Annotated in this window: 60 protein-coding genes and 1 pseudogene (2 of these 61 cut by a window edge); 23 read left to right on the top strand and 38 right to left on the bottom strand. The window is 66.7% G+C overall.

Annotated elements, in window-relative coordinates; all coding sequences use genetic code 11:
* The 12 genes from ahcY to ACPXCG_RS07990 form a co-directional block, all read right to left on the bottom strand.
* On the bottom strand, nt 1-65 hold the 5' portion of the coding sequence (ahcY, locus tag ACPXCG_RS08045) for an adenosylhomocysteinase (protein ID WP_425790872.1). The gene continues 1402 nt to the left of window position 1, outside the view; the window shows 65 of its 1467 coding nt (coding positions 1-65); the start codon lies at nt 63-65; the stop codon falls past the left edge of the window.
* A gap of 132 nt (nt 66-197) precedes the next feature.
* Complete coding sequence (locus ACPXCG_RS08040; RefSeq protein WP_425790870.1) at nt 198-1709, bottom strand: amino acid permease; 1512 nt, start codon at nt 1707-1709, stop codon at nt 198-200.
* Nucleotides 1710-1866: 157 nt separating this feature from the next.
* Complete coding sequence (locus ACPXCG_RS08035; RefSeq protein ID WP_425790868.1) at nt 1867-2790, bottom strand: cation diffusion facilitator family transporter; 924 nt, start codon at nt 2788-2790, stop codon at nt 1867-1869.
* 161 nt (nt 2791-2951) lie between these two features.
* Entirely contained in the window at nt 2952-3254 is a 303-nt protein-coding gene (locus tag ACPXCG_RS08030; RefSeq protein ID WP_425790866.1) for a WXG100 family type VII secretion target, read from the bottom strand.
* A 54-nt stretch (nt 3255-3308) separates the two neighbouring features.
* Nucleotides 3309-3641, bottom strand: a complete 333-nt coding sequence (locus tag ACPXCG_RS08025) for a WXG100 family type VII secretion target (RefSeq protein WP_425790864.1) — start codon at nt 3639-3641, stop codon at nt 3309-3311.
* Between the two features lie 124 nt (nt 3642-3765).
* On the bottom strand, nt 3766-4587 hold the full coding sequence (locus ACPXCG_RS08020) for an ESX secretion-associated protein EspG (RefSeq protein ID WP_425790862.1): 822 nt from the start codon (nt 4585-4587) through the stop codon (nt 3766-3768).
* Between the two features lies 1 nt (nt 4588).
* Complete coding sequence (locus tag ACPXCG_RS08015; RefSeq protein WP_425790860.1) at nt 4589-5635, bottom strand: PPE domain-containing protein; 1047 nt, start codon at nt 5633-5635, stop codon at nt 4589-4591.
* 61 nt (nt 5636-5696) lie between these two features.
* On the bottom strand, nt 5697-6023 hold the full coding sequence (locus ACPXCG_RS08010; RefSeq protein ID WP_425790857.1) for a PE family protein: 327 nt from the start codon (nt 6021-6023) through the stop codon (nt 5697-5699).
* Between the two features lie 56 nt (nt 6024-6079).
* Nucleotides 6080-7387, bottom strand: coding sequence for a hypothetical protein (locus ACPXCG_RS08005; protein WP_425792074.1), 1308 nt, complete (start codon nt 7385-7387; stop codon nt 6080-6082).
* A gap of 53 nt (nt 7388-7440) precedes the next feature.
* On the bottom strand, nt 7441-7749 hold the full coding sequence (locus tag ACPXCG_RS08000; protein ID WP_425790855.1) for a type VII secretion target: 309 nt from the start codon (nt 7747-7749) through the stop codon (nt 7441-7443).
* A 111-nt stretch (nt 7750-7860) separates the two neighbouring features.
* Nucleotides 7861-8187: a YbaB/EbfC family DNA-binding protein gene (locus ACPXCG_RS07995; protein WP_425790854.1), complete on the bottom strand. Its 327-nt coding sequence runs from the start codon at nt 8185-8187 to the stop codon at nt 7861-7863.
* Between the two features lie 10 nt (nt 8188-8197).
* A complete protein-coding gene (locus ACPXCG_RS07990) occupies nt 8198-8605 on the bottom strand; it encodes a hypothetical protein (RefSeq protein WP_425790852.1) in 408 nt (135 codons plus the stop codon).
* Between the two features lie 316 nt (nt 8606-8921).
* Here ACPXCG_RS07990 and ACPXCG_RS07985 point away from each other — a divergent pair, with 316 nt between their 5' ends.
* Nucleotides 8922-10142, top strand: coding sequence for a CaiB/BaiF CoA transferase family protein (locus ACPXCG_RS07985; protein ID WP_425790850.1), 1221 nt, complete (start codon nt 8922-8924; stop codon nt 10140-10142).
* A 164-nt stretch (nt 10143-10306) separates the two neighbouring features.
* On the top strand, nt 10307-11782 hold the full coding sequence (locus ACPXCG_RS07980) for an AAA family ATPase (RefSeq protein ID WP_425790848.1): 1476 nt from the start codon (nt 10307-10309) through the stop codon (nt 11780-11782).
* A gap of 28 nt (nt 11783-11810) precedes the next feature.
* On the opposite strand, the gene ACPXCG_RS07975 is transcribed toward ACPXCG_RS07980, so the two are convergent.
* Entirely contained in the window at nt 11811-12440 is a 630-nt protein-coding gene (locus ACPXCG_RS07975; RefSeq protein ID WP_425790846.1) for a DedA family protein, read from the bottom strand.
* 248 nt (nt 12441-12688) lie between these two features.
* On the opposite strand from ACPXCG_RS07975, the gene ACPXCG_RS07970 reads away from it, so the two are divergent.
* Both ACPXCG_RS07970 and ACPXCG_RS07965 read left to right on the top strand, forming a co-directional pair.
* Nucleotides 12689-13759 carry an alpha/beta fold hydrolase gene (locus ACPXCG_RS07970; RefSeq protein ID WP_425792073.1) on the top strand — a complete coding sequence of 357 codons (1071 nt, stop codon included), beginning with the start codon at nt 12689-12691 and terminating at the stop codon, nt 13757-13759.
* 54 nt (nt 13760-13813) lie between these two features.
* Nucleotides 13814-14311 carry a TM2 domain-containing protein gene (locus tag ACPXCG_RS07965; protein ID WP_425790844.1) on the top strand — a complete coding sequence of 166 codons (498 nt, stop codon included), beginning with the start codon at nt 13814-13816 and terminating at the stop codon, nt 14309-14311.
* A 218-nt stretch (nt 14312-14529) separates the two neighbouring features.
* Here the strand turns inward: ACPXCG_RS07965 and truA are convergent, their stop codons facing one another.
* The 8 genes from truA to infA all read right to left on the bottom strand — a co-directional run bounded on the left by truA (nt 14530) and on the right by infA (nt 19325).
* A complete protein-coding gene (gene truA, locus ACPXCG_RS07960) occupies nt 14530-15378 on the bottom strand; it encodes a tRNA pseudouridine(38-40) synthase TruA (protein WP_425790842.1) in 849 nt (282 codons plus the stop codon).
* Between the two features lie 65 nt (nt 15379-15443).
* Nucleotides 15444-16064 (bottom strand): 50S ribosomal protein L17, encoded by a 621-nt coding sequence (gene rplQ / locus ACPXCG_RS07955; RefSeq protein WP_425790840.1) that lies wholly within the window; start codon nt 16062-16064, stop codon nt 15444-15446.
* A 60-nt stretch (nt 16065-16124) separates the two neighbouring features.
* Nucleotides 16125-17177 carry a DNA-directed RNA polymerase subunit alpha gene (locus ACPXCG_RS07950; RefSeq protein ID WP_267629812.1) on the bottom strand — a complete coding sequence of 351 codons (1053 nt, stop codon included), beginning with the start codon at nt 17175-17177 and terminating at the stop codon, nt 16125-16127.
* Nucleotides 17178-17281: 104 nt separating this feature from the next.
* Nucleotides 17282-17887 (bottom strand): 30S ribosomal protein S4, encoded by a 606-nt coding sequence (rpsD, locus tag ACPXCG_RS07945; RefSeq protein WP_425790837.1) that lies wholly within the window; start codon nt 17885-17887, stop codon nt 17282-17284.
* Between the two features lie 24 nt (nt 17888-17911).
* On the bottom strand, nt 17912-18319 hold the full coding sequence (gene rpsK / locus ACPXCG_RS07940) for a 30S ribosomal protein S11 (RefSeq protein WP_161062115.1): 408 nt from the start codon (nt 18317-18319) through the stop codon (nt 17912-17914).
* Nucleotides 18319-18687 (bottom strand): 30S ribosomal protein S13, encoded by a 369-nt coding sequence (rpsM, locus tag ACPXCG_RS07935; RefSeq protein ID WP_425790834.1) that lies wholly within the window; start codon nt 18685-18687, stop codon nt 18319-18321. Before rpsM ends, rpsK begins: the two co-directional genes overlap by 1 nt.
* A 193-nt stretch (nt 18688-18880) precedes the next feature.
* Nucleotides 18881-18994: a 50S ribosomal protein L36 gene (gene rpmJ / locus ACPXCG_RS07930; protein ID WP_005207978.1), complete on the bottom strand. Its 114-nt coding sequence runs from the start codon at nt 18992-18994 to the stop codon at nt 18881-18883.
* Between the two features lie 109 nt (nt 18995-19103).
* Nucleotides 19104-19325, bottom strand: coding sequence for a translation initiation factor IF-1 (gene infA, locus ACPXCG_RS07925; RefSeq protein ID WP_005170487.1), 222 nt, complete (start codon nt 19323-19325; stop codon nt 19104-19106).
* A 418-nt stretch (nt 19326-19743) separates the two neighbouring features.
* On the opposite strand from infA, the gene ACPXCG_RS07920 reads away from it, so the two are divergent.
* The 3 genes from ACPXCG_RS07920 (at nt 19744) to ACPXCG_RS07910 (ending at nt 21299) form a co-directional block, all read left to right on the top strand.
* Nucleotides 19744-20091, top strand: a complete 348-nt coding sequence (locus ACPXCG_RS07920) for an iron chaperone (protein WP_425790832.1) — start codon at nt 19744-19746, stop codon at nt 20089-20091.
* A 93-nt stretch (nt 20092-20184) separates the two neighbouring features.
* Complete coding sequence (locus tag ACPXCG_RS07915; RefSeq protein WP_425790830.1) at nt 20185-20571, top strand: phage holin family protein; 387 nt, start codon at nt 20185-20187, stop codon at nt 20569-20571.
* A complete protein-coding gene (locus ACPXCG_RS07910; protein ID WP_425790828.1) occupies nt 20568-21299 on the top strand; it encodes an SIMPL domain-containing protein in 732 nt (243 codons plus the stop codon). The genes ACPXCG_RS07915 and ACPXCG_RS07910 overlap by 4 nt, the downstream gene beginning before the upstream one ends.
* 144 nt (nt 21300-21443) lie before the next feature.
* Here ACPXCG_RS07910 and ACPXCG_RS07905 read toward each other — a convergent pair whose 3' ends face one another.
* Nucleotides 21444-22286, bottom strand: a complete 843-nt coding sequence (locus tag ACPXCG_RS07905; RefSeq protein WP_425790826.1) for an LLM class F420-dependent oxidoreductase — start codon at nt 22284-22286, stop codon at nt 21444-21446.
* Between the two features lie 194 nt (nt 22287-22480).
* Here ACPXCG_RS07905 and dtd point away from each other — a divergent pair, with 194 nt between their 5' ends.
* Both dtd and fdhD read left to right on the top strand, forming a co-directional pair.
* Nucleotides 22481-22933, top strand: coding sequence for a D-aminoacyl-tRNA deacylase (gene dtd, locus ACPXCG_RS07900; protein ID WP_425790824.1), 453 nt, complete (start codon nt 22481-22483; stop codon nt 22931-22933).
* 54 nt (nt 22934-22987) lie between these two features.
* Complete coding sequence (fdhD, locus tag ACPXCG_RS07895) at nt 22988-23866, top strand: formate dehydrogenase accessory sulfurtransferase FdhD (RefSeq protein ID WP_425790823.1); 879 nt, start codon at nt 22988-22990, stop codon at nt 23864-23866.
* A gap of 105 nt (nt 23867-23971) precedes the next feature.
* On the opposite strand, the gene ACPXCG_RS07890 is transcribed toward fdhD, so the two are convergent.
* Nucleotides 23972-24406, bottom strand: a complete 435-nt coding sequence (locus ACPXCG_RS07890; RefSeq protein WP_425790821.1) for a MarR family winged helix-turn-helix transcriptional regulator — start codon at nt 24404-24406, stop codon at nt 23972-23974.
* A gap of 91 nt (nt 24407-24497) precedes the next feature.
* Between ACPXCG_RS07890 and ACPXCG_RS07885 the strand changes: the two genes are divergently transcribed.
* From ACPXCG_RS07885 to gdhA, 3 genes are all read left to right on the top strand, one after another.
* A complete protein-coding gene (locus tag ACPXCG_RS07885) occupies nt 24498-25124 on the top strand; it encodes a carbonic anhydrase (RefSeq protein ID WP_425790819.1) in 627 nt (208 codons plus the stop codon).
* A gap of 35 nt (nt 25125-25159) precedes the next feature.
* A complete protein-coding gene (locus ACPXCG_RS07880; protein ID WP_425790817.1) occupies nt 25160-25648 on the top strand; it encodes a DUF488 family protein in 489 nt (162 codons plus the stop codon).
* Nucleotides 25649-25724: 76 nt separating this feature from the next.
* Nucleotides 25725-27074 carry an NADP-specific glutamate dehydrogenase gene (gene gdhA, locus ACPXCG_RS07875; protein WP_425790815.1) on the top strand — a complete coding sequence of 450 codons (1350 nt, stop codon included), beginning with the start codon at nt 25725-25727 and terminating at the stop codon, nt 27072-27074.
* Here gdhA and ACPXCG_RS07870 read toward each other — a convergent pair.
* The 11 genes from ACPXCG_RS07870 to ACPXCG_RS07820 form a co-directional block, all read right to left on the bottom strand.
* The gene (locus ACPXCG_RS07870; RefSeq protein WP_425790810.1) at nt 27067-27255 is read right to left on the bottom strand and encodes a hypothetical protein; all 189 of its coding nucleotides are present in this window, start codon (nt 27253-27255) and stop codon (nt 27067-27069) included. The two genes, gdhA and ACPXCG_RS07870, sit on opposite strands and share 8 nt — an antisense overlap.
* Before the next feature lie 175 nt (nt 27256-27430).
* The gene (map, locus tag ACPXCG_RS07865; RefSeq protein WP_425790808.1) at nt 27431-28225 is read right to left on the bottom strand and encodes a type I methionyl aminopeptidase; all 795 of its coding nucleotides are present in this window, start codon (nt 28223-28225) and stop codon (nt 27431-27433) included.
* Between the two features lie 37 nt (nt 28226-28262).
* Entirely contained in the window at nt 28263-28817 is a 555-nt protein-coding gene (locus ACPXCG_RS07860; protein ID WP_425790806.1) for an adenylate kinase, read from the bottom strand.
* Nucleotides 28814-30139, bottom strand: a complete 1326-nt coding sequence (gene secY / locus ACPXCG_RS07855; RefSeq protein WP_425790804.1) for a preprotein translocase subunit SecY — start codon at nt 30137-30139, stop codon at nt 28814-28816. Before secY ends, ACPXCG_RS07860 begins: the two co-directional genes overlap by 4 nt.
* 230 nt (nt 30140-30369) lie before the next feature.
* Nucleotides 30370-30810, bottom strand: a complete 441-nt coding sequence (rplO, locus tag ACPXCG_RS07850; protein WP_425790802.1) for a 50S ribosomal protein L15 — start codon at nt 30808-30810, stop codon at nt 30370-30372.
* The gene (gene rpmD, locus ACPXCG_RS07845; protein ID WP_164308718.1) at nt 30810-30992 is read right to left on the bottom strand and encodes a 50S ribosomal protein L30; all 183 of its coding nucleotides are present in this window, start codon (nt 30990-30992) and stop codon (nt 30810-30812) included. Before rpmD ends, rplO begins: the two co-directional genes overlap by 1 nt.
* Nucleotides 30992-31654: a 30S ribosomal protein S5 gene (rpsE, locus tag ACPXCG_RS07840; RefSeq protein ID WP_425790800.1), complete on the bottom strand. Its 663-nt coding sequence runs from the start codon at nt 31652-31654 to the stop codon at nt 30992-30994. Before rpsE ends, rpmD begins: the two co-directional genes overlap by 1 nt.
* A gap of 49 nt (nt 31655-31703) precedes the next feature.
* The gene (gene rplR / locus ACPXCG_RS07835) at nt 31704-32108 is read right to left on the bottom strand and encodes a 50S ribosomal protein L18 (RefSeq protein WP_425790798.1); all 405 of its coding nucleotides are present in this window, start codon (nt 32106-32108) and stop codon (nt 31704-31706) included.
* A gap of 3 nt (nt 32109-32111) precedes the next feature.
* The gene (gene rplF, locus ACPXCG_RS07830) at nt 32112-32648 is read right to left on the bottom strand and encodes a 50S ribosomal protein L6 (protein WP_425790796.1); all 537 of its coding nucleotides are present in this window, start codon (nt 32646-32648) and stop codon (nt 32112-32114) included.
* A gap of 15 nt (nt 32649-32663) precedes the next feature.
* A complete protein-coding gene (rpsH, locus tag ACPXCG_RS07825; RefSeq protein WP_425790794.1) occupies nt 32664-33062 on the bottom strand; it encodes a 30S ribosomal protein S8 in 399 nt (132 codons plus the stop codon).
* 405 nt (nt 33063-33467) lie between these two features.
* Nucleotides 33468-34139 carry a hypothetical protein gene (locus ACPXCG_RS07820; protein WP_425790793.1) on the bottom strand — a complete coding sequence of 224 codons (672 nt, stop codon included), beginning with the start codon at nt 34137-34139 and terminating at the stop codon, nt 33468-33470.
* A 209-nt stretch (nt 34140-34348) separates the two neighbouring features.
* Between ACPXCG_RS07820 and ACPXCG_RS07815 the strand changes: the two are divergent.
* The 10 genes and pseudogenes from ACPXCG_RS07815 to ACPXCG_RS07770 all read left to right on the top strand — a co-directional run.
* Nucleotides 34349-34471, top strand: a pseudogene (locus tag ACPXCG_RS07815) (PQQ-dependent sugar dehydrogenase); the annotation flags it as partial.
* 240 nt (nt 34472-34711) lie between these two features.
* Nucleotides 34712-35041 (top strand): cupin domain-containing protein, encoded by a 330-nt coding sequence (locus tag ACPXCG_RS07810; RefSeq protein ID WP_425792072.1) that lies wholly within the window; start codon nt 34712-34714, stop codon nt 35039-35041.
* A 163-nt stretch (nt 35042-35204) separates the two neighbouring features.
* The gene (locus ACPXCG_RS07805) at nt 35205-38927 is read left to right on the top strand and encodes a nitrate reductase subunit alpha (RefSeq protein WP_425790791.1); all 3723 of its coding nucleotides are present in this window, start codon (nt 35205-35207) and stop codon (nt 38925-38927) included.
* A complete protein-coding gene (gene narH, locus ACPXCG_RS07800; protein WP_425790790.1) occupies nt 38927-40591 on the top strand; it encodes a nitrate reductase subunit beta in 1665 nt (554 codons plus the stop codon). Before ACPXCG_RS07805 ends, narH begins: the two co-directional genes overlap by 1 nt.
* Nucleotides 40588-41235, top strand: coding sequence for a nitrate reductase molybdenum cofactor assembly chaperone (gene narJ / locus ACPXCG_RS07795; protein WP_425790788.1), 648 nt, complete (start codon nt 40588-40590; stop codon nt 41233-41235). Before narH ends, narJ begins: the two co-directional genes overlap by 4 nt.
* Nucleotides 41236-41242: 7 nt before the next feature.
* On the top strand, nt 41243-41989 hold the full coding sequence (gene narI / locus ACPXCG_RS07790; protein WP_425790786.1) for a respiratory nitrate reductase subunit gamma: 747 nt from the start codon (nt 41243-41245) through the stop codon (nt 41987-41989).
* Complete coding sequence (locus ACPXCG_RS07785) at nt 41986-43206, top strand: nitrate/nitrite transporter (RefSeq protein ID WP_425790784.1); 1221 nt, start codon at nt 41986-41988, stop codon at nt 43204-43206. Before narI ends, ACPXCG_RS07785 begins: the two co-directional genes overlap by 4 nt.
* Nucleotides 43207-43404: 198 nt before the next feature.
* Entirely contained in the window at nt 43405-44082 is a 678-nt protein-coding gene (locus ACPXCG_RS07780; protein ID WP_425790782.1) for a MarR family transcriptional regulator, read from the top strand.
* Nucleotides 44082-47378 carry a helicase HerA domain-containing protein gene (locus ACPXCG_RS07775; protein WP_425790780.1) on the top strand — a complete coding sequence of 1099 codons (3297 nt, stop codon included), beginning with the start codon at nt 44082-44084 and terminating at the stop codon, nt 47376-47378. Before ACPXCG_RS07780 ends, ACPXCG_RS07775 begins: the two co-directional genes overlap by 1 nt.
* Before the next feature lie 69 nt (nt 47379-47447).
* Entirely contained in the window at nt 47448-48047 is a 600-nt protein-coding gene (locus tag ACPXCG_RS07770; RefSeq protein WP_425790778.1) for a DUF4262 domain-containing protein, read from the top strand.
* Between the two features lie 115 nt (nt 48048-48162).
* On the opposite strand, the gene ACPXCG_RS07765 is transcribed toward ACPXCG_RS07770, so the two are convergent.
* From ACPXCG_RS07765 to rplN, 4 genes are read right to left on the bottom strand one after another with little or no spacing between them, the layout of a single operon-like run.
* Nucleotides 48163-48348: a type Z 30S ribosomal protein S14 gene (locus ACPXCG_RS07765; protein WP_161062092.1), complete on the bottom strand. Its 186-nt coding sequence runs from the start codon at nt 48346-48348 to the stop codon at nt 48163-48165.
* A gap of 1 nt (nt 48349) precedes the next feature.
* The gene (rplE, locus tag ACPXCG_RS07760; RefSeq protein ID WP_425790775.1) at nt 48350-48928 is read right to left on the bottom strand and encodes a 50S ribosomal protein L5; all 579 of its coding nucleotides are present in this window, start codon (nt 48926-48928) and stop codon (nt 48350-48352) included.
* A gap of 1 nt (nt 48929) precedes the next feature.
* A complete protein-coding gene (gene rplX, locus ACPXCG_RS07755) occupies nt 48930-49247 on the bottom strand; it encodes a 50S ribosomal protein L24 (RefSeq protein WP_164308704.1) in 318 nt (105 codons plus the stop codon).
* Nucleotide 49248: 1 nt separating this feature from the next.
* Nucleotides 49249-49617, bottom strand: a complete 369-nt coding sequence (gene rplN, locus ACPXCG_RS07750; RefSeq protein WP_425790773.1) for a 50S ribosomal protein L14 — start codon at nt 49615-49617, stop codon at nt 49249-49251.
* Nucleotides 49618-50037: 420 nt separating this feature from the next.
* On the opposite strand from rplN, the gene ACPXCG_RS07745 reads away from it, so the two are divergent.
* A protein-coding gene (locus ACPXCG_RS07745) for an amino acid adenylation domain-containing protein (protein ID WP_425790771.1) crosses the window boundary here: on the top strand, nt 50038-56755 show its start. The gene runs 7064 nt beyond the window's last position; only the first 6718 of its 13782 coding nucleotides appear in the window; its start codon is at nt 50038-50040; its stop codon lies beyond the right edge, outside the window.

Genomic DNA, 56755 nt, shown 5'->3' with positions numbered 1-56755 from the left:
AGGTCGGCCACCTTGAAGTCGATCCCGTTGCGGCTGTCGGCGTGCAATGCCTGCGCAGTCGTCATGTGATCCCCTTGTCGTTCGCTGTCGGGCACTGCTGGTGCAGTGCGGAAGGCGTTCGACTCAGGCTATCGGACCCGGTCCGGCGGGTTGCCACCCTACCGCCGTGACCGGTCGGGCGAGGCGTGTCCGCTCCCCTATCGCCCTTCTTTCGATCCCACCGGATCGGCGATCTCACCGCGCTCACGTTTGCCGACCATCGAATGGCGCTGGCCGTAGAGGAAGTAGACCGCTATACCGATCACCATCCAGACGACGAACCGGATCCAGGTGAGCGCCGAAAGGTTCAGCATCAGCCACAGACACGCGAGGATCGCCAGCACCGGGATCACCGGCCCGCCCGGCACGGTGAAGCCCCGGTCGAGATCGGGCCGGGTCCGGCGCAGCACCATCACGCCGCCGGCCACCACGATGAAGGCGAACAAGGTGCCGACGTTCACCATCTCCTCGAGCTTGTCGATCGGGAAGAACCCGGCGACGACGGCCACCACGACGCCGATGAGGATCGTCAGGCGGGCGGGCGTCCCGAAGCGCGGATGGGTCTTGGACATCGCGCGCGGCAACAGTCCGTCGCGGCACATCGCGAACAGGATTCGCGACTGACCGAGCATCAGGACCATCACCACAGTTGTGAGGCCCGCGAGCGCTCCGATGGCGATGACCTTCTCCGCCCAGGTCACCCCGTTCAGCGCAAAGGCGTCCGCAAGATTCGCCGCGTCACCGTCCTCGGTGGTGGCGAGTTGCTTGTAGCTGACCATGCCGGTCACCACGATCGTGACGAGAACGTAGAGCACCGTGACGATGGCCAGCGAGCCAAGGATGCCGCGCGGGACATCCTTTCTCGGATTCTTGGTCTCCTCCGCAGTGGTGGCGACGACATCGAACCCGATGAACGCGAAGAACACGATGGACGCGGCGGCCAGCACGCCGTACCAGCCGTAGGAACTGTCGCCGCCGCCGGTGATGAGCGAGAACAGTGTGGAGTCCACGGACTTCTCGGTGCCGGCGCCGTGCTCTGCCGGAGGCACGAACGGCGTGTAGTTGTCGGCTTTGACGTAGAAGAAGCCCACGATGATCACCATCAGTACGACCGCGACCTTGATCGCGGTGATGATCGCCGACACCAGCGACGAGAGCCGGGTCCCGAGGACCAGCAGCGACGTCACGGCGGCGATGATGACAATCGCGCCCCAATCGACGTCGAATCCCCCGATGTCGACGGTGCCGCCGGCGAATCCGAACACGCTGCCGAGGTAACTGGACCAACCCTTGGCCACCACCGCGGCGCCGACCGCGAACTCCAGGATGAGATCCCACCCGAGGATCCACGCCAGGAACTCGCCGAAGGTGGCGTAGCCGAAGGTGTAGGCAGACCCGGCGACCGGGACCGTCGAGGCGAACTCCGCGTAGCAGAGCGCGGCGAGCGCGCAGGCGATCGCCGCCATCACGAACGACACCGAGATGGCCGGGCCTGCCTTGTCGCCGGCGATCGATGCGGTGATGGTGAAGATGCCGGCGCCGATCACCACCGACACCCCGAAGACGATCAGATTCCAGGCGGAGAGGTCCTTGCGGAGTCTGTGCTCCGGTTCATCCGTATCGGCCATCGACTGCTCGATGGACTTCCTGCGGGTGAGCGGATTGGCCATCCGATGGACCTCCCGTTACCCGAGCCAGGGTCAGGATCGCTGCCCGACTCGATCGTCGCGAACGTCTGGTGAAGCGATTGCCTACGCTAGCCCACACCGACGGGACGCGCGGCACGAATGCCGGTTCGCGTGTCACGTCCGGCAGTGGCAGTAGGACTCAGCTACCGACGTCGCGGTCGATGTCGGGTTCGAGATAGATGACCCGTGCCTGCGGCACCGCCGAACGCACCCGGACCTCCGCCGCGTCGATCGTGCGCGCGACGGTGATGGCGTCGACGCCCGCCGGTATGGCGATCTTCGCGGCGACGAGAAGCTCCTCGGGCCCGAGGTATTGAGTCTTCATGTGGATGACACGGTCGACGCCGCCGGCGGCCAGCGCCGTCAGCAACGCCTGTTCCTCGTCCTCGGTCGCCCCTTCGCCGATCAGCAGACTCTTCATCTCCACGATCAGGATGATCGCGATGACACCGAGCAGGACGCCGATCGCCAAGGTGCCGACACCGTCCCACACCGCGTCTCCGGTCAGCATCGTGAGTCCGACACCGGCCAACGCGAGCACCAGGCCGATCAGTGCGCCGGAGTCTTCGAGCAGCACGACCGGCAGCTCGGGGGAACGCGAATTGCGGATGAAGCGCCACCAACTCGCCTTGCCCTTCAACGGCTTCGATTCACGGTAGGCGGTGGTGAAGCTGTATCCCTCGAGGCAGATGGCCAGGACCAGGATGATGACCGCCACGAGCGGCGATTCGAGATCGTGGTCGTGGGCGTGCTGGATCTTGTGGATGCCTTCGTAGATCGCGAACAGCGATCCCAGGCTGAACAACACCAGGGCGACGACGAAGGAGTAGAAGTACCGGCTGCGCCCATACCCGAAGGGGTGCAGCCGGTCCGCCTTCTTGGCGGCGCGCTGCTGGCCCAGCAGCAGGAGCCCCTGGTTCGACGTGTCCGCGACCGAGTGCACCGCCTCCGCGAGCATCGACGACGACCCGGTGATCACGAATCCCACGAACTTCGCCAAGGCGATACCGGCATTGGCCAGCAGCGCCGCGATGATCGCGCGTTTGGAGCCCTCGACTGACACGTTCTTCTCCTTGGTCCACGCGGCCGACCGCGCAAATCTCAACTGCCAGACAGACCGGTCGGACTCTACCGATTTGTCCGGCTCGGCGAGAAACGAACCCCGGCGAGAAATGTTACGAGGGGCCACCGAGCATCGGTGGCCCCTCGTACATCATCCAACGGTCAGAAAGTGCCCTTGAAGGTATTGCCGATCGACCGGTCGGTCTCGCCCATGCGCTCCGAGGCGTTCTGCACGCCCCGGCCCAGCCCGTTGAGCTGCTCACGCGCCTGGCCGAACAGGGTGTCCCACCGGGCCTGAGCATCCTGGTAGTGAGCAGCGGCGTCGGGCGATGCCCAGTTGCCCTGCAGCTGGTGGACCTGCCGCTTGAGCTGGCCGGCAAGCTGCTCGAGGGCATTGAACTGCTGGTGGATGTTGCCCGACAGATCACCGAGATTGCCGTGGTCGTAACTGATCGCGCCTGTCATGATGTCTCCTTGAGGATGGTTCGGATGGGTGAGTCGAGGTGTGCGCCGGCCGGATCAGATCCGGAGGCCACCGTCGATGCTCGCGGTGATCGCCTGTCCCACACTGTGGTCGAGATCCTCATAGCCGCTGAAGCCGCTGGTCAGGTTGTTCTCGATCTCCTGGAGGATGGCCTGCAGTTTGGTCGCCGATCCCTGCCAGTCGCTGCTGGTGTTGCCGAACGCGACCTGCGCGGTACCTTTCCATCCGGCCTGACCGTTCTCGGTGTGGCCCTGGATCGATCGCAGAATGCCCTGCATCTCGTTCACGATCTGGCTGATCGCCTTCGCGGATGCGTGCGCGTCGCCCAGATCGACTTTGACCACACCGTGGCCGCCTGCTTCGGTCATGTTGTGTCTCCTTCTGTGTTACGGCACCGCACGGCGATGCCCCGTTGGTATCCGAATAGAGCGGCCCGCTCGCGGTGCTCCCGGCGCCGGTGACACAGATACCCTGACAATTCCCCCGCCCGGTTCATGGCATCCACCGTCCCTCGGGCAAGGTCTCGATCAGCAGGCCGACGGCCTGACCGATGCGATGTCCACTGCCCGGGGAGAGGGTGGTCCACACCCGCCCGTCCGGAGACTTGCTGGGACTGGCGACGATCCGACCTCGATCGGTGTCGAAAATTGCCAGTGCACCAGAAGATTGAGCGCCGGCACCCCCGGTCCAGGAGACCGCGACGATCTCCGATCGGGTGTGACAGCTCATGAGCGTCGAGGCCATCGCGATGGCATCGGAGCTCGGAGCGCCGAGCGCGTGCAGCGCGTCGGCGGTGTCGTTCGAGTTCTGACAGTCGGCGAGACGCGCCGCCAGTTCGTCTGCCGGAGCGCTGAATCCGGCGATACCGGCACCGACCGCCTCGTCGAACTCCCGCGCCACGATGCCCCCCAGATCCGATTCATCGGGCACCGCCAGCTGCCTGAGCTCGATCCGTGACCCCTCACGACGAGCGAGCACATGATCGTGCCCGTTGCGCGCCAAGCAGATCCGGCGAATCCCGTCGGTGTGGCCCGGCCTGTCCGTCATGGTCCGGATCTCGAGCCGACGCTCGGGCGCCGACAGCACTCGTAGTGCTGTGGCGAGCCAGCCCGTCGGTTCGCCGCCGTCGAGGAGTCCGAGTTCGCCGATCGCCCTGTCTGCCACCGCGTTGGCGGCCGCGTGATCGTCGGAATCCGCGTGGGTGGCCCACAGGTCCAGGACGACGGGCCACGTCTGTACGCCAGCACGTTCCCCGAGTCGCCTCAGGACATCCACCTCGAGCGCGACTCGTACCGGGGTTGTCACACCGTGCATGTCAGCCTCCCCGATGCTGGTCGAGGGACAGGGTCTCGGTCAGATATCGGGGGTCGAGTGATCTCGGTCCGGACGCCGAGACATGGTGCGCAGCAGGTTGCTCGGCGACCGCGAGCTCTGCCCACGTGGACGAACGCTCGTCGGCCGCCGACGCCGACGGACCATCCGCCTCGTCGACGTCGGCCTGCTCCGGAGCCGCCGGGCCGCGCGTGGCGCCACGTTCCGTCGCGGCCAATCCCGTGTGCGGGGCCATCGGCCCCATCGGGGCATTCGACGCCGGCGACCCGGCCGATGTGTTCGTCGCTGGAACGGGTGTGCCACCACCGGCACCACCGGCGAGGATCGTCGGCGCATAGCGGGTCTTCTCCGACGGCGGCGCCGCGACGCCACCCGTCGGGATGCCGCCCATCGGGACAGGTGGCGCCGACGTCGCCGGCGCCGGGTGAGTGGCCGCTCGTGCCGCCGCCTGTCGCGCGGCCCGCTCAGCTCCCAGCGGGTCCGCGGACACGAGATCGGGAGCGGGCCGGGAATCGATCCACGGGCGCGCTGCAGGTTCGGTGGCGGCCTCGTAGGTCTCCATCACGCGCGCAGCCCGCAATTTCTGGTCGTGCAGCGCACGCTCGGCGTGTGCAGCAGCACCCACGAGGGCGGGTGCGAGCGCGCTGACGACCGAGGCCGCGTGCATCGCCGTCTCGGCGACATCCACCTCGACGAGGTTCGGCATGGTCAGGCGGGCCACCGTCACTGCCGCCGCCTGACCTTCGGCGCGCCCGGCATTCCGCCCGGCCGCGGCCGCCGCCTCGGCGAACCAGGGCGCGAGTCGCGTCAGCTTCTCGAACGCCGCACTGGTGTGCGGGGATCGCCAGTTCAGTCCGAGCGTGGCCAGGATCGAGCCGTACTCCGTCGCTGCGGACGCCAGCTCGGCGGACACCTTTGCCCAGGCGAGGCCGGCATCGGTCAGTGGTCCAGGTCCGGGACCGTCACCGAGGTCGAAGGCGAGCTTCTCGGTGGGGCGTGCGTCCCAGATGACGCCGGTGAAGCCGGTCAACTCACTCTCCTCTCTCGTCGATGGTCGAATCGGGATGGCCAGATCAGCATCGGCCGTGGCGTCAGGCGTTCGAGCTCCGGAACGCGGATGCCGCGTCGTCGTCGCCGGCCCGGTACCCCGTCGCCTGCGCACGCAGCACCGCAGCGATCTTGCGGAGTTCCTCGACCCCGCGGGCGGAGTCCGTGGCGAAGGTCTCCGCCACCGCGTTGAAGCTCCTGGCCGAGGTCTCGGACACCTCGTCCTGGCCGGCGGCGTGCACGGTCAGTGCCGGTTCCGCTGCTCCCAGTGACTGTTCGAGCCGATCGGCGAGCCCGTCGAGACGCCCGGCCGCCGAGATGAGTTCTGCCGGGTCCACATCGAGCTGCGCCTGGTTCGTTTCGCCGGTCATGTCTCCTCGTTCCGGTCGGTGTTCTGGTCGATGGTCTGGTTGTGGTACCCGGGGACTCACGTCCCGGTGGTCGGCCCGCCGGGCGGCGGTCCGAGCCGGAGCTCGATGTCGGGCGACGGCGCGCGCTCCGGCTCCTCCTCATCCCCGAGTACGGCGGGAACCACGTCGGGTACCTCGCCGACCACCTGCTGTCCGTTGTCTTCGGTCACCAGGTAGTCGGGCACCTGGTGTTGTTCGTTGGACGCACCGGCGCCACGGGCGGTTCCCGCGGCTCCCATCGGCGCCATCGACGCAGGCATCGAGCTGGTGGACGTCACGGTCCCGCGGGTGGCCTGCTGCGGGCTGTAGCCGGCCGGCTCGGTCATCCCGAGGGCGGGGCTCGTGAACGGGCGCGGCGCCAGCGGTGCCGCTGCGGCACCGACGGCGCCGATGCCGCCACCGCCACCGGCATGTCCCTTGCCACCGCCGCCACCGGCACCCCCACCGCCTGGACCGCCGCCCTTGCCCGCGACCGGATCTCCCTTCGCGGACATGAGCGGGTCCGCCTTGGCGCTCGACAACATGCTGCTCACCGGTGATGCGATCATCGACGGGAGCTCGGACGCCGACGACACCGCCGGGGATACGCCGTCGAGGACCGCGCCGGCCACCGCGAACGGCGACTGCGTCGCGGCCGCGGGCGCCGGTGCGTTGGTGATCGGGACCGGTGCGCCGTTCGTCGTCATCTTGGCGGTGGGTCCGAGCAGCTGTGCACGGGTGAGGGCGACCTGCGCGGTCGCCTCGGCGAGACCTTCGGTGGCGAACCCGACCGCTGCTCCCTGTCCGAACGGCGTCATGATCAGCGGGATGGTCGCGGAGATCTTGCCGATCGTCGCCGCGATGATCGCCTGCACCGCAGCGAGTCCCGTTCCGACGATCCCGGCCGCGGCCTGGATGTCGAACGACATCCCGGTGCCCTGCGTGGTGACGTTTGCCGTGTCGCCGGTAGCGATCGCCGACTTGCCGACGGCTGCGGTCGACGCGGTCCCGGTCCAGAGCTTGTCGAGGGCCTTGACCGCCCCGGAACTCATGGACATCGTCGTCTCGAGCACCTTCGACAGGCTCTGGAAGATCGCCGAGGGATCGAAGTCCCCGGCCGCCAGGTCGCCGGTGCCGAATCCGCCGAGCAGATCCGTCAGCGGTTTGATCAGGATGTCGAGATTGATCGGCGGCAGCGGCGGCAGCCCCGGGAGCGGAGCCGATGGTGGCGGCATCGCAGGCAACGCAGGCAACCCGTGTCCGGCCAAGACGTCGGCGACGGTCTTGTCCAGGATCGGACCCAACGGTGACGCGTTGATCATCTCCTGGACCGTCATGTGCGACATGGCAGGTACGTCGGGAATCCCGGCCGGCAGCGGGCCCGGAAAGGGTGTGCCAGTCACAGGACCGATCGGATCGCGGAACCGGCTGCCGCATCCTCGGATTGGAACTCGGCCAGGCCCGCGAAGGTCGCTGCCGCGGTACCGGCATGGACCGCCGCGAGGTTGCCGACCGACATCAGGTGATTGGCCTGCGCCACGATGAAGGACGCCAGGAATTCCTGGCCGATGAGCCCGAACACCGGGACCATCACGGCGGTGTTCGCCGCGGCATTGATCGACCCGGCGGCGCCGACCGCGGTGGCCATGGCAGCACTCGTGGCCCCGAACGTCTCGACCACCTCCGGTACAACCGTCACATCGCTCATCGCTGTTCCCTCCCATTCACGACCATGGACGTTCTATTCATCTCGTTGCTTTCCTCGATCCGACGCATCGGCGACCGATCTGGTTCCCCACCAGGTGTCATCGGCACGCGATCATCCGCTCCGCAGTCGGGAGTCGAGCAGTTCACCGAAGGATTCGTTGAACTCTTCGGTGATCAGGGCACGTTTCGCGAAGGCGCGCTGCGCCGCCAGTGCTGCGGTCCCGACTATCAGTTCACCCAGGCGCGGCCCGCCGAGTTCGTTGGCTCCCGCCGCCAGCCACAGACCGGTCAGCCCACCGACACCGTCCACCTCGACGGTCACCAGATCGTCGGCCGACGTCTCCCGCACACTGATCGCCGCGAACTTCTCGTTCAGTTCGTACATGCTGTTCAACTGCGCGTTGGCCCGGGCCTCGAGCTCATCCATCGCCCAACTCATGTCGCGCCCCTCAGACCGATCGCAGCCAGGAGGCCGGCGCGTCATAGTCGCGGTCGTCGAGCTGTTCGGCTCGCGCGAGATCGTCGGGCCTGGGCAGTTTCATCGCGTCGACGACGTCTCGGGCGACCCCGGAGGCGACGAGTTGCTCGCGCAGCCGGATGCCGGCGGCCATCGCCGACTGCTGACAGAGCCGGAGAATCTCGCCGGCGAGAACGGCCGGCTCTTTCGACAGGGCCGAGTTGTCGATCCGCACCGACATCGGGAGCCCCTGCGGCGTGGTGACCACCGAGACGGCACCGGAGCGCGAGCGCGCCGACGACAGCGCGAGCGCCGCGTCGAGATCGTTCCCGTCGGCCGACCGGTCCGTCACGGCGTCCCCGGCGTGACCCGACCCGGCCCCGCGATCATGAGATGTCATGGCGATGTCCCCCCTTCATGACACTTGGACGCGACCCGGCCTCCATCGGTTCCCCGATCCGACGAACTCTTCCGGATCCCCCGATCGACCGCGCACACGCCATGTGGGTGTCTGCACCACGACGACCCGGGCGCACAGCTGTGTGCAGGTCGTCGTCGGAGATCCTCTCATAGCAGTCGCCGGCCATCCACACAACATCCGGGTTTCCCTTGTTCGAACGACCGTGGGGCACCGGCTCTCGGCGGGTGCGCGATCCGGTGAGGATCAACCGTCCCCCGCACGCCCTGCACGTATCGCGATCGGCGATGCTGTCAGGGTGACGAACACCGACGTTCCTCCCCTGGGTGCACTCGATGGTCTCCGGGTGCTCGAACTGGGCACCCTGATCGCGGGCCCGTTCGCCGGACGCCTCCTCGGCGACATGGGCGCCGAGGTGATCAAGATCGAGGCCCCGGGCTCCCCCGATCCGATCCGGACCTGGGGACAGGCCGAACAGGACGGCGAGCGCGTCTATTGGACCGTCCACGCGCGCAACAAGAAGGCCATCACGCTCGATCTGCGGGCGGATGCGGGCCGCGACGTCTTCCTCGACCTCATCGATCGCGCCGACATCGTGGTGGAGAATTTCCGGCCCGGCACCCTCGAGCGATGGGATCTGGGTTACGACGTGCTGTCGGGCCGCAATCCCGGGATCATCCTGGTCCGCGTGTCCGGGTACGGACAGACCGGACCGGCGGCGAGCCGAGCCGGGTACGCCTCGGTCGCGGAGGCCGAGAGCGGTCTGCGCTACCTGAACGGATACCCGGGCGAGGCCCCGCCACGGTTGGCGTTGTCGATCGGCGACACGCTGGCCGGCATGTTCGCCGCGCAGGGAGCGCTGGCCGCCGTCTACCGGCGGACGGTGACCGGAAGAGGGCAGGTCGTGGACACCGCTCTCACCGAGGCCTGTCTGGCCGTGCAGGAGTCGACGATCGCCGACTACGACCTCGCCGGCGTCGTCCGCGGCCCGTCGGGGACGCGGCTCGACGGCATCGCGCCGTCCAACCTCTACCAGGCCGCCGACGGGTTGCGCGTGGTGATCGCGGCGAATCAGGACACCGTCTTTCGCAGGCTCTGCGACGCCATGGGCCGACCCGGCCTCGCGACCGACCCGCGGTTCGCCGACCACCGGGCGCGCGGGATCAACCAGGACGAACTCGACTCGATCATCGCCGACTGGGCCGGCGCGCACACCAGCACCGAGCTGATCGAGATCCTCGGGACGGCAGGCGTCGTCGTCGGCCCCGTGAACACGATCGCCGAGGTGGTGCGTGACCCGCAGATGCTGGCCCGCGACATGCTCGTGCCGCATCACGACGAGCGCCTGGGACGCGACGTGCTGGGGCCCGGCATCGTGCCGAGACTGTCCGAGAGCCCCGGTCGGGTGCGCACGGCCGGTCCGCCGCGCCCGGGCACGCACAACGACGAGATCTATCGCGGACTTCTCGGCCTCGACGACGACACGGTGTCCGCGCTCAGCGAGCAAGGGGTCATCTGAACAGTTGCGCCTGAGCGGTTGTGATCGGCACCCGGTCAGCGAACATTGCTGGTCAGCGACCCGTCACGAATGCCCCGGGAGTTCGGTGGCAGAATCGATCTTCGGTAGACTCCTGCAACGATGGCGTGCACTCCATCAAACGATCTACAGGGGGACCATTCCGCATGACGTACGACGACTCCGGAAGTGTGGACGATTCCGGCGTGCCGGCGCCCCCGCCGTGGCTCCAGTTCGCCGAACCCGAGCCACCCGCGGCGCCCGTACCCGCACCTCGCGAGCAGTCCGCGTATCCGTCTCCACCGGAGCCGATGCGTCGCGACGTACCCGCGGATCCGACACAAGCGGATCATCGGGATTCGACGTCCGGTCATCACGCGGCCGCCGATCCCGGCGTCGGGCAGCGGGACCAGTCCACCGGGAAGTCCGCCGCCGAGAGCGGGCCACCGCCCGTCGACCGCGCCGGACCGCAGCGACCGGCCGGCGGGCTGCCGACACCCGGGCTGCCACCGCAGGGTGCGCCGCCGGGGCAGGCGGCGGCGTATCCGCCGCAGGTACCCCCGCACCAGAACCATCCATCACAGATGCCCCCGGGCGGGCCCGGCCACGTGCCCGCACCCCCGTTCGGACCGGGCGCACCGTACGGCGGTCCGTTCGGCGGTCCCCCGATGGGCCCGCCCGGATACGACGACCCGCAGGCGGGCCCCGGCCTCGACGAGGTCGCCCTGATCCGCAAGGCCCGCCGGGCACCCAGCCGCGGGTGGCGCCGCGCCGTGCACACGATGTCGGCCGGCGCCATCAACCCCGGCGAATCACCTGCGGACATCGAATACAAACACCTGCTCGACCGGGTCAATCGGCCGGTTCGCGGCGACTATCGGATCGCCGTGCTGTCTCTCAAGGGTGGCGTCGGCAAGACCACCACCACAGTGGGATTGGGTTCGACGTTCGCATCGTTGCGCGGCGACCGTGTCATCGCCGTCGACGCCAACCCCGACCTCGGGACGCTGGCCCAGCGGATCCCGCAGCAGACCCGCTCCACGGTCCGCGATCTGCTCGCAGACCCCAACGTCTATCGTTACTCCGATGTCCGCGCACACACCTCCCAGTCGCCGAGTCGCCTGGAAGTCCTTGCCTCCGAACGTGATCCGGCGATGGCAGAAGCATTCAGCGACGAGGAGTACCGCGGCGTCATGCGGATCCTCCAGCGCTTTTACAACATCATCATCACCGACTGCGGCACCGGCTTGAGCCACTCGGCGATGAACGGTGTGCTGGACATGGCCAACTCGATCATCCTGGTCAGTTCACCGGCGATGGACGGGGCGCGCAGCGCGGGCGCCACCCTCGACTGGCTCGAGGCACACGGCTACGGCCATCTGGCCTCACGCGCCGTCGTGGTGTTGAGCTCGTCCCGCCCGGGCGCGTCGACGATCGACACCGACCAACTGGGGCAGCACTTCCTGACCCGGTGCCGCGCCGTGCACCAGGTCCCGTTCGACGACCACCTGTCCGAGGGCGCCGACGTGGACCTCGATCTGGTGAGCAAGCAGACGCGGCGTGCCTTCGCAGAACTGGCGGCCACCATCGCCGACGACTTCGCGTCGGTGTCCTCGGAGCGCGACGAGCCCTTCTACCCGTAGAGATCCCGATCCTCAGGCCGGCCGGTCCTCAGGCCGGCGGGTCCTCAGCGACCGAACCCCGGGACCGACGCCATCGGCGACCGAGATGGATCGCGGTGGGGATCACCACGGTCAGCACCGAGGCGATGATGAACAGCTCGATGTTGTCCCGGATGATCGCCACCTGTCCGAGGAAGTAGCCGAGGAGGATGATCCCGACCGCCCACACGACGCTGCCGAGGACGCTGAAGACGGTGAAGATCCGATAGGACATCCCGGTGAAGCCGGCGACCACCGGCGTCAGGGTGCGGATGATCCCGACGAAGCGTGCGAAGAACACTGTCAGAGCTCCGAAACGGTCGAAATACCGATGGGTTCGCTCCAGCGGCTCCGGACCGATCCAGCGCATCAGGCGGCCCTCGACGACCCCCGAGCCGAGACGCCGGCCGATCAGGTAGCCGAGTTGGTCGCCGAGGATCGCCGCGAGCGGGACAGCGACGCAGAGCCACCACAGCGGCGCGAACGGATCCGGTTGCGCCGCAAACACCCCCGCGGTGAACAGCACCGAGTCGCCGGGAAACACGAATCCGATCAGCAGCCCGGTCTCGACGAAGATCAGGATGCACAGACCGATCAGTCCGCCGGTCGCGAGGAAGGTGTCGATGTCGAACGGGTTCATCGCCTTCAGCGTACGGAGGACGGCCGCCTCGCCGCGCGATCCCGACCGTCGGATCCGGCCTTCGACGGTCCGAGGTTAACTCGATGCAACATCCCGCGCAGATTGTGCCAACGTGCGGTTTACTGATGGGTAACGACGCCGGACGGTCGTTGTGGATTCACTCACACCGCCGGACCGAACAAGCCATCACACCGATGTGGAGACGAGGAGGCCCCGTGTCCGGTTCCCCGCACCCGCCCGACACGGGCGTGCGGACGCACCCCCACACCCGTACCAACAGCGGAAAGGGGCGGGCGCTCCGACCGGTGAGCGACACCCAGATCCGCGTCGAGTACCACACGATTCACGGATATCGCCGCGCATACCGCATCGCCGGCAGCGGACCGGCACTGCTGCTGATCCACGGCATCGGCGACAACTCGTCGACGTGGGACGACGTGATACCGACGCTGGCCCAGCATTACACGGTGATCGCACCCGACCTCCTCGGACACGGCAAGTCGGAGAAGCCGCGCGCGGACTACTCGGTGCCGGCCTTCGCCAACGGGATGCGCGACCTGCTCGTGGTACTCGGACACACCAAGGTCACCGTCGTGGGCCACTCCCTCGGCGGCGGCGTGGCCATGCAGTTCTGCTACCAGTTCCCGCGTTTCGTCGAACGACTGGTACTGGTGGCCGCCGGCGGCGTGACGCGTGATGTCAATCCCGCGCTGCGCCTCGTGTCGATGCCCGTGGCACACGAGATCCTCACCATGCTCCGGGTGCCCGGCCTGCTCCCGACACTGCGCACGGCGGCACGGACTCTCGCCGCCGCGCCCGCGGTGCCGGGCCTCCCGTCGATGTCGCTGCGACGACTCCTCAACGACCACGAGGATCTGGTGCGGGTGCTGGGAGACCTCGCCGATCCGACGGCATCGGCGGCCTTCCTCCGCACTCTGCGCGCGGTGGTGGACTGGCGTGGTCAGGTCGTCACGATGATGGACCGGAGCTATCTCACCGAACGTCTTCCGGTGCTGCTCATCTGGGGCGATGAGGACACGGTCATCCCCTACCACCACGCGCAGCTCGCGCACTCGGCGATTCCGCACTCCGAGCTCGAGACCTTCTCCGATTGCGGGCATTTCCCGTTCCACACCGACCCGGAACGGTTCACCAAGGTCATCATCGATTTCATCGAGCAGAACGAGGCGGTGGTGTTCGATCCCGCGAACTGGCGTCAGCTGCTCTCCGAGGGGCAACAACGCGGTGGATTCGCCGGCGACGAGGAGACCGTCGAGGCCGTGCTCGAGGCGATCGAGGACGAGCGCAGCGCCACGTGACGACCGGTCACGCGAATGATTCACGGGTCGCGGTCATCATGCGATGATGTGCCGATGACCTACCCGGGACAACCCCCGAACGATCCCCCTCGCGACCCGGACGGCTGGTCGCCGACCGCCTACGGCCGTCCGTATGACCCCTACTCCCAGGGGAGCTCGTACCCGGCCAATCCGTACCCGCAGGGAAATCCGTACGGCTCCGCACCTGGCGCGCAGCCGTACGGTAACTACGGCGCCGGGTACCCGGGCATGGATCCGTGGGCGCCCTACGGGCGCGATCCCGTCACCGGACTGCCGTTCTCGGACAAGTCCAAGGTGGTCGCGGGACTGCTGCAGATATTTCTCGGCAGCTTCGGCGTCGGGCGATTCTATCTCGGCGACAATCAGACCGGCGGAATCCAGCTCGGACTCACCATCATCGGCTGGATCACCGCGATCTTCCTCGTCGGGTTCCTCATTCTCCTGGGCGTAGGCATCTGGGCCCTGATCGACGGGATCATGATGCTCACCGGCAGCGTGCGGGACAAGAACGGTCTGCCGCTACGATCCTGATCCGGACACCGCCACCGAACCTGAAACCGGCCGACGGCAACCTGTTTCGCGTCGAGAGCACCTCGGGTCGCGTCGAGAGCACCCCCTGCCTTGCATCTGCGCCGCTGCGCAATGTGGTTCTCTCGGCGAAGTCCAGGTTGCTGTCGACGGGATTCCGGTTGCTGTCGGCGAAATTCGGGTTGCTGTCGGCGGGATTTCGGTTGCTGTCGGCGGCGGGGTCAGCCGCAGCACCCTCCCGACGACGAGCTCCGGACGTCCCGGGTGATCACGTTGCGGGCGGCGAGTTCGTCGTCGCCCGGATAGTCGACGCCGATCAGGCACAGGCCACGCGCATCGGCCACCGGTATCCGACTGTTGCGCGACGTCTCTGCCAGCAGTCCACGGCACCACTCGAGGTCGCGCCGACCGTCACCGACGCTCGCGACCGCCCCGACCAGTGAGCGCACCATGGACCAGCAGAAGGCATCGGCGCTCACCCGACCGATGAGCACACCGTCGGTGTCGGCCGTCCACTCGAAGCGCTGGAGATCGCGGATCGTCGTCGCGCCCTCCCGGCGGCGGCAGAACGCCGCGAAGTCGTTGAGGCCCAACAACGAGCGAGACGCGATGTTCATCGCATCGATGTCGAGCGACCGGGACCAGGCCGCGGTGGTCCGAGCCACGACCGGTTCCGCGCCCCACCGCGCATCGGTGAGCCGGTAGACGTAATGCCGACGCAAGGCGGAGAACCGGGCATCGAAGTCACCGCTGACCGGTCCGATCGCGCGCACCCGGACATCGTCGGGCAGCATCTTCGCCAGCCGGCCGACCAGGCGCGACGGGTCGCCACCGATGGATCTGGTCTCCAGCGCGGACTGCGGGATCTCGGTGTGCGCGACCTGCCCGGTGGCGTGTACCCCCGCGTCGGTGCGCCCTGCGACGGTCAGCCGCACCGGCACCCGCAGGACGGTGGCCAGGGTGTCCTCGAGCAGTCCGCAGACGGTGCGCTGGCCGATCTGCCGTGCCCACCCGGCGAAGTCGGTGCCGTCGTAGGAGACGTCGAGGCGCAGTCGCACGGACGGGCTCACCGCAGGACGACAGAACCCGCCGGCACCGGATGCGGTGACGGCGGGTTCTGACAACTGCTCTGGACTCAGTCGTCCGACTTCTTCTCGTCGGCTGCGGCGTCATCCGCCGTGGCCGCACTCGACTGGTCGTCGACGGCGTCGGCGACAGCATCGGCGTTCTCGACCTCGGCGTCGGTGGCGTCGGCCTCCACGGCCTCCACCACGTTGTCGGCGTCGGCTGCGGGCTCATCGCCCTCGGCGACGACCTCTTCGGTCGCCTCCAGCTTGTCCTCGGCCGCCTTCTTGGAGGCCGCGACGCGGGTCGCACGGCTGGCCTCGCTGCTCGCGGTCGACTCGCGCACCAGCTCGATCACGGCCATCGGGGCATTGTCGCCCTTGCGCGGCAGCGTCTTGATGATGCGGGTGTAGCCACCGGGACGATCGGCGAAGAACGGGCCGATCTCGGCGAACAGGGTGTGCACGACATCCTTGTCCCGGATGTCCTTCATGACCTCGCGACGGTGGGCCAGCGACCCGTCCTTCGCGTGGGTGATCAGCTTCTCGGCGTAGGGGCGCAGCCGCTTCGCCTTCGCTTCGGTGGTGGTGATGCGGCCGTGCTCGAAGAGCGAGGTGGCGAGGTTCGCCAGCATCGCTTTCTGGTGGCTGGCCGACCCGCCGAGGCGGGCACCCTTGGTGGGCTTGGGCATTGTCTTCTCCTAGAAGAAACTCACGATCTCACGACCGGAAGTCAGGGTTTGGCAACAGCCTTACAGCTGCTCGGTTTCAGCGAAATCCTCACCGGAGTCGGCGTCGAACGACGCGTCATCCGACCACGTTCCGGTAGCCGGGTCGTAACCCGCGACCTGCGACGGGTCGAAGCTGGCCGGGCTGTCCTTGAGGGACAGTCCGAGCGCGTGCAGCTTGACCTTGACCTCGTCGATCGACTTCTGGCCGAAGTTGCGGATGTCGAGCAGATCCGACTCGGTCCGGGCCACCAGCTCGCCGACGGTGTGCACACCCTCGCGCTTGAGGCAGTTGTAGGACCGGACGGTCAGCTCGAGATCCTCGATCGGGAGGCTGAACGACGCGATGTGGTCGGCCTCGGCCGGCGACGGTCCGATCTCGATGCCCTCGGCCTCGACGTTGAGCTCCCGGGCAAGCCCGAACAGCTCCACCAGGGTCTTACCCGCCGAAGCGAGCGCGTCCCGAGCGGTGATCGAATTCTTGGTCTCCACATCGAGCACGAGCCGATCGAAGTCGGTGCGCTGCTCGACACGGGTGGCCTCGACCTTGTAGGTCACCTTGAGCACCGGCGAGTAGATGGAGTCGACCGGGATCCGGCCGATCTCCGCACCCGATGCCTTGTTCTGCACGGCCGGGACGTAGCCGCGGCCCCGCTCGACGACGAGCTCGATCTCGAGCTTGCCCTTGTCGTTCAGGGTGGCGATGTGCAGATCAGGGTTGTGCACGGTGACGCCGGCCGGCGGCACGATGTCGGCGCCGGTGACGGTGCCCGGGCCCTGCTTGCGGACGTACATGGTGACCGGCTCGTCTTCTTCGGAGCTGACCACGAGGCCCTTGAGGTTCAGGATGACGTCGGTGACGTCTTCCTTCACCCCGGGGACGGTGGTGAACTCGTGCAGGACACCGTCGATACGGATGCTGGTGATGGCAGCACCCGGGATCGACGAGAGCAGGGTACGACGCAGCGAGTTGCCGAGGGTGTAGCCGAATCCCGGCTCGAGGGGCTCGATGACGAACTTCGAGCGGTCCTCGGCGATGATCTCCTCGGTCAGAGTGGGTCGCTGTGAGATGAGCATTTCGTTGATTCTCCTTGTGGCCGACCGCTATTTGACGGCCTAGAAGGTGGACCGAACAGCTGTTGCTGTCTGGCGTTTCTGCTGTTGTGTAGTCGCGGTGACGATTACTTCGAGTAGAACTCGACGATGAGCTGTTCCGTGAGCGGCACGTCGATCTGAGCGCGCTCGGGCACCTGGTGCACGAGGATGCGCAGGGTCGACGGGACCACCTGCAGCCAACCCGGGACCGTACGGTCGCCCTGGATCTCCTTGGCGATCTGGAACGGCACGGTCTGCAGCGACTTCGGACGGACATCGACGATGTCGTACTGGCTGACCCGGTAGCTGGGCACGTCGACATTCACACCGTTGACGGTGAGATGTCCGTGGGTGACCATCTGGCGGGCCTGACGACGGGTCCGGGCCAGACCGGCCCGGTAGACGACGTTGTCGAGACGGGTCTCGAGGATCTTCAGCAGTTCGTCACCGGTCTTGCCGTTGCGACGGTTGGCCTCTTCGTAGTAGCGACGGAACTGCTTCTCCATCACTCCGTAGGTGAAGCGGGCCTTCTGCTTCTCCTGCAGCTGCTGCAGGTATTCGCTCTCCTTGATCCGCGAGCGGCCGTGCTGGCCGGGCGGGTAGGGGCGACGCTCGAACGCCTGGTCGCCGCCGATCAGATCGACGCGAAGACGACGGGACTTCTTTGTTGCGGGGCCGGTATAACGAGCCATGGTTTTCTAGTCCTCCCTTTCCCGCTAGACCCGGCGCCGCTTGGGCGGACGGCAGCCGTTGTGCGGCTGCGGGGTGACATCGGAGATGGTGCCGACCTCGAGGCCGGCGGCCTGCAGCGACCGGATCGCGGTCTCACGACCCGAGCCCGGTCCCTTGACGAACACGTCGACCTTCTTGACGCCGTGTTCCTGAGCCTTGCGCGCAGCGTTCTCCGCAGCGAGCTGTGCCGCGAACGGGGTGCTCTTGCGCGAGCCCTTGAAACCGACGTGACCCGAGGACGCCCAGCTGATGACGTTTCCGCTGGGGTCGCTGATCGACACGATGGTGTTGTTGAACGTCGACTTGATGTGTGCGCTGCCGTGCGGGACGTTCTTCTTATCGCGACGGCGGGTGCCCTTCTTGGGGCCTGCGCTACGTGACTTAGGAGGCATTACTTCTTCTTCCCGGCGATGGTCTTCTTCGGGCCCTTGCGAGTGCGGGCATTCGTCTTGGTGCGCTGGCCACGGACGGGCAGGCCACGACGGTGGCGCAGACCCTGGTAGCAGCCGATCTCGATCTTGCGACGGATATCGGCCTGCACCTCGCGACGCAGGTCACCCTCGACCTTCACCGAGGCCTCGATGTACTCACGCAGCTTCGCGACGTCTGCGTCTGTGAGATCCTTCGCACGAAGGTCGGGACTGAGCCCGGTGCCCTCGAGGATCTCCTGGGAGGTGGTACGCCCAACTCCGTAGATGTAGGTCAGTGCGATCTCCAGCCGCTTCTCGCGGGGGAGATCCACACCAGCAACACGTGCCATGTGGCGGATTTCCTTTTCTTGTCAGAGGTCTGCTCCCAGTCCGTCCCGAATCTGTTGCCGGACCGTTGTGTCCGGCCATTCGGGCTCCGGCCTCTGAACCGGAGGTGGGCGTCGACCCGTTTGTCGACACTGGTGTTGGGAGTGCTTCGTCGATATTCAGTTGTCCTTCAAGCGACCCGGAGGGTTGCCGTGATCAGCCCTGACGCTGCTTGTGACGCAGGTTCTCGCAGATCACCATGACCCGACCGTTACGGCGGATCACCTTGCACTTCTCGCAGATCGGCTTGACGCTCGGCTGAACCTTCACGTCCGCTTCTCCTTGAATGGTCGGGCACGGCTGTGCCGCGCCCGTCGGTGTTTTCCTTCAGCGGCGACTGCGCCGCCGCTGTGGTTCTTACCCGTGTTCCGGGGAAGTCTTACTTGTACCGATAAACGATGCGCCCACGACCGAGGTCGTACGGCGAGAGTTCCACGACGACCCGGTCCTCGGGCAGGATGCGGATGTAGTGCTGCCGCATCTTGCCGCTGATGTGGGCGAGAACCTTGTGACCGTTCTCCAGCTCAATACGAAACATCGCATTGGGCAGGGGTTCGATGACTCGTCCCTCGACCTCGATGGCCCCGTCTTTTTTCGCCATGTCCTCCGCGATCCTGGCTGCTCACCCGAGGCTTCCTCGATCTGACCCGTAGGTTGGAAGCCCGGTTGAAACCGTGTTTATCCGTTAGTGTGATGACACCGAATCGGGTGACCGGTCTCATCGGCGGTGAAGCGCGTCGGACCCTCGACGTCACTCGGCGAACTGCCGGATGACACGCAAGGACCGGCGTGCGATGCACACCGACGTTCTATGTTACGCGAACTGGCAGAACAGTCCAAACCGCCAGGAGCGGCGGGGCCCGGATCGGTGTCGGCCCGACCGAGCGGACGTGTCTCGATCGGCTCACGGAGAAGGGATTCGTCCGCCGCCGCGCGCCGACAGGCGACCGGAGGCGAGTCCTCGTCGAAGCTCACACCGAACGCCACCGGACCCACCTCGAAGCGGGAGAATGGGCGGCGTGGGCACCGTCGACGATCACCTTGCCGGACTCGACCCCGACGATCGCGCGGCCGTCGACCGCGTTTATTCGATCGCCCGTGAGCTGGTCCCCGACACCGAGCAGGGCACCGGCTACGGCATGCCCGCACTCACCTACCGCGGCAAGCCGCTCCTCTCTGTCATGCGGACGAAGAAGCACATCGGTGTCTACCCGTTCAGCCGGGACGCGGTGGCGGTGGCCGCCCCGAGACTCGTCGGCTTCGATCTCGACAAGGGCACGATCCGGTTCCAGCCCGACACACCCCTGCCCGACGACGCCGTCCGGGCGATGGTGAGCGCCAGGCGAGATCAGATCGCCGACGGCTGAAGATCATCGGCTACCGGCGAGTTGTCGGACCGGGCGGCCATCACGGATTTTGCACCGTCGCCTGGCACACCGTCGCCTGGCACACTGTTGGCCATGTCCGCGTTCTTGATTCGTTCCGCATTCACCGGATTCGCCCTGTGGATCGCGACCCTGATCGTCCCGGGTCTCGACTTCGTCGGCGGCTCGACGAACTGGGAGAAGTTCGGGATCGTCGTCGTGGTCGCGCTGATCTTCGGCGTCGTCAACGCGATCATCAAGCCGATCGTCCAGATCCTCTCGATCCCCCTCTACATCCTCACGCTCGGCCTCATCCACGTGGTGATCAATGCGTTCATGCTGGAGATCACGGCATGGATCACCCGTAACACCACCCACTGGGGCCTGGCTGTGGACGACTTCTTCTGGTCGGCGATCTTCGGCGCGATCGTGATCTCGCTCGTCGGCTGGGCCGTCGGCCTCGTCCTCAAGGAGCCGGCGTGAGTGCGCCCGGCGGCAGGTTCGTCCGACTACTGGCGCTCGGGGCCGTACTGCTCGCCGTAGTCGGCGTATCCGCCTGTGGCAGTGACAACAGCGGTGACAAGCCGCGCACCGTGACGGTCGTGGGTAGCGGAAAGGTCACCGGCACGCCGGACACCCTCCGCGCCGACATCGGTGTCGAGGCGACAGCCGCCGACGTCTCCAGCGCGCTGAACGAGGCGAGCGCGAAGGTCAAACAGGTGACCGACGCTGTGGTGGCGGCCGGCGTGGAACGCAAAGACATCCAGACCCAGCAGGTGAACCTGAGCCCCCAGTACTCCAGCCCGATGCCCGGCGGCACCAGCGCGATCTCCGGCTATCAGGCGACCAACACGGTCCGCGTCACGATCCACGACATCGGCAAGGCATCCGACGTCTTGGCCGCCGCAGCCACCGCGGGCGGCGACAGCACCCGGATCAGCAATGTCAGCTTCGCCATCGACGACGACTCGGACCTGATGAAGAAGGCGCGTGAGGCGGCATTCGACGACGCGCGCAGCCGGGCCGATCAATACGCGAAACTGGCCGGCGACTCTCTCGGCAAGGTGCAGACCATCTCCGAAACGACGAGTGGCCAGGATCAGCCGACGCCGCTCCAGCGGGACTCGTCGGTGGGTGCCACACGGGTCCCGGTCGAGCCCGGCGAGCAGACGCTGACATTCAACGTCAACGTCACCTACGCGCTGACCTAGGTTTCCACCCCTGGTCGAGTGGCCTAGGGCGTGAGCGGAGGGTCAATCGATATCGCCGTATCCCCTCGTCGCGCAGTTGGTCTCGATACACCGACTCGCAAGCTCGCCGGCTACGCGACGCGCGGATGGGAGTCGCCAGGCGTATCAGTCGGCCTGCAGGATCGCGGCCAGTGGTGGCACCGGGTCGCCGTCGCCGAGCACCTGGACCGCCACATGATCGGCGCCCGATGACAGGTGCGCGTCGACCTGAGCCCGCACCGACGCCGCATCACCGTGCGCCACAAGGGTGTCGATGAGCGCGTCACTTCCACCGCCGGCGATGTCGTCGTCGGTCCAGCCGAGCCTCTTCAGGTTCGCGACGTAGTTGCGCAGGTGTAAATACGGCTTGTCGACCGGCGGGCGGCCCACCGCACGGGCGGCCGACGGATCGGTGTCGACCACGACCTTGTGCTCCGGCGCCAACAACACGCCGGGACCGAGGATCTCGCGTGCTTCGGCGGTGTGGGCAGGCGGCGTCAGATACGGATGCGCACCGAGCGACCGATCCGCGGAGAGCTTCAACATCTTCGGGCCCAGCGCCGCCAGCAGGCGACGCTCCACGGGCACTCCCTTGCCGTCGAGGACGTCGAGATAGTCGACGACTGCTTCGTACGGCTTCCGGTACGCGGCATTGGCCTCGCGGTGGCCCGCCCCGATGCCGAGGTAGAAACGTCCCGGGAAGTCGGACTCGATCTCGAGGAACTCGTCGGCGATGGTCGCGGCCTCGGTGTTCCAGATGTTCACGATGCCGGTGGCCACCGTGATGTCCTCGGTGGCCTCGAGCACCGTGCGGATCGGCCCGAGATTCTCCGGCGATCCACCGAGCCAGATGGTGCCGTACCCGAGTTCCTCGATGGCCCGAGCCTGGTCCGGTGAGGACTTCCCCCACCCACCCCAGGCCCCGTGGGTGCCGAATCGTGCGACATGGGCTGCTCTGTCCGAACTCATGCCGCTGGCAACCTCCTGCGGCGGTTCACTATTCCGTCCGCAGGCAGGTGCGACGGACAGAATCACCCGTAGATACGAAACATACTGTCCACCAGACCAATTCACGTACCGAACCCGGGCCGGGCGGCGCACGGCATCCACGGCCCGGAGCCGCCGTCGTGGTGACCGGGGTGGGCCGTGGCACCCTGGTGCGCATGCGTGCTGTGGTCCAGCGAGTCACCGAGGCATCAGTGGCCGTCGACGGCCAGACGATCGGCGAACTCGACCTCGAAAGCGGCCGACAGGGGCTCGTCGCCCTCGTCGGCGTCACCCACGACGACACCGCCGAACACGCCGCGAAACTCGCGGACAAGATCTGGCGGCTGCGCATTCTCGACCCCGACGATCAAGGCCGGGAGCGATCGGCGTCGGACTTGGACGCGCCGATCCTGGTGATCAGCCAGTTCACCCTCTATGCGAACACTGCCAAGGGGCGCCGTCCGTCCTGGAACGCCGCGGCGCCCGGTCCGGTCGCCGCACCTCTGGTGGACGCCGTCGCGGCTGCTCTGCGAGACGCTGGTGCGACCGTTGCCACCGGTGAGTTCGGCGCGAACATGGACGTCCGGCTGGTCAACGACGGCCCGGTGACCCTGGTCCTGGAGGTCTGAGGCGCATCGCCCTCACCGGTTTCGTCGGTCGCCCCGGGAGTAGCCTGAACGTCGATGGGACGCATCACCGCTCGACGGCGGGTGACCAGAGTCCGCGTCGGCGCGGAGCCCACAACACGCGCCGACGTGCTGGCCGTCGAAGAACCGTTGGAGATCCGGGTGGGAGGTACGGCGCTGGCCGTGACCATGCGTACGCCCGGCGACGATGTGGAGCTCGCGGCGGGCTTCCTGGTGTCCGAGGGAATCCTCACAGCCGCCGATGATCTCCGGACTGCGCGCTACTGCGCCGGTGCGACCGAGGACGGAACCAACACCTACAACGTCCTCGACCTCGCGATCGCCGACCACGTCACTCCGCTGGACGGCTCCCTCACCCGGAACTTCCTGACCACCAGCGCCTGCGGGCTGTGCGGGAAGTCGAGTATCGAGACAGTGGTGACGCGTTCGATCTTCGACCCCGCCGGTGACGACCTGACCGTCGACAGCGCCACGGTGCTCGCCCTTCCGGACCGCCTTCGCGACGGCCAGGCGGTCTTCGACAAGACGGGTGGACTCCACGCAGCCGCACTGATCGACGGCCGGACCGGCGAGCTACTCGTCCTGCGCGAAGACGTCGGGCGCCACAACGCGGTCGACAAGGTCATCGGATGGGCGTTGCTGCACGATCTGCTCCCCCTGGCCGGCCACATCCTGCAGGTCTCCGGCCGCGCCAGCTTCGAGCTGGTGCAGAAGGCCTCGATGGCCGGAATCCCGCTGCTCTCGGCGGTATCGGCACCGTCGTCGCTGGCCGCCGATCTGGCCGAGGAGCGGGGCATCACCCTCGTCGGCTTCGTCCGTGACGAATCATTGGTGATCTACACCCGCCCGGATCGCATCACCGTCGCCGAACCCGCCGACGACGGTGCCGAGCGGTTCACGCCGGACGCGTCGTGAGAATCCTCGGACCGCCGGCCGTAATCGCGACGGTCTGCATCCCAGGTGCCGTCTTTCCACCTGTGGATTCGTGTTGCGGCTCCTCGAGACCCGACACAACCGGCGTCAGACGCCGCGCGCCCGGCGATCGTCGGACGAGGACGACAGGTAGGGCAACAGAACCTCTCGCTCGTCGCGATGCATCGCGGCCAGGCGGCCGACGATGTCACGGCCGTGGTCGGTGATGTGGATCTGCACGCGACGACCGTCGGTCGGGTGCGGCTCTCGACGGACCAACCCCTTCTCTTGAGCGCGATCGATGAGCTCGACGGCGCTGTGATGGCGTACCAGTAGTTGCTCGGCAACCTCTTGGACCGTGGCCACGCCGTTTCCCGGCAGTCCCATCAGCGCGAGCATGAGTTGATACTGACCACTCGTCACGCCACTCGACCGGATCGCCTCCTCGCTGAACCGCAAGTAGCGGCGGATGCCATAGCGAAATCGCGCCAACGCGACGAAGTCAGCCGCGGACGCTGAGGATCGATCATCGGGCCCGTTCATCTTCCCCCTGTGTCCGCCGGACTTCAAAAGTATATCGTCACACGATATATTTACGTTCGCCGCTTGTTCTCCGATCCGTGAGGAACCACAGATGGACTCTCCGTCTCACGCATGGCGTGACCTGCGCGATGGCAACCGACGTTTCGTCGAAGACACCCCGCGCCACCCGAATCAGGACGCCGACACCCGGCATCGCCTGACCCGGTCACAACATCCCAAGGCCGTCATATTCGGCTGCTCCGATTCACGAGTCGCCGCCGAGATCGTCTTCGACCAGGGTCTCGGCGATCTTTTCGTGGTGCGCAACGCCGGTCACCTCGTCGATTCGTCTGTACTCGGCTCCATCGAGTTCGCACTGGACATCCTCGAAGTGCCACTGGTGGTAGTACTCGGCCACGACTCTTGTGGAGCTGTCGGAGCGACGGTGAATGCGCTCGACACCCTTGCACTTCCGTCCGGACACATCCGCGACCTGGTCGAACGTGTGACCCCGAGCATTCTCGCCGGACGAGAGGCAGGGCTCGAGACGGTCAACGAATTCGTGTCCGCGCACGTTCAACAGACCTCCGCGATGCTGATCGAACGGAGCAAGTCCATCGCGTCGAAGACCCGGTCCGGCGAGGCTGCCATCGTGGGCCTCACCTACCACCTCACCGACGGCGCGGTCGACGTCGTGAGTGCGCACGGTGAGATCGACCAACTTCCGTGTCACGGCTGATCTCGGTCGGCCACGGGACCCTCACAGGTGACGGGTTGATCCGGCTATTGCGCTCTGCAGACGTCCACTCCGTCGTCGACGTACGCAGATATCCCGGCAGCAGGAACAACCCTGATGCCCGGGCCGGAGCACTGGCCCGCCGGTTACCCGACGCCGACATCGCATACCGGACATGCCAGGCGCTCGGCGGTCGCCGACGTCTGGATCCGGACACCCCGCTGGTCGACACCTGGTGGCGCGTACAGCAGTTCGCCGCCTACGCGGCCCACACCCGAACCGACGAGTTCGACGCGGGATGCACCGAGCTCCTCGCCGAGGCCGCACGTCATCGCACAGCGATGATGTGCAGTGAGAGCGTCTGGTGGCGATGTCATCGACGGTTGATCGCCGACGTCGCAACACTCGTGCACAACACCACGGTCAGTCACCTGATGCACGACGGACGACTGGTCGATCATGTGCCCGCAGACGGTGCACGTGTGCGCGACGATGGTCATGTCGTCTGGGATTCTGTCACCCGATAGGATTCCGGGGATGGCGTCGACCGATTGAATGCACTGACGACGCCCAACCGCCCCTGAGATAGGAGGCCACATCGTCGTGACTTCACTCGACGGAAAGATCAAAGACCTGTACGACGAGGTCGTTGCCCGCAATCCGGGAGAGGCCGAGTTCCACCAGGCCGTGCACGAGGTGTTCGACAGTCTCAGTCTGGTACTGGCGAAACATCCGCACTACGCGGACTCCGGCATCATCAAGCGACTCTGCGAGCCGGAACGACAGATCATCTTCCGCGTGCCCTGGGTGGATGACGATGGGCGGGTGCAGATCAACCGTGGATTCCGGGTCGAATTCAATTCAGCGCTCGGCCCGTTCAAGGGCGGACTGCGCTTTCACCCCACCGTGTACCTGGGTGTGGTCAAGTTCCTCGGTTTCGAACAGATCTTCAAGAATGCCCTCACCGGGCTGCCCATCGGCGGCGGCAAGGGCGGGGCCGACTTCGATCCGAAAGGACGATCCGACGGCGAGGTGATGCGCTTCTGCCAGTCCTTCATGACCGAGCTGTACCGGCACATCGGCGAATACACCGACGTGCCGGCCGGTGACACCGGAGTGGGCGGCCGAGAGATCGGATACCTGTTCGGTCAGTACAAGCGGATCACCAACCGCTACGAATCCGGCGTGCTCACCGGCAAGGGCCTGGCCTGGGGCGGCTCCCAGGTACGCACCGAGGCAACCGGATACGGGGTCGTCTACTTCGTTCAGGAGATGCTCGCGGCCTCCGGCGCACAGTTCGACGGGCGCCGGGTCACCATCTCCGGCTCCGGGAATGTCGCGTTGTACGCGATCGAGAAGGTACAACAACTCGGCGGTCATGTGGTCGCCTGTTCGGACTCGAGCGGTTACGTCGTCGATGACAAGGGCATCGACCTCGAGCTGTTGAAGCAGGTGAAAGAGGTTGATCGCGGTCGCATCTCGGACTACGTCGAGCATCGCGGGGAAAGCGCGCGTCTGGTCACTTCGGGCTCCATCTGGAACGTGCCGACCGACATCGCCATCCCTTGTGCCACCCAGAACGAACTCGGCGCCGACGATGCACGCGCGCTGATCGACAACGGATTCCAGATCGTGGCCGAAGGCGCGAACATGCCGACCACCCCTGACGCGATCCGCGCATTCGCGCAGGCCGGGGTGCGGTTTGCCCCCGGCAAAGCCGCGAACGCAGGCGGCGTCGCGACGAGCGCACTGGAGATGCAGCAGAACGCTTCTCGGGATTCGTGGAGCTTCGATCACACCGAGGGGCGGCTCGCCGACATCATGCACACCATCCACCACAACTGCCTGGCAACCGCGGACGAGTACGGTGTGCCCGGCGACTACGTGCTGGGTGCCAACATCGCCGGGTTCACGCACGTGGCCGACGCGATGCTGTCACTGGGCGTCATCTGAATCGATGCCCGACGACGTTCTCGCCGCGATCGTCCGTTGGTACGAGTGCGGTGGCGTCGTCGACGTACTCTCGCGGCGGCGAGACCACGCGGTGGTCTCCCTTCGGACCTGCGACGCAGGAGAAGAGATGGCGCGCCTGCACACCGACGACCACGCTGTTCTCCGCTGGATCGATGAGCATCTCGGCCGGTGCTGCCCACCGAGGGCTTAGCTCCACCCACCCGACGTCTTCAACCGCATCCGCCGGCCAGGGGGCGGGTCCGGCAGGTCGGCCCGACCGATCGCCAGGCCTAGACGCGGCAGGTCAGCGTAGCAACGGAGCACGCACCTCACCTGCGATCAGCGCAGGTGAGGAGTCAGTTCGGGCGTGTGGTGAGAATTCGTGGACCATCTCCGGTCACCACGACCGTGTGTTCCCAGTGCGCGGCCCGGGATCCATCGTCGGTGACAACGGTCCAGTCGTCGTCCAGAACACTGGTCTCAGTGGTACCCAGCGTCAGCATCGGCTCGATCGCGAGTGTGGAGCCCACGACCAACACCGGTCCGCGATTCGGTTTGCCCTCGTTGGCGAGGAAGGGCTCCATATGCATCTCCCGACCGATGCCGTGCCCGCCGTAGCCCGCGACGATTCCGAACGACCGGCCGAACTTCTGTTCGGCCGCAATCGTTCCCAACTCGATCGCGTGGGAGATGTCGGTCAGCCGAGCTCCCTCGACCATGGCCGCGATGCCCGCTTCCATGGCCAGTCTGGTGGCCTCGGAGAGATCCGAGTCGGCCTCGGAGAGTTCGCCCACGCCGAAGGTCCAGGCAGAGTCGCCGTGCCAGCCGTCGAGAATCGCACCACAGTCGATGGACACCACGTCACCATCGGCGAGGATGACGTCGGAAGACGGTATCCCATGCACCACCACGTCGTTGACGGAGCTGCAGATCGATCCGGGAAAGCCGTGATAGCCCTTGAACGACGGCACCGCACCGGCCTCCCGGATCACCGTCTCGGCGACCTCGTCGAGATCCTGGGTGCTCACACCGGATTCGGCAGCCGCGCGCACCGCGACCAGCGCAGCGCCCACGACGGCGCCGGCCGCCGCCATCGCGTCGACCTCACCGGCGGTCCGGAACGGAACCGGCTTGGGTTTGCGAAATGCCATGAGCGCGACCGATCTCTCTGTCGTCAGGTCGGCGAGATCAGGAAACGCCCGCGCCCAGCGCGCTCAGCACGCGCTGATGCACATCCTGCACGTCGCCGACCGCGTCGATGGTCTTGACCTGCTCGCCGTAGTACTCGAGCAACGGCGCGGTCTCCTTGGTGTAGACCGCCATCCGGTTACGGATCACGTCTTCGGTGTCGTCCGCGCGGCCGCGGGAGAGCATCCGGTCGACGACGACATCCGCATCGACCCGGAACGAGAGCACCGCGTCAAGCGAGGTGTCGAGCTTGGCGAGGATGTCCTTGAGCGCATCGGCCTGTTCGGTCGACCGCGGGAACCCGTCGAGGATGAACCCCTTCGCCGCATCGGGCTCGCCGACGCGGGCACGCACCATGTCGACCGTGATCTCGGACGGGACCAGGTCGCCGGCGTCGAGATACCGCTTCGCCTCGATACCGACCGCGGTTCCCTGGGAGATGTTGGCACGGAAAAGGTCTCCGGTGGAGATGTGCGGGATGCCCAGAGCCTCGGACAGCAGTTCCGCCTGAGTGCCCTTGCCAGCGCCGGGGGGGCCGAGAATCACGAGTCTCACTTGAGGAACCCTTCGTACTTGCGTTGCATCAGTTGACTGTTGACTTGCTTCATCGTGTCCAGACCCACACCGACCATGATCAACACGGCCGTGCCCCCGAATGGCAGGTTCTGCGCACCGCCACTGTTTCCGATCTCCAGGAACAGGTTCGGCAGTACCGCGATGATACCGAGGTAGATCGAACCCGGCAGCGTGATGCGGCTCAGCACGTAGCCGAGATAGTCCGCGGTCGGCGTTCCCGGACGGATGCCCGGGATGAACCCGCCGTACTTCTTCATGTCGTCGGCGCGTTCCTCCGGATTGAAGGTGACCGCCACGTAGAAGTACGTGAAGAAGATGATCATCAGGAAGTAGACGAGGATGTAGACCCCGCTGCTGGGATCGGTCAGGTACTGACTGATGTAGCGCTGCCACGTCGACTGCTCGCCTTCCGATTTCTGCGTCAACTGCAGGATCAGCTGCGGCAGATACAGCAGAGAGGACGCGAAGATCACCGGGATGACGCCGGCCTGGTTGACCTTCAGCGGTAGATAGGTCGACGAGCCGCCGTACATCTTGCGGCCGACCATCCGCTTCGCGTACTGGACCGGGATACGCCGCTGGCCCTGCTCGATGAACACGACACCGGCAACGATGACCAGCGCCGCGACACAGACGAGGCCGAAGACCAGGCCGCCGCGGGTATCCAGGATCATCTTGCCCTCGGACGGGATGCGCGCGGCGATGCCGGCGAAGATCAGCAGCGACATACCGTTGCCGATGCCGCGCTCGGTGATCAGCTCGCCGAACCACATCACCACACAGGCACCGGCGGTCATCACGAGCACGATGATCGCGAGGCCGAAGATGGACTGGTCATTGAGGATCTGGTCGGCCTGCGAACAGTCCTGGAGGAGCTGACCACGATCGGCGAGCGCGACGATGCCGGTCGACTGCAGCAATGCGAGCGCGACCGTCAGATAGCGCGTGTACTGCGTCATCTTGGCCTGGCCGGACTGGCCCTCCTTGCGCAACTGCTCGAAGCGCGGGATGACCACGGTCAGCAGCTGCACGATGATGCTGGCGGTGATGTACGGCATGATGCCGATCGCGAACACCGACAGCTGCAGCAACGCGCCGCCGGAGAACATGCTGATCAACGAATAGATGTCGGCGGAGCTGCCGTGCGACACCTCGTCGATGCACGCATGGACGGCTTTGTAGTCGACGCCGGGAGAAGGAATGGTCGCACCCAGTCGATACAGCACGAGAATGCCGATGACGAAGAGGATCTTCTTCCTCAGATCGGGCGTCCGGAAGGCCGCGACGAGGGGGGAAAACACTAACTCCTCCTAGGAACGACCACGCGGATGGACTAGGACGTCCCCCCGCGTGCTCGGCAATCGACGTTGATCGAAGCGTCAAGACAACGCTTGAACTCTAACAGTCACGCCATCGGCCCTCGTCAGCGCGACGGGGTGATGTCCGCCTTGTCCGATGGCCTCATGACGCCGAAACCGTCGGCCTGCGGGCAGCGCCGTTTCCGTGCTGCCCGCCGCCGACGGTATGTGGCTCAGAGTTCGGTGACGCTGCCTCCGGCAGCGGCGATCTTCTCTTTGGCCGAGGCCGTGAACTTGTTGGCGGAGACGTTGACCGCGACACCGAGGTCGCCGTCGCCGAGCACCTTGACCAACTGGTTCTTCCGAACCGCACCGGCCGCGACGAGTTCGTCGACCCCGATGGTGCCGCCCTGCGGGAACAGCTTGGCGATGTCGCCCACGTTGACGACCTGGTACTCGACCCGGTTGCGGTTGGTGAAGCCCTTCAGCTTCGGCAACCGCATGTGGATCGGCATCTGGCCACCCTCGAACGCGGCGGGCACGTTCTTACGTGCCTTGGTGCCCTTGGTGCCGCGACCCGCGGTCTTACCCTTGGACCCCTCACCGCGACCCACGCGGGTCTTGTCGGTCTTCGCGCCCGGAGCGGGGCGAAGATGATGGAGCTTGATTGTCATTACTTGACCTCTTCGACTGTCACGAGGTGCCGAACCACGTTGATGAGGCCGCGGTTGATCGGAGTGTCCTCGCGGGTGACCGACTTGCGGATGCCCTTCAGGCCGAGGGTCCGCAGGCTGTCACGCTGGTTGCTCTTGGTACCGATGGTGCCCTTGATCTGGGTGATCTTCAGCTCTGCCATCACTTAGCTCCCTGACTCAGCGCACGTGCACGCAGCATGCCTGCAGGCGCAACATCTTCGATCGACAGCCCGCGACGTGCCGCGACCTCTTCGGGGCGCTGCAGCATCTTCAGAGCGGCAACGGTGGCATGCACCACGTTGATCGCATTGTCACTGCCGAGGCTCTTGGCGAGGACGTCGTGCACACCCGCACACTCGAGCACGGCACGCACCGCGCCACCGGCGATCACACCGGTACCCGGGCTGGCCGGGCGGAGCATGACGACGCCGGCCGCGGCCTCACCCTGCACGGGGTGGGTCACGGTGCCCCCGATCAGGGGCACGCGGAAGAAGTTCTTGCGAGCCTCTTCGACGCCCTTCTGGATGGCCGCAGGAACTTCCTTGGCCTTGCCGTAGCCGACGCCGACCATGCCCTGGCCGTCGCCGACCACCACGAGGGCGGTGAAGGAGAACCGACGTCCACCCTTGACCACCTTGGAGACACGGTTGATGGCGACGACGCGTTCGAGCTGGTTGCGGTCCTCGCGATCGCGACCTCCGCGGTCGTCGCGACGGCCACGGCCGCCGCCACCGCCGCGACGGTCGTTGCCGCCGCCTGCTGCGTTCGAGTTGTTGTCGTTTCCGGCGGGTCCGTTTCCGCCGTCACGCTGACGTCCGGGCATCAGAGGTTCCCTCCGGTCATGTTGGTGTAGCTGGTGTAGATGGTGATCATCAGAAGCTCAGGCCTCCCTCGCGGGCGGCGTCGGCGAGCGCGGCGATACGGCCGTGGTAGTCCTTGCCACCACGGTCGAACACGACGGCCTCGACACCGGCTGCCTTGGCACGGGCGGCGATGAGTTCGCCGACCTTGGTGGCCTGAGCCGTCTTGTCGCCGCCGGCGGCACGCACATCGGCCTCGATCGTCGACGCGGCGGCCAGCGTCTTGCCGGCCAGGTCGTCGATCAGCTGCACGTGGATGTGCCGCGAGCTGCGCTTGACGGCCAGACGCGGACGCTCGGCGGTGCCGCTGACCTTCTTACGGAGACGGAAGTGACGATTCGTGGTCGCGGTGCGACGACGGGTCGAGACGTCCTTGCCGAGTGGCTTGCGGGCGGTCTTGGTTGCTGTGTCAGTCATGGCTTACTTACCCGTCTTTCCGACCTTGCGACGGATCTGCTCACCCTCGTAGCGAATGCCCTTGCCCTTGTAGGGGTCCGGACGACGCAGGCGGCGGATGTTCGCCGAGATCTGGCCGACTTGCTGCTTGTCGATACCCGTGACCGAGAACTTCGTGGGCGACTCGACGGCGAAGCTGATGCCGTCGGGGGCCTCGATCGGCACGGGGTGGCTGTAGCCGAGGGCGAACTCGAGGTCACTGCCCTTGGCCTGCACGCGGTAGCCGACACCGAAGATCTCCATCTTCGTGGTGTAGCCCTGCGTGACGCCGATGACGAGGTTGTTCACCAGCGACCGGCTCAGACCGTGCAGTGCACGACTGCGACGCTCGTCATTCGGCCGGCTGACAACGACCGCGTTGTCTTCCTTGGCGATGGTGATCGGCTCCGACACGGTCAGGCTCAATTCCCCCTTGGGGCCCTTGACCTTCACGTTCTGGCCGTCGATCGTGACGTCGACACCAGCGGGGATCTCGATGGGGCTCTTACCGATACGCGACATGTTGAGACCTCCCCCTTACCAGACGTAAGCGAGGACTTCGCCGCCCACGCGCTGATTGGCTGCCTGACGGTCGGTGAGCAGACCCGATGACGTGGAGATGATGGCCACGCCGAGGCCGCCCAACACCTTGGGCATGTTGGTGGACTTTGCATACACCCGAAGACCCGGCTTCGAGACGCGGCGCAGACCGGCAATGCTGCGCTCACGGCTGGGGCCGTACTTCAGGGAGATGACGAGGTTCTTGCCGACCTCCGCATCTTCGGTGCGGTAGTCGGTGATGTAGCCCTCGCGCTTCAGGATCTCGGCGATGTTCACCTTGATCTTCGACGACGGGAGGGTCACCTCGTCGTGGAACGCCGAGTTGGCGTTACGCAGACGTGTCAAGAAGTCTGCGATCGGGTCAGTCATGGTCATGGTTGACCGTCAACCTTTCTCGTAGCGGTTCCCATACATCGTCGATCGTCGGATTCATATCCTCTGACCTGCGGTGGGCCTTCCACGAAGTGGATAGTTGTGTAAAGGTTCTTGCCGCCGATGCCCTTGGCTTTTCACCGGCACCGGAGACTATTCGGTTGTGGCGTGCGCGCCCCGGGGAAGACCGCAGAGCGCAGGCAACCGCTCTAGTGTAGAGAATTCGCTGGCCAGACCCAAATCAATGCGTTCGAGGCCCCACTCGCGTGGTCTCGATACGCCATCCCGCAAGCTCGATCGCTACTCGATCGGCGGCGGAAACCGGAGCCACCGTCACCACCCGCCGGTTGAGTGGGCACGAGCGAGCGAAGCGAGCCCGAGCCGTATCGAAACCCGAACCGACCACCCTCACTCCAGCACGAAGTCGAACCGTGACGTCGGCACCACGTCGAGGTTCCGGTCGGCACCGAAGCGGTTGACACTTTCGAGCATCCTCGTCATCCGCCGCTCGAGTTCCTGCTGGTCACCGCCGCTCCCGTAAAAGGCGTGGACGTCGGAGACGGCGGCCATCGGGAACAGCTCCTCGACGATGGCGTCGACGGCCGGGGCGTCGGGGGTCAGCGGTCGGCCGACGATGTTCTGGTAGTACCCGAAGGTCGCCTGGGTCTCGATGGCCACCTGTGTGTGCTCGTCCAGCCAGCGGTGCAGCCAGTCGGCGCGTGCGAGGCCGTCGGGTCGCCGGAGGAACGCGATGTTGCTCAACGCCGCGATCCGGCTGCCGTCGGCCGGGAGTTCCGGATCCAGCGGTGCGCGCTCGTCGACCTCCCACGCGGCCAGTCGCGCGACCCGCCCGGCGAGCACATCGAGCACCGGGGGCAGATCCGCGGCCCAGACACTCACGACGCCACCGATCGGCGGATCGAGTTCGTCGATGCGCATCGCACCGGCGACCGCATCGTCGGAGACGTTCACCTGCAGCCGTCGCGCACCCGCGGCCGTACACGCCTCGACCAGATCTGCCGCACGCAGCACCGCGCTCACGTCCTCGCCCCACACCACCGCAATCGCCTTCGTGTCCATGACGCTGCACGGTAGCCGCCCGCCGCGGCGCCGCTCCGCGGAACCCAGAGAGCGCGCCGTGTGCACAGACCGGGCATTTCCGGCACCATCGGGGAATGGACCGGCGACGTTCCGGACCGCAGGGCCGTCGCGGGCCGGTCGGTCGCAGCGGGTGACGAGTCGGCCGTTTTCGTCTGTACACGTCCGAAGGCGACAACCGATTGGTGCGGATGGATTTCGATGGGCGCCCGCCGCCAGACAACCCGTTCGGGAACGAGATCTGGTCGTACGGGCACCGCAACGTCGAAGGGCTCGCGTTCGACGGCGGCGGCCGTCTGTGGGCGACCGAGTTCGGTCAGGACGAGCTCAACCGCATCCGGCGGGGCGGCAACCACGGGTGGCCGGAGATGGAAGGGCGCACGGCGCGTGCGGGCGGCCCCGGCGACGCGCGGTTCATCGCCCCCGATGGTTCGCTGGGGATCAGCACCAGCAACACCGACGGCCGTGGGCGACCCGCCGGGAGACCAGACGGGCGACGACCGGATTCGGCAACTGACCGTGTGACCGGTCGCCCAGCTGCCACAGTTGATGTCATGGACGCCACCCGCCTTCCCGAACTTGTCGACCGACTCCTGACCACCGCCCACTCCGCCCGCAGCGGTCGCGCGGCACACACTCTCTACGGCAGCGCCGACCATCACCTGCGACAGACGGTCATCGCGTTGGTGGCCGGCCAGGGCCTCACCGATCACGAGAGCCCGGGCGAGGCCAGCCTGCAGGTGCTGCGGGGTCATGTGACCCTCTCGACGTCGGACGCGCAATGGCAGGGCGTCGACGGGGATCTGCTCGCCATTCCGCCCGAACGGCACGGACTTACGGCCCAGCAGGACTCCGCCGTCCTGCTGACCGTGATCACGGGGTGATCGCGTCCGCCACCGTTTCGTCATCAACCTCACAGATCGGCAATGCTGCTTGTGAAGTGACCAGTTGTGAAGTGGTGCATGGACAGAACTGACATGGGGCGTTTGTCATCCGATTTCCGGCATTTCGCTTCCCCGGGGCCAAAGAACCGTATGGTTTTCGAGTGTGAGCCGATCATCTGGGGTTGACGGCAAAGCGGCGAAGGCTCTGCTGGACGTCGGCAGGTTCTTCACCCGGTGGGATGAAAGCGACGACGGCCGTGCGGTGTTCCGCCACGGCGGACGCTCTGGTGACGTCTTCTATCGTGATCGGTGGAGCCACGACAAGATCGTGCGGTCGACCCACGGGGTGAACTGCACCGGATCGTGCTCCTGGAAGGTCTACGTCAAGGACGGGATCATCACCTGGGAGACCCAGGAGACCGACTATCCCTCGGTCGGCCCCGATCGACCCGAGTACGAGCCCCGCGGATGCCCGCGCGGTGCGGCATTTTCCTGGTACACCTACTCCCCCACGAGGGTGCGCTACCCGTACGCGCGTGGTGTGCTCGTGGAGATGTTCCGGGAGGCGAGGTCCCGGCTCGGGGACCCGGTCCTCGCGTGGGCCGACGTCGTCGGAGACCCGATGCGACGCCGGTCCTATCAGCAGGCACGCGGCAAGGGTGGACTGGTGCGCGTCTCCTGGGACGAGGCGATCGAGATCGCGGCGGCCGCCCATGTACACACCATCAAGACCTACGGACCCGACCGATGTGCGGGCTTCTCCCCGATCCCGGCGATGTCGATGGTCTCTCATTGCGTCGGAACGCGATTCATCCAGTTGATCGGCGGCGTGATGACGTCGTTCTACGACTGGTACGCCGATCTGCCGGTCGCCAGCCCGCAGGTGTTCGGAGACCAGACCGACGTGCCGGAATCGGGCGACTGGTGGGATGCCACGTATCTGATGATGTGGGGCTCCAACGTGCCGGTCACCAGGACACCGGACGCCCACTGGATGGCGGAGGTCCGCTACCGGGGCACCAAGATCGTCACGGTCAGCCCGGATTACGCCGACAACACCAAGTTCGCCGACGAGTGGCTGCCCGCGCAGGCAGGCACCGACGCCGCGCTCGCCATGGCGATGGGACACGTGGTCCTGACGGAATTCTTTGTGCGCAAACGCACCTCGTTCTTCGACGAATACGTCCGCACCTACACCGATCTGCCCTTCCTGATTCACCTCGAGGAACGGGACGGTGACCGGGCACTGGGCTACGTACCGGGCAAGTTTCTGACGGCCGACGAAATAGATGACGCGACAACGGCCGCAGACGAGGATGTCTGGAAGACGGTGGTGCTCGACGAGGCGACCGGCCGACCGGTGGTACCGAACGGTTCCATGGGCTTCCGGTATGCCGACTCCGGTGTCGGTCGATGGAATCTCGACCTCGAGGAGGTCGTCCCAGCTCTGACCCTGTACGGCGATTCTGCCGAGACCGTGCCGGTGAGCTTCCCGGCGTTCGACGCGCCGGACGGCAGTGGGTCGGTCCTTCATCGTGGCGTTCCGGCGGTCCGTGTCGGTGGACACCTCGTCACCACCGTGTTCGACCTGATGCTGGCGCAGTACGGCGTGGGCCGGGACGGTCTGCCCGGTGACTGGCCCAGCGGCTACGACGACGTCGACACCCCGTACACACCCGCGTGGCAGGCCGAGATCACCAGCGTCCCGGCAGAGGCGGCCATCCGGATCGCGCGCGAATTCGCGGCCAACGCCGAAGAATCCGAAGGCCGGTCGATGATCATCATGGGGGCCGGGATCTGTCAGTGGTTCCACGGCGACGCCACCTATCGTGCGATCCTGTCGCTGTTGATCCTCACCGGCTGCATGGGCCGCAACGGCGGAGGCTGGGCGCACTACGTCGGGCAGGAGAAGTGCCGCCCGATCACCGGCTGGATCTCACTCGCCAACGGGCTGGATTGGACCCGACCGCCCCGCACGATGACCGGCACGTCGTACTGGTACATGCACACCGACCAGTGGCGCAACGACGGCTATTCGGCTGCCTCCCTGGCCTCCCCGCTGTCGCGCGGGGTCCTCGACCACGAGCACACGGCCGACGCGATCGCACAATCGGCGCGGCTCGGCTGGATGCCCTTCTACCCGCAGTTCTCGAGCAACCCCCTCGACGTCGCCGAGTCGGCGCAGGCCGCAGTCGACAGCGGCGATGCCGAGAACATCGGCAGCTACGTGGCGCGTGAGCTCACGTCGGGCGCCCTGACCCCGGCGATCTCCGACATCGACGCAGCCGAGAACTGGCCACGCACCCTGGTGCTGTGGCGCTCGAACCTGATGGGATCGTCGGCGAAGGGCAACGAGTACTTCCTCCGGAATCTGCTCGGCACCCATCACAACGTGCTCGGCACCGAGAATCCCGATGCTCCGCGTCCGCGCGACGTGGCGTGGCGCGACGAGGCCCCGGAGGGCAAACTCGACCTGCTGATGTCGGCCGATTTCCGCATGACGTCGACCACTCTGCTGTCCGATGTCGTGTTCCCCGCGGCAACCTGGTATGAGAAGCACGATCTGTCGTCGACGGACATGCATCCGTTCGTGCATGCCTTCTCGCCCGCGATCGATCCGCCGTGGGAGGCGAAGACCGACTTCGACATGTTCCATCTGCTCGCCACGAAGTTCTCCGAACTGGCGCGTACCCATCTCGGCGTGCGACGCGATCTGGTGAGCGTGCCGCTCCAGCACGACACTCCCGGTGAGATCGCGCAGCCGCATGGCCGGGTGGCCGATTGGTGGGGCTCCGACGGGGCGGTGCCCGGTCACCCCGGCCGCAACATGCCGAACTTCAGTGTGGTGGAACGGGATTACACGGCAATCGCGGACAAACTCGGCACCGTCGGGCCACTCGCCGATTCACTGGGCTTCAGCGTGAAGAACGTGACCTACGAGCTCACCGCCCAGACCCGGAAACTGGCCGAGTCCAACGGTGTGATGCTCGGCGGCGCCGGCGACGGCCGGCCCGCGATCGATACCGATGCCAAACTCGCGGAAGCGATCCTCGCCCTGTCCGGAACCACGAACGGCGAACTCGCCGTGCAGGGTTTCCGTACCCTCCAACAGCGGGTCGGGTTCCAGCTCGACGATCTGGCCCGGGGGTCCGAGGAGAAACGCATCCGGTTCGCCGACACGCAGCAGGCCCCCGTGCCGGTGATCACCTCACCGGAATGGTCGGGGTCGGAGACCGGCGGGCGACGCTACGCGCCGTTCACGGTGAACATCGAGCGCCTCAAGCCTTTCCACACCCTCACCGGTCGGATGCATTTCTACCTCGATCACGACTGGATGATCGACATCGGTGAGTCGCTACCGATCTACCGGCCGCCGCTCGACATGCACCGGCTCTTCGGCGAGCCGAAACTCGGTCCCGACGGCGACCGGGAGATCACGGTTCGCTATCTGACGCCACACTCCAAGTGGTCGATCCACTCGGAGTACCAGGACAACCTGTTCATGCTCTCACTCTCGCGCGGCGGGCCGACCGCATGGCTCAGCCCGGCCGACGCGGCCTCCATCGATGTGCATGACAACGACTGGATCGAATGCGTCAACGCCAACGGCGTGGTGGTGTGCCGAGCGATCGTGAGTCACCGCATGCCGGACGGCGTCTGCTATGTCCACCACGCCCAGGAGCGCACCATCGATGTACCGAAGTCGGAGGCGACGGGGCGCCGCGGCGGTATTCACAATTCGGTGACACGGCTTCTCGTCAAGCCGACGCACATGATCGGCGGATACGCCCAACTGTCGTACGCCTTCAACTATCTGGGACCGGCAGGCAATCAGCGCGACATGGTCTCCACCATTCGCAAGCGCAGCCAGGAGGTGACGTACTGATGCGGGTGATGGCCCAGATGGGCATGGTGATGAACCTCGACAAGTGCATCGGGTGCCACACGTGTTCGGTCACCTGCAAGCAGGCGTGGACGAACCGTGCCGGCACCGAGTATGTCTGGTTCAACAACGTCGAAACCCGTCCCGGCCAGGGTTATCCGCGACGTCACGAAGATCAGGAGACGTGGCGCGGCGGTTGGCACCTCAACAAGCGCGGAAAATTGCGGTTACGCACCGGTGGGCGGTTGCAGAAACTGTTGACATTGTTCGCAAGTCCTGTCCAGCCGACCCTGGATGATTACTACGAGCCGTGGACCTACGACTATCAGACCCTGGTCGACGCTCCACTCGGCGACGACTTCCCGGTGGCCCGACCCAAGTCGCTCATCACCGGCGAGGACACCAAGGTCTCGTGGTCGGCCAATTGGGACGACAATCTCGGCGGTGCACCGGAGATGGGCGGACTCGACCCCATCGTCGAGAAGCTGCGCCGGGAATCCGAGGATGCGATCAAGTTCAGCTTCGAGCAGACCTTCATGTTCTATCTGCCGAGGATCTGCGAGCACTGCCTCAACCCGTCGTGTATGGCATCGTGCCCGTCCGGCGCGATCTACAAGCGGTCCGAGGACGGCATCGTCCTCGTCGATCAGGATCGCTGCCGTGGCTGGCGTCAGTGCATCACCGGATGTCCCTACAAGAAGATCTATTTCAATCACAAATCCGGCAAGGCCGAGAAATGCACGCTCTGCTATCCGCGGATCGAGGTTGGGCTGCCCACGGTGTGCTCGGAGACTTGCGTCGGACGGCTCCGCTATCTCGGGCTGTTCCTCTATGACGCCGATGCGGTCACCGCGGCGGCCTCGGTGCCGGACGAGAAGGATCTTTACGAGGCGCAACTGGATCTGATGCTCGATCCCGAGGATCCTGAGGTCATCGCTGCCGCACGAGCACAAGGAATCCCGGCCGACTGGCTCGATGCGGCCCGCCGCTCTCCCGTGTACGCCCTGGCCAAGAAGTACCGGGTGGCGCTACCACTGCATCCGGAATATCGCACGATGCCCATGGTCTGGTACGTCCCGCCGCTGTCACCGATCGTGGATCTGCTCACCGAGCAGGGCCATGACGGCGAGGATCATCGGAACCTCTTCGGCGCCATCGACTCCCTACGCATCCCCGTCGACTACCTCGCGGAAATGTTCACCGCCGGTGACGGCACGGTGATCGAAGGAGTACTACGCAAGCTCGCCGCGATGCGTGCGTACATGCGCGACGTGACTCTCGGCCGCGAACTCGACCCATCGATCCCCGAACGTGTCGGCATGACCGAGGAACAGATCTATCAGATGTACCGGCTGATGGCGATCGCCAAGTACGAAGAGCGCTATGTGATCCCGACGGCTCACCTCGAACAGGCCCATGAGCTCGAGGAGATCGGTTGCTCGCTCGATTACGACGAGGGCCCCGGCATGTTCGAATCGGGCGCGTTCGGCGAGGCGAGCGGCCGGCCGGCTCCGGTCTCGGTCGAGACCTTCCATGCCCTGCGGCAACGCCAGACCAGCGACACCGCAGCGGGTTCGGAGAGCATGGCGGGTCGGACCAACCTGCTCAACTGGGACGGCAACGGGGTTCCCGACGGCATGTTCCCGCACCGATCGGAGGGACGATGAGATTCCCACGTCACCGCACGTCCGATCATGCGGTTGTCCGCCAGGTGGCGTCGGTGTGTCTCGGGTACCCCGACGACGAGATGATCGCCATGGTTCCGCTCATCGATGCCGCACTGGGCGAGCAGCCGGCCGACGAGGCGATCACCGGGCTCCGGTCCTTCGTCGCGCACCTGCGGGATTCCGAGCCGAAAATGCTACGACAGGAATACACCGATCTGTTCGATCTATCCCGCAAGCACACGCTGTACCTGTCCTACTGGACCGCCGGCGACACCCGGCGACGTGGCACCGCGCTCGGTTTGTTCAAGCAACGCTACCGGGACAGTGGATTCCTGGTCGACCTGCGCGGCGAACTCCCCGACCACCTGCCGATCGTCCTGGAGTTCGCGGCTCGCGTCGATCCCCAAGCGGGCAGCGAACTGCTGCAGGAGCATCGGCCCGCCCTCGAACTCCTGCGGCTATCACTCGTGGATCGACAGACTCCCTACGTGGACGTCCTCACCGCCGTGTGCGCAACGCTGCCCGGCGAATCGCCGGCCGACCGTCGGGCCGTGATGGCCATGCAAGGGGCGCCACCGCCCACCGAGTCGGTCGGGCTCGAACCGTTCGATCCGAGGCTGCTCCCGATCGCCGGAACGAGGTGATGAAGTCATGGCCGTGGTGTTGTGGGGTGTGCTGCCGTACGTGACACTGCTGCTGCTCATCGGCGGCACCATCTGGCGGTACCGCTACGACAAATTCGGCTGGACGACACGCTCCTCGGAGCTCTACGAGTCGCGCCTGTTGCGCATCGGGTCTCCCCTGTTCCACTTCGGCATCCTGGTGGTGATCATCGGGCACGCAATGGGTTTGGTGATCCCAGAATCATGGACCGAGGCAGTCGGTGTGTCTGAACACATGTACCACGTGGTCGCGGCCGGGTTCGGACTGATCGCCGGCGTGGCCACTCTGGGTGGGCTGGCGATCTTGATCTACCGGCGCCGCACCTCGGGGCCCGTGTTCATGGCGACCACCAACAACGACAAGGTGATGTACATCGTCCTGACCGCAGCACTGGTCCTCGGCCTCTTCATCACGCTGATCGGCACCGTTCCGGGTGCCGAGGGAGTGAACTATCGCGAAACGGTCGCACCGTGGTTCCGGTCGATCTTCTTTCTCCAGCCCGACGTCCACGCGATGAGCGAGGCGCCGCTGCGCTTCCACATCCACGTCCTCGTCGGGATGCTCGTGTTCGCGATGGTGCCGTTCACGCGCCTCGTCCACGCCTTCACCGCGCCGGTGCACTACCTGTTCCGGCCCTACATCGTCTACCGGAGCCGAGATGCTGCAGCGGCTCCCGGTAGTCGCACGTCCCGGCCCGGTTGGGCGCCCGTCGGAACCAAGGATCGGCAACGATGACCACCGCAACATCGACACCGGCCGCACTTCGCGCGGGCCAGACGCTGAATCTCGCACTCGCGACCCTCGCCTTCTGCATCAGCTTCTGGGCGTGGAACCTGATCGCGCCACTCGGCGTCCGGTATGCCGAGGACCTCGACCTGTCGTCCACGCAGAAGTCGGTCCTGGTGGCGATACCGATCGTCGTCGGCTCACTCGGACGCATCCTGACCGGGGCCCTCACCGACCGATTCGGGGGGCGTCTGATGTTCCCCATCCTCCTCGTCGCGACGGCGCCCTTCGTCGTACTCGTCGCAGTGGCAGGCGAACTCGGTTCGTACCCGATGATGCTCATCGTCGGATTCTTCCTCGGCATCGCGGGTACCACGTTCGCCGTCGGCATCCCATTCGTGAACGCCTGGTACGAGCCGTCGAAACGCGGTTTCGCGACCGGCATCTTCGGGGCAGGCATGGGCGGAACCGCGCTGTCGGCGTTCTTCACACCCCGTTTCGTGAGCTGGTTCGGTTACGTCGCCACTCACGTGATCATCGCGATCGCTCTGGTGGTGGTGGCCGTCCTCGTCTGGATGTTCATGCACGACTCCCCCGGGTGGCAACCGAACCGCGCGGCGGTGACACCCAAACTCATTGCCGCCGCGAAACTGCCGATCACCTGGCAGATGTCGTTGCTGTACGCGGCGACTTTCGGTGGTTTCGTCGCGTTCTCGACCTACCTCCCGACATACCTCAAGGACATTTACGACTTCGACCTGCAGGCCGCGGGAACCCGCACCGCCGGATTCGCCGTCGCAGCCGTCATCGCCCGCCCGATCGGCGGTGTGCTCTCCGACCGTTTCGGCCCCCGCCTGATCACGCTCATCTCGTGTGCCGGTGCCGCGGTGCTGGCGATCTGGATGATCACCGAGCCGCCACTGGAGATCCCCGCCGGCATCAACTTCGTGTTGATGGCGGCCTGCATGGGTCTCGGGTCGGGCTCGGTGTTCGCCTGGGTGGCGCAGGCCTCGCCTCCCGAACGCGTCGGATCGGTGACCGGCATCGTCGGCGCAGCGGGCGGGATGGGCGGCTTCTTCCCGCCGATGGTGATGGGCGCGACCTACAACGCTGCCGAGCACAGTTACACCATCGGACTGACACTGCTCGTCGTGTTCGCGACCGGGGCCGCGTTGTTCACGATCTTCGGGATCAAGCGCAAGCCGGACGCACTGTCCTCCGGGTGACGCGCGCGTTCATTTTCCCGCGATCTCATCTCGTTCCCGCGACGTCGGTCGAGGTCGCGGGAATGGAATGAGGTCGCGCTGCGATCGCGGCGCGTCCCCCGAGCCCCTCGGCCCGAGCCGAGGTCGGCACGTACCGATATATTCCTCAACGATGTCCGCCGCACCCATGCCGCCGGCCGCCTCGAGGAGCCACTGACGTTGGAACACCATCCGCTGACGCCGTCGCAGAGCGCTGTGTTGTTCGTGCTGATGTCGCAGGCACGAGATGTCCCCAATCCGGAGCTCCGGGCGCTCGCGCCCGAACTGACCCGCCCGAGTCGGCAGAAGCTCAACGACCTCGGTCTCATCGAATCGGCGAAGGGACCACGCAACAGCTGGGTACACAGCCTGACCGATCGCGGGTGGGCCTGGTGTGCACGAGAACTCGACGAGACGCCACCCAAGGGCGCGCAGCCGCCGATTCGTGCGCTGTACGCGGTCATGGCCGGGATCGGGCGGTACCTGGCCGCCGACGACCTGCGCCTGCACGAGGTGTTCCGACCGCCGGCACCTGATCCGGGGCCGGCACCGGTGCCCGTCGCGGCGCAGACACAACCCACCGCGCCCGACGACGACATCGACCGACGGATCCGTGCCGCCTATGCGGACTCTGCGCGCGGGCGGCCCGGCGCCTGGGTGCCGATGACCACGCTGCGCGCCCGCCTCCCCGCAGTCGGCGCAGCCGCGCTCGACGACGCCCTCGTACGCCTGCAGCGGCGACCGGGCGTGAGTCTCATCCCGCAGGAGGACCAGATGCTGCTGACCGACGCCGACCGGTCGGCCGCGGTCCGGGTCGGCACCCAGCTGTGCCATCTCTTCGCGATCGAGGACCTCTGATGGAAGAACCCACCCGGCAGGCGCTCGAATCGATCCGACTCGACTGGGCCGCCACCCCCGACGACGTCTGGGGATCGCAGGCGCCACTGCACGTCCGAGGATTGCACGAGCCCACCGTCGACGAGATCGTCCGCGCCTTCGACGACGCCAGGCGCAGCAGTGGTGCGAGTCCGCTCGGGGTGGCCGTACGGGGACCGGCAGGCGCGGGCAAGACCCATCTGCTCGGCCAGGTGCGCGAACGAGTGCAGGCGGCCGGCGGATACTTCTTTCTCGTCAAACTCCTGGACGGTGAGGACTTCTGGCGTTCGGTGCTGGTCGCCATGCTCGAGGACCTGAGTCGCCCCACCCCGACCCACCGATCCCAACTCGCCCAGCTCCTCGACCGACTCGGCCGCGACACCGGGGTCACGGCCGACGATCTGGAAGCCGTGACGGGCACCACCGAGGTGACCCCGAAGATCCTCGACCGGTTCATCACATCGGTGTACACCAAGCACTCTCGACACCGCCGCAGGTCTCAGCACATCCTGCGCGCGCTGGTGCTGACCGAGGCAGACGATTTCGCCACCAAGGATCTCGGCGAGGCGTTTCTGCACCTCGACATCGACGACGGGCAGGAGTTGGCCGTCTGGGGCATCCGCAACGCCCGACTCGGCTACCACGAGATCGTCGAGAACATCTCTCGGATCATCGCCTTCGACAACGCGTCGGTGCTCGCCATCGACCAGATCGACACGCTCATCGAGGCCGCGAAGTCGGAGAACCGCCACGACGAGAACGCCGTCGAGAAGGTTGCCCACGGCCTCATGTCGATCCGCGAGACGATGAGCCGCACGGCGGCGGTGGTCTCGTGCATCACGGCCGCCTGGGACTATCTGGAGAACCGGGTCATGGCGTCGGCGACCGACCGGTTCCGCCAACCACCACACCTGCAACGGCCATCGACCGCTGACTTCGGACGCGCGTTGCTGGCCAAGCGTTTTGCACCATGCTTCGCCGAGGTCGGCTTCCGCCCTCCCTACCCGACATGGCCGGTCACCGACCGGGCGCTCGCGGCGTCGGTGGACTTCACGCCCCGCGAACTGATGCGCACCGCCGACCGTCATATCGGCGCCTGCCTGCGCGCCGACACCTTCGCCGAGATGACGTCGCTGACCGCAGATCAACCGCTCGAGACCATGTCGCAGTCGGACGAGAATCCCGCGCTCGTGCAACTCGATCGGCGTTTCGACGAGCTGCTCGACGCGGCCGACCCGGCACCGGCCGTGGCCCTGGAGAGCGAGGATCGCGTCGTCCCGCCGTTGCTCCAGGCGGGCCTGGCTTCGTGGATCGACGCACTCGGAGACGCCGGCACCGCCTTCAAACAGGATCCGAAGCCCAGCCCCAAAGCCGTTCTCCACGGGCGTATCCGGCGCATCCTCGACCCGGAGACCGATGCCGAACAGTCGTGGGCGTTTCGCGGGCTCTCGGCCTCACATCACCGCGCGGTGCAGGCCCGACTGGCGAACGCGACGACCGCGGCCGGACTCTCGCGTGGGAGTGCGGCCCGTGCACTCATCGTGCTCCGGCGCGGGCCCTGGCCGTCGGGCGCCAGGACCCAGGAGATGGTGGCCGAGTTCGAGCAACGCGGCGGCCGGGTGATCGCCTGGACCGATGAGGACATCCGGGTGCTGTCCGCGCTGGACCGGTTACGTTCGGAGCGTTCGGAATTCCTCACCGAATGGATCGCGCGACGCAACCCCGCGGCCCGGGTCGGCTTCATCAAGGAGATCCTCGAACCGACCGTCGACGCACCACCACCAGGCCTGGAACCTGTCCCGGGCCCCACCCCTGCCGAGCGGCCCCAGAGCCCTCGTGGCTGGACCGCGCCCGAATCGACCCGCCCCGTCGACCGCTATGCCGTCCCCGCACTCAGCGAGATCGCCCAGAATGTCGTCCTCGGCGCATTCTCTTCCGTAAAGGGCTCGCCTCCAAAGGTTTCGGGGGCACCGGGTGTGGCAGCACCGCAGCGCACCCGCGCGACGGCACCGGAAGGCACCGCCATCCCGCTCGGGTCCGTGGTCGGTGACGGACGTCCCGTGCACATCGGCCTCGAGGCCCTCCGCAAGCACACCGCGATCTTCGCCGGTTCGGGCTCGGGGAAGACCGTGCTGATCCGTCGGATCGTCGAAGAGGCTGCCCTGCAAGGTGTCTCCTCGATCGTCCTCGATGTGAACAACGATCTCGCACGTCTGGGGACGGCGTGGCCGCCGGGCACCCGCGACTGGCACAGGGACGACGAGCGCCCCGATGACAGGCGCCCCGATGACAGGCGCAAGGCGGCCGACTACCTCGCCGGCACCGAAGTCGTCGTCTTCACCCCTGGCCGCAGCAACGGCAGACCCCTGAGCTTTCGTCCACTGCCGGATTTCGCCGGCGTCCTCGACGACGCGGACGAATTCACCGCGGCGGTCGAATCCGCGGCGGCCGGTCTCATCCCCAGGGCGATGGTGGCCGGCAAGACCGCCAAGTCGGTGCAGTCGCGCGCGGTCCTGCACGATGCGCTCCGGTACTTCGGCAGGCACGGCGGCGGTGGCATTTCCGACTTCATCGACGTGCTCTCCGATCTGCCGGACGAGGTGAGCGGGCTGATGAACGCGCACAAATTCGCCGGTGAGATCGCCGAGAACCTGAAGGCGGCACGCGCGAACGATCCTCTGTTCGGCGGGCACGGCGACCCGGCGGACCCCGGCCTGCTGCTCACGCCGTCGCCGGGCTTCCGGGCGCGGGTGTCGGTGATCAACCTCGCGGCACTGAGCAGCGACGACAAGCGCAACAACTTCGTCAACGAGTTGCAGATGGCCCTGTTCGCATGGATCAAGAAGAACCCGGCGGCACAGCGACCGCTCGGCGGGCTCTTCGTGATGGACGAGGCGCAGAACTATGCGCCGTCGGACCGGATGACGGCGTGCACCCAGAGCACCCTCGCCCTGGTGTCCCAGGCCCGCAAGTACGGACTGGGCCTCGTCTTCGCCACCCAGGCGCCGAAAGGACTGGACAACAAGATCCCCGGCAATGCGTCGACCCAGTTCTTCGGCCTCCTCAACTCCCCCGCCCAGATCTCCGCGGCCCAGGGGATCGCCAAGACCAAGGGCAGCGTCATCCCGGATGTAGGACGGCTGTCGACGGGCGTGTTCTACACGGCTCTCGACGGCGGGGGGTTCGCGAAGACGCAGACTCCCCTGTGCCTCTCGTACCATCCGAAGAGTCCGCCGACGGAGGACGAGGTCGTCGCCATCGCCCGAGGAGACCGCTGACCTGCGGCTTTCGGTTCTGTCGGACCCGTTTGCTCTACTCGAGGACATCTTCGAACAAAGGAGCGAATCATGTCCGACCATGCCGCCGCCATCCGGGGACTGCGCCGCTGGCATCCGAACCCGTTGGTTCAGGACACGATCAACCGAATCCGAGCACACGGATGGGCGGTGACCGCGATCAGTGAGCAATGCTCGTGCCGGTCCGACGAGTGCCATCCGCCGGATTGCTCCTTCGCGTACACCTCGGGGATGGGCCTGCACAGCATCCCGGAACTCGCCGTCTACGGGCTCGACGCCTGGACGAGCCGGGAGTTGCTCAACGAGCTGGGCGACATCTTCCACACCTACGACTGGCGGGACGCGGTCGATCGAGGTGTCGACATCACGGTCAGCTCGCTCGAGGTCCCGGTTCGCGTCATCGAGATGATCGACAAGGACGATCTGATCGTGACAGGCGAGCTGTTCCCGGACGCGCCGGCACTGCAGGCGGTCTGGGCCGATGACTTCGGGAAATACCCGTGGGACGACGGCTATTCGCTCGCCGAGCTCGATCAGAAGCTGAAAGGCGTTGCCGGGACGGGCGCGGACCGCGTCCGCGCACAGCGGGTGATCAGCCGTGGGCCCGGACCCAACCGGGCGCAGCGCAGAGCCGCACTTCGCAGGCGCTGAACGCACGAACGGCCCCACCTCTCGCCTGAGAGGTGGGGCCGTTCGTCAAACCCGTTGAATCCGTAGCACTCACACGCGAAAGATGCGTGTCGGTACTACAAAATCGGGAGGGAAGTCACCAGCTGGACTTCTGCACGCCCGGAAGCTCACCGGCGTGTGCCATCTCGCGCAGGCACACACGGCAGAGGCCGAACTTGCGGAACACCGAGTGCGGACGGCCGCAACGGTTGCACCGGGTGTAGCCCCGCACGGCGAACTTGGGCTTCTTGTTGGCCTTGTTGACCAGAGCCTTCTTTGCCATGTCAGTTGTCCTTCACGGAGTTGTCTTTGAACGGGAAGCCCAGCGCGCGAAGCAGTGCGCGGCCTTCGTCGTCGGTGGTGGCCGAGGTGACGACAGTGATGTCCATACCCCGCGGCCGATCGATCCTGTCGATGTTGATCTCGTGGAACATCGACTGCTCGTTCAGGCCGAACGTGTAGTTGCCGTTGCCGTCGAACTGACGATCCGACAGTCCGCGGAAGTCGCGGATACGCGGGAGTGCGATGGACACGAGTCGGTCCAGGAACTCCCACATCCGGTCACCGCGCAGCGTGGCGCGGGCACCGATCGGCATGCCCTCACGCAGCTTGAACTGCGCGATGGACTTGCGGGCGCGACGGATCTCCGGCCGCTGACCCGTGATCAGGGCGAGGTCCTCGACCGCACCGTTGATCAGCTTGGCGTCGCGGGCGGCGTCGCCCACACCCATGTTCACCACGACCTTGACCACGCCGGGGATCTGCATGACGTTGTCGTAGGTGAATTCCTTGTTGAGCGCGTCCTTGATTTCCTCGCGGTAGCGCGTCTTCAGCCGAGGCTGGACATTTTCGGTAGTGGTCATGTCAGATGTCCTTCCCGTTCTTGCGGGAAATCCGGACCTTCTTGCCGGTCTCCGCGTCCTCGCGGTAGCCCACGCGGGTCGGAGTTCCGTCGGAGTCGACGACCATCACGTTCGAGACGTGGATCGAGGCCTCCTGGGTCACGATGCCGCCGGAGGCCGCGCCACGCTCGTTGGCCGAGGCGGCGGTGTGCTTCTTGATTCGGTTCACGCCCTCGACCAGGACCCGCTGCTCCTTGGGGAAGGCCTGGATGACCTTGCCCTTGGCGCCCTTGTCCTTGCCCGAGATGACGATCACGGTGTCACCCTTGTGCACCTTCATGTCAGATCACCTCCGGTGCCAGCGACACGATCTTCATGAACTTCTTCTCGCGCAACTCACGGCCGACCGGGCCGAAGATGCGGGTACCACGGGGGTCGTTCTCACCCTTGAGGATGACGGCGGCGTTCTCGTCGAAGCGGATGTAGCTTCCGTCCGCACGACGGCGCTCCTTGGAGGTGCGCACGATGACCGCCTTGACGACCTCACCCTTTTTGACGTTGCCGCCCGGGATGGCGTCTTTGACAGTGGCGACGATCACGTCACCAATGCCGGCGTAGCGCCGCGAGGAACCGCCCAACACACGGATACAAAGGATTTCCTTCGCACCGGTGTTGTCGGCGACCCGCAGGCGAGATTCCTGCTGAATCACTCGTCAATCTCCTTGACCTGGATGTTTATGTCCGCCGGATTGCCGACCCGACGCACACGGTCTGTCGCCACCGAACACGCGCCTGCCTGGGGTTTTGCGTCCAACATGGCGTCAGAGCGGCCATCCCAGTGGGTTCACGAGCCGATTCGCGACACAGACGTGCCGCAGGCAACCCCACAAGTGTAGGGGAAACCGCAGGTCGGAACCAAATCCCGGCCGATGCGACCGCGCACTCCACGATATCGCGGTTGCTGTCGGCGAGATTTCGGTTGCTGTCGGCGAAATGTCCGCTTCGCGAATGGCCGATTCACGCTGCCACCGATCCGGACCAATCTGCGCCGCCCCCTCACGCGAAGCACCGATAGACGGCCGACGCACCGGCAACCCGCCGAGCCAACAGCCGACCAGAGGGAGGACCGCGTGACCACCGACAACGCAATCCGCACCGACATCGGGCACATCGCACGCCACGGCGCGATCCCGATGACCGCCGCACAGCGTGGCATCTTCTACGCCCAGCAACTCGATCCCGAGGTGCCCATGTCGGTCGCGGCGTTCGCGGAGTTCCGCGACAACGTCGACGCCGATGTCATGGAGAGTGCGGTCGCCGCCACGGCGCACGAGACAGAGTCGGGACGCCTGCGGCTGATCGCCACCGACGACGGTGAGCCCGTGACCTTCGTCGACGACGACCGGACGATCATCCTCGGTCGGCGGGACTTCTCCGACGCCGACGACCCGCGGTCCGCGGCGATGGCCTGGATCGACGATCACCGGTCGCACGCCACCGACCTCTACAACGACGAGCTGCTGCAGACCTACCTGTTGCGCCTCGGTGACAAGCACCACATCTGGTACTGCTGGGGCCACCACCTGGCCTTCGACGGCTATGCCGCGATGTACATGATGATGCGCGTCGCCCAGCACTACACCGCGATCGTCGGCGACGGCGAGGTGCCGCCCGCCCAGATCGCGTCGATGGCGCAGATCGCCGACTTCGACCGGGAGTACCGCTCTTCTGAGGCCTTCGCCGATGACCGGCGGTACTGGGCCGACCACCTTCTCGACGACGCAGGCGCCCTCCCCGAGGTCACCTCCCTCTCGACGACGACCGCGGCCGCCGCGCCCACCGCCACGGTGCGGGCGCACACCCTCCCCCAGCCGCTCGTCGAGCGCATCCGCGAGATCGCCCGCGACCACGCTGTCCGGCCCGCCTCGGTGATCACCGCGGCGGTGGCCGTCTACCTCGCACGCTTCGCCGATCGCGACGAGGCGATGCTGAGCCTGCCCGTTGCCGCCCGCGACCGCGACATCCTGCGGACGTCGGCAGGCCTGACGTCGAACGTCGTGCCGGTGCGCGCCCGCATCGAGGCGCCCGACGAGCAGGAGGTCACGCTCGGCGAGTTCCTCCGCACGGTGAATGCCGACGTCAAACAGGCTGTACGCCACCAGAAGTTCCGCCACGAGGACATCACCGGGGATGTACTCGGGTCGCCCGGCGGACGTCGTGGCTTCTTCGGGCCGATGGTCAACGTGATGCTGTTCTTCGAGCACATCGACTTCGGCACACTTCGCGGCGAGCTCAACGTGCTCTCCACCGGGCCCGTCGAGGACGCGTCGATCAACGTCTATGACGGTTTCACCGGCGGTATGCGTCTCGACCTCGAGGCCAATCCGAATGTCTACTCCCCCGAGGAGATCGAGCGCCACCACGACCGGATCGTCTCCTTCGTCGAGCGGTTCGTGCTCACCGATCCCGGCAGCCCGGTCACCTCGATCCCGTTGCTCGCCGACGACGAGGGACCCGTCGCCCGCCGATTCGCAACCGGCGACGTCCTCGATCTCGGCGACACCACCCTGGTGGATCTCCTCACCGACTCATTCGCGAGCCACGGCACGGAGACCGCGATCATCGATGTCGACGGCGAAACCCTCGACCACTCGGCGTTCGCCGCCCGCGCCCGGTCGGTCGCCGACGGCCTCCGGGCCCGCGGTATCGGACCCGAATCGGTGGTGGGCGTCGGGCTCCCGCGCAGCGCCGAACAGGTCATCGCGTTGCACGGGGTGACCCTGGCCGGCGGGGCATTCCTGCCGATCGACCCGGCCGAACCGGCGGCACGTCTGCAGCACATTCTCGACACCGCACGGCCCGCGGTCGTGATCACCCCCGACGGCGCCGCCCTCACCGACCACGAGGTCGACACCGTCGGTCTCGACGAACTCCGAACCGATGCGCATCCCGGGCGCGGGCGCCACGCGGTGCACACACCCCGCGCCGCTCGACTACACGCCGATCATCCCGCGTACGTGCTGTTCACCTCGGGTTCCACCGGAAAGCCCAAGGGCGTCATGATCAGTCACCGGTCGATCGTCAACCGGTTGTCATGGATGCAATCCCGGTACGGCCTCGACAGCACCGATCGGGTGTTGCAGAAGACACCGGCCACCTTCGACGTGTCCGTCTGGGAGTTCTACTGGCCCATGATCACCGGGGCGACGATGGTGATCCCGAGCCCGGACGGCCATCGCGACCCGTGGTATCTGCGAGACGTGATCGCGCGGCACGCCGTCACCACCACCCACTTCGTCCCGTCCATGCTCTCTGCCTTCGCCGCGGCCCACGGCGGCGACGACACAGTGGCCGACGACCTGCGTTCACTGCGCCGGATCGTCACGAGCGGTGAGGCGCTGACCCCCGAAACCGTCGCGGCGGTGGAACGTCTCACCGACGCTCCGGTCCACAACCTGTACGGACCCACCGAGGCGGCCGTCGACGTCACCTTCCACGACCACTGCACATCCGATGCCGGCGCGGTGCCCATCGGCGCGCCGGTCTGGAACACGACGGTCCAGGTCCTCGACCACCGACTGGCCCCCCAGCCGATCGGCGCGATCGGCGAGCTCTATCTCGGCGGTATCCAGCTCGCGCGCGGCTACCGCAACCGTCCCGACCTGACGGCCGGCCGGTTCGTGGCCGACCCGTACGGCACCGGTGCTCGTCTCTATCGCACCGGCGACCTGGTCCGTCGCCGCGCCGACGGCGAACTGGAATACCTGGGCCGCAGTGACTCTCAGGTCAAGATCCGTGGACAGCGAGTGGAGCTCGGCGAGATCGAGGCCGCGTTGAGCAGCCTCGACGGCGTCCGCGCCGCCGGCGTGGTAGTCCGCGACGACGTGGTTGCCGACTCGGCCGCCGTCGTCGGCTATGTCAGCGGCGACGATCTCTCCGACCGCGCCCTGCGGGCCGAACTCGCAGACCGTCTCCCCGAGCACATGGTCCCGGCGATGATCGTCGTGCTCGACGAGCTGCCCACGACCGCCAACGGCAAGCTCGACCGGCGCGCGCTGCCCACGCCGCCGCGGCCCGACTCCGCCGAACATGTGGCGCCGCAGGGGCCGATCGGCGAGCTCGTCGCCGACACCGTCGGCAAGGTGCTCGGCACCGACCACGTCTCGATGTCGGACAACTTCTTCACGCTCGGCGGCAACTCGCTGTCGGCGACCCGCGTGGCGGCCCGACTCTCCCGCGCAATCGGACGACGGATCGATCTGCGCACGGTGTTCGACAGCACGGACCTCACCGGCATCGCCGACGCGGTCGCCGCGCTCGGGGTCGACGAGCAGACCCTGCGGGCCGGATCCGCCACCCATGATCCGGCCCCGGAGCGGGTCGACGGTCCGATCCCCCTCTCACCCGCCCAGTACCGCCTGTGGCTGGCCGCCCGACTCGACCCGGAAGCCGCTGCCACCTACAACATCCCGTTCACCGTGCGGCTGGTCGGCGAGCTCGACGTCGACGCCCTGCAGGCGGCGTTGAACGACGTCGTCGGACGCCATGAGCCGTTGCGGACCACCGTGTCCGAACGGGACGGCATCGCCTGTGCCGAGGTCGCCGACGCATCGGAAGCCCATGTCGCCCTGGATGTCTTCGATGCCACCGCAGGCGACCGGGCCGAGATCACAGGTGCACGCGAGTTTGCCGCCGCGCCGTTCGAGCTCGTCCGGTCCCTGCCCATCCGAGCCCGCCTGGTACGGACCGGCGACGACGACCACCGGCTGACCGTCGTCATCCACCACATCGCCGCAGACGGCTGGTCGCTCGCGCCGCTCGCCGCCGACCTGGCCGCCGCCTATCGCGCACGACGCGACGGCTCCGAGCCCGACTGGCCCGCATTGCCGCTGACCTACTCGCAGGTGAGCGCGGCACGCCATGCGTGGCTGACCGATTCGGGCCCCGACTCCCCCGTCGACGACGATCTCCGGTACTGGACCAAGCGCCTGGCACACTCCCCGCGGGAGACCGAGCTCCCGTTCGATCGTCCTCGTCCGCGCACTCCAGATTCCGCCGGCGCCACCCTGCACGCCGGGATCTCGGCGCCCCGCCATCGCGGGTTGCGAACGCTGGCCGCCGAGAACGACGCCACCACCTTCATGGTGCTGCACGCCGCGGTCGCCGCGCTGCTGCGCACCCTTTCCACCTCCTCCGACATCGCCGTCGGTACCCCGGTCTCCGGCCGTGGCGACGCCGAGATCGACGGTCTCGTGGGCATGTTCGTCAACACGGTGGTACTGCGCACCGAAGTGAACAAGGGAGCCGGCTTCTCTGACCTTCTCGCCGACGTCCGCGGTCGCGACCTGGAGGCGTTCGCGCATGCGGACCTTCCGTTCGACCGCCTGGTCACCGACCTGAACCCGGACCGGTCGGGCAACATCCATCCGTTCTTCCAGGTCTCGGTCGCCGTGGAGGACAGTTCGGCGATCGAGCTGGAGTTCGCCGGACTGAGCGCAACCGCGTCGCGCGTGGAGATCGGGCAGACGAAGTTCGATCTGCAGTTCACCTTCACCGAGCACACCGACGCCGACGGCGATCCCGGTGGCCTGGGCATCGACATCGACTACGCGACGGCGCTGTTCGATCGCGAGACGATCGCCGGCCTGTCCGCACGACTCGTCCGGCTCATCGACGCCGTCACCGCCCGCCCCGAGATCTCCATCGGCGACATCTCCCTCCTCGACCCGCACGAGCAACTCGACCTCGTGCCCGCGGTCGGCGCGGGCCGGCGACCGGTGGAGCACCTGAGCCGTATCCTCGCCCGCGCGGTCGACGCCGAACCCGACCGGGTTGCCGTGAACGACGGCACCTCGGTCTTGACCTACCGCGAGCTCGACGCGGCCGCCAACCGTCTGGCACGGCTGCTCATCTCGCATGGCGCCGGTCCGGAACGCTATGTCGCCGTGTCGCTGCCACGCAGCGCCGACTGGATGATCACCCTGTGGGCCATCACCCGCACCGGCGCCGCATGGGTGCCGGTCGACCCGAACTACCCGCCGGAGCGCATCGCGTTCATGATCGGCGACTCCGGCACCCGGCTACTCGTCACCGACACGGCGTCGGCCCCCTCGAACGACGTCGTCGACGGTGACGATCTCCACACCGTGATCCTCGACGACCCGGCCACCGACGCCGCACGAAAGGCACTGCCCCACGGCCCGATCCGCGCCGGCGAGCTCGACGGACCCACGTCTGTCGACCATCCGGCCTACCTGATCTACACGTCGGGGACCACCGGCACCCCGAAGGGCGTGGTGGTGAGCCACCGCGGTCTCGCGGATTTCGCCGCGCAGCAGGTCGTCCACTTCGGACTCACTCCGCGCTGCCGCACCCTGCATCTCGCCTCACCGAGCTTCGACGCCTCGGTCCTCGAGGTGCTGATGGCGGTGTCCGCCGCGGCGACCATGCATGTCGCACCCCCGACCATCGTGGGCGGCGCAGAACTCGCCCACCTGATGCGCTCGGAGCGGATCACCCACGCATTCCTCACCCCCTCGTTGCTCACCACCATGTCTCCCGAGGAACTCCCAGATCTGGCCGCGCTGGTCATCGGCGGCGAACACCCCAATCCGGAGGTGGTGCGCCGTTGGTCGGCCGGACGCGCATTGTTCAACGCGTACGGCCCGACCGAGACCACGGTGGTGGCGACGATCTCCGAGGACATCACCCCGGACGCCCGAGCCCTCACCATCGGCCGCCCGATCCGTGGGATCGCCGCGATGGTGCTCGACGAACGGCTCCAGCCCGTCGCACCCGGTGCCGTCGGCGAGTTGTACATCGCGGGTCCCCATCTGGCCCGCGGGTACCACGGTGTGCGCCCGTTGACATCCAAGAGCTTCGTCGCCAATCCGTACGGAGACCCGGGTGACCGGATGTACCGGACCGGCGATCTGGTGCGATGGAACACCGACCGCGAGTTGGAGTTCCGCGGCCGGGCCGACCATCAGACCAAGATCCGCGGCCACCGCATCGAGCTCGGTGAGATCGATGCCGCCCTGGTCACCGACGACGCGGTGCGGGCCGCGGTCACCACCACAACCGGCGAGGGCGCACAGGCCCGCCTGGTGTCGTACGTGACCATCGAACCGGCTCAGACGGACGGTGCCGCCCGGCCGGCGGCCGGGGACACCGCCCGGGCGATCCGTGAACGGCTCGCCCGCCGCCTCCCCCGCCACATGATCCCCCACACCATCATCGAACTCGACGAGATCCCCACCACGCCGATCGGCAAGGTCGACATGCGGGCACTGCCGGATCCGGCAACCGCGGACGGCTCGACCGTCGGGGGCGTGGAGCATGTCGCGCCACGTACCGATACCGAACGCGCGGTCGCCGCCATCGTCGCCGACCAGCTCGGCCTCGATACCGCCGACGTCGGTCGCCACCACGACTTCTTCGATCTCGGCGGGAACTCGTTGTCCGCCACACAGATCGTCGGGCAGCTGGAGCAGATCAGTGGTCGCCGTATCGCGGTCCGCGACATCTTCGACCACTCGACCATCGAGGAGATGGCCCGACTGGCGGTGCCGGCCGACACCGACGCCGACTACACCGACCATCGCCCGCTCGCCACCCTGCATCATGATGCCGACCTCGTCATCGCTCCCGGACCGGCACAGCAACAACTCTGGTTCCTCAACCAGCTGACCCAGGACCCGACGGGCACCGACAGCGAGTCGAGTACGGTCGGCCAGTACAACATCGCGTTCGCGCTCGACCTGCGTGGCGAACTCGACGTCGCCGCGCTCGACGGCGCCCTGCGCCACGCGATCGACCGGCACGAACCGTTGCGCACCACCTTCCCTG

This window comes from Gordonia sp. DT218 (assembly GCF_049847105.1).
In the GTDB taxonomy this organism is placed as follows: domain Bacteria; phylum Actinomycetota; class Actinomycetes; order Mycobacteriales; family Mycobacteriaceae; genus Gordonia.
The sequence above is the reverse complement of the archived record's forward strand: the minus strand, read 5'-3'. Positions and strand labels throughout refer to the sequence as shown.

Bases quoted from the DNA above. Each gene is read 5' to 3' on its own strand.
- ACPXCG_RS07870 (WP_425790810.1), bottom strand. From the start codon at position 27,255: ATGCTCATCGATCCAGCGGAGAACAGCGTGGTCGTCGGTGTGCAGGCG.
- dtd (WP_425790824.1), top strand. From the start codon at position 22,481: ATGCGTGCTGTGGTCCAGCGAGTCACCGAGGCATCAGTGGCCGTCGAC.
- rplO (WP_425790802.1), bottom strand. From the start codon at position 30,810: ATGACAATCAAGCTCCATCATCTTCGCCCCGCTCCGGGCGCGAAGACC.
- rplQ (WP_425790840.1), bottom strand. From the start codon at position 16,064: ATGCCCAAGCCCACCAAGGGTGCCCGCCTCGGCGGGTCGGCCAGCCAC.
- rpsD (WP_425790837.1), bottom strand. From the start codon at position 17,887: ATGGCTCGTTATACCGGCCCCGCAACAAAGAAGTCCCGTCGTCTTCGC.
- ACPXCG_RS07975 (WP_425790846.1), bottom strand. From the start codon at position 12,440: ATGAACCCGTTCGACATCGACACCTTCCTCGCGACCGGCGGACTGATC.
- rpmD (WP_164308718.1), bottom strand. From the start codon at position 30,992: ATGGCAGAGCTGAAGATCACCCAGATCAAGGGCACCATCGGTACCAAG.
- ACPXCG_RS07965 (WP_425790844.1), top strand. From the start codon at position 13,814: ATGACCTACCCGGGACAACCCCCGAACGATCCCCCTCGCGACCCGGAC.
- ACPXCG_RS08025 (WP_425790864.1), bottom strand. From the start codon at position 3,641: ATGACCGAAGCAGGCGGCCACGGTGTGGTCAAAGTCGATCTGGGCGAC.
- rplX (WP_164308704.1), bottom strand. From the start codon at position 49,247: ATGAAGGTGCACAAGGGTGACACCGTGATCGTCATCTCGGGCAAGGAC.
- ACPXCG_RS07810 (WP_425792072.1), top strand. From the start codon at position 34,712: ATGGACGCCACCCGCCTTCCCGAACTTGTCGACCGACTCCTGACCACC.
- rpsE (WP_425790800.1), bottom strand. From the start codon at position 31,654: ATGCCCGGACGTCAGCGTGACGGCGGAAACGGACCCGCCGGAAACGAC.
- fdhD (WP_425790823.1), top strand. From the start codon at position 22,988: ATGGGACGCATCACCGCTCGACGGCGGGTGACCAGAGTCCGCGTCGGC.
- ACPXCG_RS07990 (WP_425790852.1), bottom strand. From the start codon at position 8,605: ATGACATCTCATGATCGCGGGGCCGGGTCGGGTCACGCCGGGGACGCC.
- ACPXCG_RS07785 (WP_425790784.1), top strand. From the start codon at position 41,986: ATGACCACCGCAACATCGACACCGGCCGCACTTCGCGCGGGCCAGACG.
- rplE (WP_425790775.1), bottom strand. From the start codon at position 48,928: ATGACCACTACCGAAAATGTCCAGCCTCGGCTGAAGACGCGCTACCGC.
- infA (WP_005170487.1), bottom strand. From the start codon at position 19,325: ATGGCGAAAAAAGACGGGGCCATCGAGGTCGAGGGACGAGTCATCGAA.
- ACPXCG_RS08040 (WP_425790870.1), bottom strand. From the start codon at position 1,709: ATGGCCAATCCGCTCACCCGCAGGAAGTCCATCGAGCAGTCGATGGCC.
- ACPXCG_RS07765 (WP_161062092.1), bottom strand. From the start codon at position 48,348: ATGGCAAAGAAGGCTCTGGTCAACAAGGCCAACAAGAAGCCCAAGTTC.
- ACPXCG_RS07820 (WP_425790793.1), bottom strand. From the start codon at position 34,139: ATGGACACGAAGGCGATTGCGGTGGTGTGGGGCGAGGACGTGAGCGCG.
- rplF (WP_425790796.1), bottom strand. From the start codon at position 32,648: ATGTCGCGTATCGGTAAGAGCCCCATCGAGATCCCCGCTGGTGTCGAC.
- rplR (WP_425790798.1), bottom strand. From the start codon at position 32,108: ATGACTGACACAGCAACCAAGACCGCCCGCAAGCCACTCGGCAAGGAC.
- narI (WP_425790786.1), top strand. From the start codon at position 41,243: ATGGCCGTGGTGTTGTGGGGTGTGCTGCCGTACGTGACACTGCTGCTG.
- rpsK (WP_161062115.1), bottom strand. From the start codon at position 18,319: ATGCCTCCTAAGTCACGTAGCGCAGGCCCCAAGAAGGGCACCCGCCGT.
- ACPXCG_RS07915 (WP_425790830.1), top strand. From the start codon at position 20,185: ATGTCCGCGTTCTTGATTCGTTCCGCATTCACCGGATTCGCCCTGTGG.
- rpsM (WP_425790834.1), bottom strand. From the start codon at position 18,687: ATGGCACGTGTTGCTGGTGTGGATCTCCCCCGCGAGAAGCGGCTGGAG.
- ACPXCG_RS07980 (WP_425790848.1), top strand. From the start codon at position 10,307: ATGACGTACGACGACTCCGGAAGTGTGGACGATTCCGGCGTGCCGGCG.
- narJ (WP_425790788.1), top strand. From the start codon at position 40,588: ATGAGATTCCCACGTCACCGCACGTCCGATCATGCGGTTGTCCGCCAG.
- ACPXCG_RS08020 (WP_425790862.1), bottom strand. From the start codon at position 4,587: ATGCACGGTGTGACAACCCCGGTACGAGTCGCGCTCGAGGTGGATGTC.
- ACPXCG_RS07905 (WP_425790826.1), bottom strand. From the start codon at position 22,286: ATGAGTTCGGACAGAGCAGCCCATGTCGCACGATTCGGCACCCACGGG.
- ACPXCG_RS08000 (WP_425790855.1), bottom strand. From the start codon at position 7,749: ATGAGCGATGTGACGGTTGTACCGGAGGTGGTCGAGACGTTCGGGGCC.
- ACPXCG_RS07770 (WP_425790778.1), top strand. From the start codon at position 47,448: ATGTCCGACCATGCCGCCGCCATCCGGGGACTGCGCCGCTGGCATCCG.
- ACPXCG_RS07995 (WP_425790854.1), bottom strand. From the start codon at position 8,187: ATGAGTTGGGCGATGGATGAGCTCGAGGCCCGGGCCAACGCGCAGTTG.
- rpsH (WP_425790794.1), bottom strand. From the start codon at position 33,062: ATGACCATGACTGACCCGATCGCAGACTTCTTGACACGTCTGCGTAAC.
- ACPXCG_RS07885 (WP_425790819.1), top strand. From the start codon at position 24,498: ATGGACTCTCCGTCTCACGCATGGCGTGACCTGCGCGATGGCAACCGA.
- ACPXCG_RS07775 (WP_425790780.1), top strand. From the start codon at position 44,082: ATGGAAGAACCCACCCGGCAGGCGCTCGAATCGATCCGACTCGACTGG.
- ACPXCG_RS08030 (WP_425790866.1), bottom strand. From the start codon at position 3,254: ATGACAGGCGCGATCAGTTACGACCACGGCAATCTCGGTGATCTGTCG.
- ACPXCG_RS07890 (WP_425790821.1), bottom strand. From the start codon at position 24,406: ATGAACGGGCCCGATGATCGATCCTCAGCGTCCGCGGCTGACTTCGTC.
- ACPXCG_RS08010 (WP_425790857.1), bottom strand. From the start codon at position 6,023: ATGACCGGCGAAACGAACCAGGCGCAGCTCGATGTGGACCCGGCAGAA.
- ACPXCG_RS07950 (WP_267629812.1), bottom strand. From the start codon at position 17,177: ATGCTCATCTCACAGCGACCCACTCTGACCGAGGAGATCATCGCCGAG.
- ACPXCG_RS08005 (WP_425792074.1), bottom strand. From the start codon at position 7,387: ATGTCGCACATGACGGTCCAGGAGATGATCAACGCGTCACCGTTGGGT.
- narH (WP_425790790.1), top strand. From the start codon at position 38,927: ATGCGGGTGATGGCCCAGATGGGCATGGTGATGAACCTCGACAAGTGC.
- map (WP_425790808.1), bottom strand. From the start codon at position 28,225: ATGGCATTTCGCAAACCCAAGCCGGTTCCGTTCCGGACCGCCGGTGAG.